At 68.7% G+C, this 57671-nt stretch carries 54 protein-coding genes and 1 tRNA gene (1 of these 55 running past the window's edge); 22 read left to right on the top strand and 33 right to left on the bottom strand.

Going from position 1 to position 57671, the window contains the following annotated elements; genetic code table 11:
- Positions 1–360: 360 nt before the first annotated feature.
- The 12 genes from DMH01_RS25890 (at position 361) to DMH01_RS25945 (ending at position 17658) form a co-directional block, all read left to right on the top strand.
- Positions 361–1677 carry a nucleotide sugar dehydrogenase gene (locus tag DMH01_RS25890; RefSeq protein WP_125679882.1) on the top strand — a complete coding sequence of 439 codons (1317 nt, stop codon included), beginning with the start codon at positions 361–363 and terminating at the stop codon, positions 1675–1677.
- On the top strand, positions 1658–2845 hold the full coding sequence (locus DMH01_RS25895) for a glycosyltransferase family 4 protein (protein WP_125679883.1): 1188 nt from the start codon (positions 1658–1660) through the stop codon (positions 2843–2845). The genes DMH01_RS25890 and DMH01_RS25895 overlap by 20 nt, the downstream gene beginning before the upstream one ends.
- Before the next feature lie 138 nt (positions 2846–2983).
- Entirely contained in the window at positions 2984–4288 is a 1305-nt protein-coding gene (locus tag DMH01_RS25900; RefSeq protein WP_125680380.1) for an exopolysaccharide biosynthesis protein, read from the top strand.
- A complete protein-coding gene (locus DMH01_RS25905; protein WP_125679884.1) occupies positions 4285–5943 on the top strand; it encodes a Wzz/FepE/Etk N-terminal domain-containing protein in 1659 nt (552 codons plus the stop codon). The genes DMH01_RS25900 and DMH01_RS25905 overlap by 4 nt, the downstream gene beginning before the upstream one ends.
- A gap of 15 nt (positions 5944–5958) precedes the next feature.
- Positions 5959–7860 carry an asparagine synthase (glutamine-hydrolyzing) gene (asnB, locus tag DMH01_RS25910; protein WP_125679885.1) on the top strand — a complete coding sequence of 634 codons (1902 nt, stop codon included), beginning with the start codon at positions 5959–5961 and terminating at the stop codon, positions 7858–7860.
- Between the two features lie 294 nt (positions 7861–8154).
- Entirely contained in the window at positions 8155–10317 is a 2163-nt protein-coding gene (locus DMH01_RS25915) for a bi-domain-containing oxidoreductase (protein WP_125679886.1), read from the top strand.
- Entirely contained in the window at positions 10317–12248 is a 1932-nt protein-coding gene (locus tag DMH01_RS25920; RefSeq protein ID WP_125679887.1) for an alginate lyase family protein, read from the top strand. The genes DMH01_RS25915 and DMH01_RS25920 overlap by 1 nt, the downstream gene beginning before the upstream one ends.
- Positions 12245–13765 carry a right-handed parallel beta-helix repeat-containing protein gene (locus DMH01_RS25925; RefSeq protein ID WP_125679888.1) on the top strand — a complete coding sequence of 507 codons (1521 nt, stop codon included), beginning with the start codon at positions 12245–12247 and terminating at the stop codon, positions 13763–13765. Before DMH01_RS25920 ends, DMH01_RS25925 begins: the two co-directional genes overlap by 4 nt.
- A 64-nt stretch (positions 13766–13829) precedes the next feature.
- The gene (locus DMH01_RS25930; RefSeq protein WP_199745670.1) at positions 13830–15011 is read left to right on the top strand and encodes an O-antigen ligase family protein; all 1182 of its coding nucleotides are present in this window, start codon (positions 13830–13832) and stop codon (positions 15009–15011) included.
- Positions 15008–16210: a glycosyltransferase family 4 protein gene (locus tag DMH01_RS25935; protein ID WP_125679890.1), complete on the top strand. Its 1203-nt coding sequence runs from the start codon at positions 15008–15010 to the stop codon at positions 16208–16210. The genes DMH01_RS25930 and DMH01_RS25935 overlap by 4 nt, the downstream gene beginning before the upstream one ends.
- A complete protein-coding gene (locus DMH01_RS25940; protein WP_125679891.1) occupies positions 16207–16839 on the top strand; it encodes a phosphatase PAP2 family protein in 633 nt (210 codons plus the stop codon). The genes DMH01_RS25935 and DMH01_RS25940 overlap by 4 nt, the downstream gene beginning before the upstream one ends.
- A gap of 18 nt (positions 16840–16857) precedes the next feature.
- Entirely contained in the window at positions 16858–17658 is an 801-nt protein-coding gene (locus DMH01_RS25945; protein ID WP_125679892.1) for a bifunctional 2-polyprenyl-6-hydroxyphenol methylase/3-demethylubiquinol 3-O-methyltransferase UbiG, read from the top strand.
- 143 nt (positions 17659–17801) lie between these two features.
- Here the strand turns inward: DMH01_RS25945 and DMH01_RS25950 are convergent, their stop codons facing one another.
- From DMH01_RS25950 to DMH01_RS26020, 15 genes are all read right to left on the bottom strand, one after another.
- Positions 17802–19271, bottom strand: a complete 1470-nt coding sequence (locus DMH01_RS25950; protein WP_125679893.1) for a right-handed parallel beta-helix repeat-containing protein — start codon at positions 19269–19271, stop codon at positions 17802–17804.
- A 55-nt stretch (positions 19272–19326) separates the two neighbouring features.
- Positions 19327–20637, bottom strand: coding sequence for a glutamate-1-semialdehyde 2,1-aminomutase (locus DMH01_RS25955; protein WP_125679894.1), 1311 nt, complete (start codon positions 20635–20637; stop codon positions 19327–19329).
- 4 nt (positions 20638–20641) lie between these two features.
- Positions 20642–21190, bottom strand: coding sequence for a dTDP-4-dehydrorhamnose 3,5-epimerase family protein (locus DMH01_RS25960; protein ID WP_125679895.1), 549 nt, complete (start codon positions 21188–21190; stop codon positions 20642–20644).
- Positions 21187–22422, bottom strand: coding sequence for a polysaccharide pyruvyl transferase family protein (locus DMH01_RS25965; RefSeq protein ID WP_125679896.1), 1236 nt, complete (start codon positions 22420–22422; stop codon positions 21187–21189). Before DMH01_RS25965 ends, DMH01_RS25960 begins: the two co-directional genes overlap by 4 nt.
- Positions 22419–23360: a glycosyltransferase family 2 protein gene (locus DMH01_RS25970; RefSeq protein WP_125679897.1), complete on the bottom strand. Its 942-nt coding sequence runs from the start codon at positions 23358–23360 to the stop codon at positions 22419–22421. Before DMH01_RS25970 ends, DMH01_RS25965 begins: the two co-directional genes overlap by 4 nt.
- Complete coding sequence (locus DMH01_RS25975; protein ID WP_125680381.1) at positions 23357–24607, bottom strand: hypothetical protein; 1251 nt, start codon at positions 24605–24607, stop codon at positions 23357–23359. The genes DMH01_RS25970 and DMH01_RS25975 overlap by 4 nt, the downstream gene beginning before the upstream one ends.
- Positions 24608–24663: 56 nt before the next feature.
- Positions 24664–25944 (bottom strand): DUF4910 domain-containing protein, encoded by a 1281-nt coding sequence (locus tag DMH01_RS25980; RefSeq protein WP_125679898.1) that lies wholly within the window; start codon positions 25942–25944, stop codon positions 24664–24666.
- Positions 25944–26966 carry an NAD(P)-dependent oxidoreductase gene (locus tag DMH01_RS25985; RefSeq protein ID WP_125679899.1) on the bottom strand — a complete coding sequence of 341 codons (1023 nt, stop codon included), beginning with the start codon at positions 26964–26966 and terminating at the stop codon, positions 25944–25946. Before DMH01_RS25985 ends, DMH01_RS25980 begins: the two co-directional genes overlap by 1 nt.
- Positions 26967–26971: 5 nt before the next feature.
- Positions 26972–27625, bottom strand: a complete 654-nt coding sequence (locus DMH01_RS25990) for a PIG-L deacetylase family protein (protein WP_125679900.1) — start codon at positions 27623–27625, stop codon at positions 26972–26974.
- Positions 27622–28419 carry a glucose-1-phosphate cytidylyltransferase gene (locus DMH01_RS25995; protein WP_125679901.1) on the bottom strand — a complete coding sequence of 266 codons (798 nt, stop codon included), beginning with the start codon at positions 28417–28419 and terminating at the stop codon, positions 27622–27624. Before DMH01_RS25995 ends, DMH01_RS25990 begins: the two co-directional genes overlap by 4 nt.
- Positions 28416–29651: a class I SAM-dependent methyltransferase gene (locus DMH01_RS26000; protein ID WP_125679902.1), complete on the bottom strand. Its 1236-nt coding sequence runs from the start codon at positions 29649–29651 to the stop codon at positions 28416–28418. Before DMH01_RS26000 ends, DMH01_RS25995 begins: the two co-directional genes overlap by 4 nt.
- A gap of 422 nt (positions 29652–30073) precedes the next feature.
- Positions 30074–31999, bottom strand: coding sequence for a S8 family serine peptidase (locus DMH01_RS26005; protein WP_125679903.1), 1926 nt, complete (start codon positions 31997–31999; stop codon positions 30074–30076).
- 136 nt (positions 32000–32135) lie between these two features.
- Entirely contained in the window at positions 32136–32597 is a 462-nt protein-coding gene (locus tag DMH01_RS26010) for a thioesterase family protein (protein ID WP_233621667.1), read from the bottom strand.
- 63 nt (positions 32598–32660) lie between these two features.
- On the bottom strand, positions 32661–33848 hold the full coding sequence (locus DMH01_RS26015; RefSeq protein ID WP_125679905.1) for a BtrH N-terminal domain-containing protein: 1188 nt from the start codon (positions 33846–33848) through the stop codon (positions 32661–32663).
- 24 nt (positions 33849–33872) lie between these two features.
- Positions 33873–34841, bottom strand: a complete 969-nt coding sequence (locus DMH01_RS26020; RefSeq protein ID WP_125679906.1) for a YncE family protein — start codon at positions 34839–34841, stop codon at positions 33873–33875.
- A gap of 134 nt (positions 34842–34975) precedes the next feature.
- On the opposite strand from DMH01_RS26020, the gene htpX reads away from it, so the two are divergent.
- The 3 genes from htpX (at position 34976) to DMH01_RS26035 (ending at position 38604) form a co-directional block, all read left to right on the top strand.
- A complete protein-coding gene (gene htpX / locus DMH01_RS26025) occupies positions 34976–35842 on the top strand; it encodes a zinc metalloprotease HtpX (RefSeq protein WP_125679907.1) in 867 nt (288 codons plus the stop codon).
- Between the two features lie 371 nt (positions 35843–36213).
- The gene (locus tag DMH01_RS26030; protein WP_125679908.1) at positions 36214–37284 is read left to right on the top strand and encodes an LLM class flavin-dependent oxidoreductase; all 1071 of its coding nucleotides are present in this window, start codon (positions 36214–36216) and stop codon (positions 37282–37284) included.
- A gap of 3 nt (positions 37285–37287) precedes the next feature.
- Complete coding sequence (locus DMH01_RS26035) at positions 37288–38604, top strand: NtaA/DmoA family FMN-dependent monooxygenase (protein ID WP_125679909.1); 1317 nt, start codon at positions 37288–37290, stop codon at positions 38602–38604.
- Here the strand turns inward: DMH01_RS26035 and rfbA are convergent.
- The gene (rfbA, locus tag DMH01_RS26040; RefSeq protein WP_125679910.1) at positions 38594–39475 is read right to left on the bottom strand and encodes a glucose-1-phosphate thymidylyltransferase RfbA; all 882 of its coding nucleotides are present in this window, start codon (positions 39473–39475) and stop codon (positions 38594–38596) included. The two genes, DMH01_RS26035 and rfbA, sit on opposite strands and share 11 nt — an antisense overlap.
- Positions 39476–39528: 53 nt before the next feature.
- Positions 39529–40677 (bottom strand): sialidase family protein, encoded by a 1149-nt coding sequence (locus DMH01_RS26045; protein WP_125679911.1) that lies wholly within the window; start codon positions 40675–40677, stop codon positions 39529–39531.
- Positions 40678–40861: 184 nt separating this feature from the next.
- Here DMH01_RS26045 and DMH01_RS26050 point away from each other — a divergent pair, with 184 nt between their 5' ends.
- Positions 40862–41521 (top strand): hypothetical protein, encoded by a 660-nt coding sequence (locus tag DMH01_RS26050; protein ID WP_125679912.1) that lies wholly within the window; start codon positions 40862–40864, stop codon positions 41519–41521.
- Between the two features lie 49 nt (positions 41522–41570).
- On the opposite strand, the gene DMH01_RS26055 is transcribed toward DMH01_RS26050, so the two are convergent.
- Positions 41571–42062: a YajQ family cyclic di-GMP-binding protein gene (locus DMH01_RS26055; RefSeq protein WP_125679913.1), complete on the bottom strand. Its 492-nt coding sequence runs from the start codon at positions 42060–42062 to the stop codon at positions 41571–41573.
- A 119-nt stretch (positions 42063–42181) separates the two neighbouring features.
- Between DMH01_RS26055 and DMH01_RS26060 the strand changes: the two genes are divergently transcribed.
- From DMH01_RS26060 to DMH01_RS26070, 3 genes are all read left to right on the top strand, one after another.
- Positions 42182–42263, top strand: a tRNA-Tyr gene (locus DMH01_RS26060).
- Positions 42264–42358: 95 nt separating this feature from the next.
- The gene (locus DMH01_RS26065; RefSeq protein WP_233621668.1) at positions 42359–42928 is read left to right on the top strand and encodes a TetR/AcrR family transcriptional regulator; all 570 of its coding nucleotides are present in this window, start codon (positions 42359–42361) and stop codon (positions 42926–42928) included.
- A complete protein-coding gene (locus DMH01_RS26070) occupies positions 42925–44319 on the top strand; it encodes an MFS transporter (protein ID WP_125679914.1) in 1395 nt (464 codons plus the stop codon). Before DMH01_RS26065 ends, DMH01_RS26070 begins: the two co-directional genes overlap by 4 nt.
- Here the strand turns inward: DMH01_RS26070 and DMH01_RS26075 are convergent.
- The 5 genes from DMH01_RS26075 to DMH01_RS26100 all read right to left on the bottom strand — a co-directional run bounded on the left by DMH01_RS26075 (position 44264) and on the right by DMH01_RS26100 (position 48015).
- On the bottom strand, positions 44264–45028 hold the full coding sequence (locus DMH01_RS26075) for a class I SAM-dependent methyltransferase (RefSeq protein ID WP_125679915.1): 765 nt from the start codon (positions 45026–45028) through the stop codon (positions 44264–44266). The genes DMH01_RS26070 and DMH01_RS26075 overlap by 56 nt on opposite strands.
- Positions 45029–45062: 34 nt before the next feature.
- On the bottom strand, positions 45063–45548 hold the full coding sequence (locus DMH01_RS26080; protein ID WP_233621669.1) for a dihydrofolate reductase family protein: 486 nt from the start codon (positions 45546–45548) through the stop codon (positions 45063–45065).
- 136 nt (positions 45549–45684) lie between these two features.
- Complete coding sequence (locus DMH01_RS26090; RefSeq protein ID WP_125679916.1) at positions 45685–46107, bottom strand: PPOX class F420-dependent oxidoreductase; 423 nt, start codon at positions 46105–46107, stop codon at positions 45685–45687.
- 15 nt (positions 46108–46122) lie between these two features.
- A complete protein-coding gene (locus DMH01_RS26095) occupies positions 46123–47337 on the bottom strand; it encodes a DUF4241 domain-containing protein (protein ID WP_125679917.1) in 1215 nt (404 codons plus the stop codon).
- A 39-nt stretch (positions 47338–47376) separates the two neighbouring features.
- Positions 47377–48015, bottom strand: a complete 639-nt coding sequence (locus DMH01_RS26100; protein ID WP_125679918.1) for a TetR/AcrR family transcriptional regulator — start codon at positions 48013–48015, stop codon at positions 47377–47379.
- 97 nt (positions 48016–48112) lie between these two features.
- Here DMH01_RS26100 and DMH01_RS42785 point away from each other — a divergent pair, with 97 nt between their 5' ends.
- Positions 48113–48256, top strand: a complete 144-nt coding sequence (locus tag DMH01_RS42785; protein ID WP_158633258.1) for a hypothetical protein — start codon at positions 48113–48115, stop codon at positions 48254–48256.
- 47 nt (positions 48257–48303) lie between these two features.
- Positions 48304–48684, top strand: a complete 381-nt coding sequence (locus tag DMH01_RS26105; protein WP_125679919.1) for a VOC family protein — start codon at positions 48304–48306, stop codon at positions 48682–48684.
- Positions 48685–48744: 60 nt separating this feature from the next.
- Here DMH01_RS26105 and DMH01_RS26110 read toward each other — a convergent pair whose 3' ends face one another.
- The 4 genes from DMH01_RS26110 to DMH01_RS26125 are packed head-to-tail and all read right to left on the bottom strand — an operon-like array spanning position 48745 to position 51251.
- Positions 48745–49134, bottom strand: a complete 390-nt coding sequence (locus tag DMH01_RS26110; protein WP_125679920.1) for a VOC family protein — start codon at positions 49132–49134, stop codon at positions 48745–48747.
- Positions 49131–49421, bottom strand: a complete 291-nt coding sequence (locus tag DMH01_RS26115; RefSeq protein ID WP_005152025.1) for a helix-turn-helix transcriptional regulator — start codon at positions 49419–49421, stop codon at positions 49131–49133. Before DMH01_RS26115 ends, DMH01_RS26110 begins: the two co-directional genes overlap by 4 nt.
- A 43-nt stretch (positions 49422–49464) precedes the next feature.
- Positions 49465–50109, bottom strand: coding sequence for a response regulator transcription factor (locus tag DMH01_RS26120; protein ID WP_125679921.1), 645 nt, complete (start codon positions 50107–50109; stop codon positions 49465–49467).
- Positions 50100–51251: a sensor histidine kinase gene (locus DMH01_RS26125; protein ID WP_233621670.1), complete on the bottom strand. Its 1152-nt coding sequence runs from the start codon at positions 51249–51251 to the stop codon at positions 50100–50102. The genes DMH01_RS26120 and DMH01_RS26125 overlap by 10 nt, the downstream gene beginning before the upstream one ends.
- A 135-nt stretch (positions 51252–51386) precedes the next feature.
- Between DMH01_RS26125 and DMH01_RS26130 the strand changes: the two genes are divergently transcribed.
- Entirely contained in the window at positions 51387–52037 is a 651-nt protein-coding gene (locus DMH01_RS26130; RefSeq protein ID WP_125679922.1) for a DedA family protein, read from the top strand.
- A 40-nt stretch (positions 52038–52077) separates the two neighbouring features.
- On the opposite strand, the gene DMH01_RS26135 is transcribed toward DMH01_RS26130, so the two are convergent.
- The 6 genes from DMH01_RS26135 to DMH01_RS26160 form a co-directional block, all read right to left on the bottom strand.
- The gene (locus DMH01_RS26135) at positions 52078–53238 is read right to left on the bottom strand and encodes an alkaline phosphatase PhoX (RefSeq protein ID WP_125679923.1); all 1161 of its coding nucleotides are present in this window, start codon (positions 53236–53238) and stop codon (positions 52078–52080) included.
- Positions 53235–53738 carry a helix-turn-helix transcriptional regulator gene (locus DMH01_RS26140; protein WP_125679924.1) on the bottom strand — a complete coding sequence of 168 codons (504 nt, stop codon included), beginning with the start codon at positions 53736–53738 and terminating at the stop codon, positions 53235–53237. The genes DMH01_RS26135 and DMH01_RS26140 overlap by 4 nt, the downstream gene beginning before the upstream one ends.
- Positions 53735–53935, bottom strand: coding sequence for a hypothetical protein (locus DMH01_RS26145; RefSeq protein ID WP_125679925.1), 201 nt, complete (start codon positions 53933–53935; stop codon positions 53735–53737). Before DMH01_RS26145 ends, DMH01_RS26140 begins: the two co-directional genes overlap by 4 nt.
- A 165-nt stretch (positions 53936–54100) precedes the next feature.
- Positions 54101–56503 (bottom strand): endopeptidase La, encoded by a 2403-nt coding sequence (lon, locus tag DMH01_RS26150; RefSeq protein WP_125679926.1) that lies wholly within the window; start codon positions 56501–56503, stop codon positions 54101–54103.
- A 167-nt stretch (positions 56504–56670) separates the two neighbouring features.
- Positions 56671–57519, bottom strand: a complete 849-nt coding sequence (locus DMH01_RS26155; protein WP_125679927.1) for an SAM-dependent methyltransferase — start codon at positions 57517–57519, stop codon at positions 56671–56673.
- 19 nt (positions 57520–57538) lie between these two features.
- Positions 57539–57671, bottom strand: the 3' portion of a protein-coding gene (locus DMH01_RS26160) for a GNAT family N-acetyltransferase (RefSeq protein WP_125679928.1). It continues 806 nt past the right edge of the window; the window shows 133 of its 939 coding nt (coding positions 807–939); its start codon lies beyond the right edge, outside the window; the stop codon is at positions 57539–57541.

Raw genomic sequence — 57671 nt, forward strand, 5'->3', positions numbered from 1 at the left:
ATCATGATCGGCGACACCATCGCCCGCCAGCTCACCCTCAACCGAGCACTACGCTACCAACCACTCAACACCAAACTGTCCGACAAGTCCTGAAACACATCTGTCCGTGAGGTCCTGAAACAGCACATGCCGTTCTAACGGCACTTACCACTCACGACCACCCCGACCCACCCCTCACCGCCGCCCGATCGCGCACGAGATCGTTACGCGCTTCCTGTAGCGTTTCGCACCCCGTGGACGATGAGTAATTCCCTTGCCGCACAGGCATTCCGCCAAAAGCAGGCGAACGCAGGACACCGGTAACGAACCCGGACCTCCCACCGACCAACGGGCAGCGGAATGCGGCTGGAGGAATTCGTCATGAAGATCAGTGTCTTCGGGCTCGGTTACGTCGGTTGTGTGTCCGCGGCGTGCCTTGCCGGACGCGGGCACGAGGTCGTCGGGGTCGACGTGAACCCGGTGAAGATCGAACTCGTCTCCAGCGGCAAGGCGCCGGTGGTCGAAGAGCGGATCGGGGAATTGACCGCGGAGGTGGTCGCCGCGGGCAAGCTGAGAGCCACGACCGACGTAAGACAGGCGATCGCGGACAGCGAAGTCTCCCTCATCTGCGTCGGTACCCCGTCGGCGCCGAACGGCAGCCTGTCGACGGCGTTCCTGGAGCGCGTCGCCGAGGAAATCGGCGAAGCGCTCAAGGAAAAAGCCACCAGGCACACCGTCGTCTTCCGCAGCACCATGCTCCCCGGCACCTGCCTGGATCTGCTCGTCCCCATCCTCGAGAAGTCGTCCGGCCGCACCGCGGGCGTCGACTTCGGGGTCGCGGTGAACCCCGAGTTCCTGCGCGAGGGGAGCAGCGTCAAGGACTTCTTCGACCCGCCCAAGACCGTCATCGGCGAGCTCGACGCGGCCAGTGGTGACGTCGTCGCGGCGCTGTACGAAGGGCTTCCCGGCGAAGTCTTCCGCGTCGCGATCCCGGTCGCCGAGATGACGAAGTACGCCGACAATTCCTTCCACGGGCTCAAGATCGGCTTCGCGAACGAGCTCGGCTCGATCTGCCGGGCGCTGGGGCTCGACTCGCATCAGGTGATCGACGTCTTCCTCGCCGACCGCAAGCTCAACATCAGCCCCGCCTACCTCCGCCCCGGGTTCGCTTTCGGCGGCTCGTGCCTCCCCAAGGATCTGCGCGGCCTGGTCTACGCCGCGCACCGCGCGGACGTCGCCGTCCCGATCCTGTCGCACGTGCTGCCTTCCAACGACGAACACCTCCAGCGTGCCTTCGATCTGGTCGCGCGCACCGGGAAACGCAAGGTCGGGCTGTTCGGCCTGTCGTTCAAACCCGGCACCGACGATCTGCGGGAGAGCCCGCTCGTCGAACTTGCCGAGCGCCTGCTCGGCAAGGGGTACGACCTCCGCATCTACGACGCCAACGTCAGCCTTTCGCGGCTGATGGGCGCGAACCGCGAGTACATCGAGGGCAGGCTGCCGCATCTCGGCCAGCTGCTCGCCGGCTCCGTCGGCGAGGTCGTCGACCACGCCGAAGTCTGTCTCATCGGCTGCACCGACCCGGAGGTCCTCGCGGCGCTCCCGGCGGGCGGCGGCCACACCATCATCGATCTCGTCCGCGTACCCGACGCCGACCGTCGCCGGGCTGAAGAGGGATATGTCGGTCTTGCCTGGTAAAGCTCTCATCCTCGTCGAGAACCTGTCCGTCCCCTTCGATCGCCGCGTCTGGCAGGAATGTCAGACCCTTCGCGACGCCGGCTGGGAAGTCCACGTCATCTGTCCACAAGGGACGAAGCGGGACACCGAAGCCGAAATCGCCATCGACGGTGTCCACATCCTGCGGTACCCGCTGAAGGCCGCCACCGGCGGTCCGGCCGGGTACGTCCAGGAGTACGGCTCCGCGCTGTGGCACACGCTGCGGCTCGCCCGCAAGGTCGGCAGGGTCGACGTAGTGCACGCCTGCAACCCGCCGGACCTGCTCTTCCTCGTCGCGCTGTACCTCAAGCGCCAGGGCGCGAAGTTCATCTTCGACCAGCACGACCTCTGCCCCGAGCTGTACCTCTCGCGTTTCGATCGCGGAGAGGACTTCCTGTACCGCGCGGTCTGCGCGCTGGAGCGCCGCACGTACAAGACGGCCGACGTCGTCATCGCGACCAACGAGAGTTACAAGGACGTCGCCGTGAAACGCGGCGGCAAGTCGCCGGACGACGTCTTCGTCGTGCGCAGCGCGCCCGTGGTCGAGCGGTTCCGCATGGTCCCGGTCGAGCCCGAGCTGAAGAAGGGCAAGCCGCATCTGCTGGCGTACCTCGGCGTGATGGGCCCGCAGGACGGCGTCGACTACGCCTTGCGCGCGCTCGCCTCCTTGCGGGACGAGGTCGGCCGCTCCGACTGGCACGCCGTGTTCATCGGCTCCGGCGACGCTTTCGACGCCATGGTGGCGTTGTCCCAGGACCTGAAGCTCGACGACCAGGTCGAGTTCACCGGCCGGATCTCCGACGAAGACCTGCTGCGCTATCTGTCCGCGGCCGACGTCTGTCTTTCGCCGGATCCGTTGAACCCGCTCAACGACGTGTCGACCATGAACAAGATCATGGAGTACATGGCGATGAGCCGTCCGATCGTTTCGTTCGAGCTGCGGGAGGCCAGGGTTTCGGCCGGAGAGGCCGCCCTTTACGCCCCGGCGAACGACGAACCGGAGTTCGCCAAGCTGATCGCGCATCTGCTCGACTCGCCGGACCAGCGGGCCGCCATGGGTGAGCTGGGACGGGCGCGCGTCGCCGGTCCGCTGTCGTGGGAGAACTCCCAGAAAGCCCTGCTCGCGGCCTATGCGGCCGCGGCCCGGTGATCGACTTCCCGGTCGCGTTTTGAACAAGAGTCGGGCAACCCTGTAACCAACGCGGTGGCCGGTCCGACGGGATTCATGCACACCCCCACGCACCGGACGGAGATCCCGGCTTTGACTGACGACACGGTGCGCCTGTCCATGATCGGACAGGTCCTGCGCGGGAGGTGGCGGACCCTGGTGGTCCTCGCCCTCCTCGGCGCCCTCGTCGGCGCGGGCTCGTCGGTGATCCTTTCCCCTGGCTACCGGACGACGTCCAACGTGCTGCTGCAGGGCCCGCGTGAGGCGGACGAACTGCTCACCCAGGCCGAGGTGGCGACCAGTTCGGTGGTGCTCGACCGGGCCGCCGCCGTCCTCGGCCGCGGCAGCGGCGCCGACCTGCGAGACCGGGTGAGCACCACGGTCGCGCAGGGCAACGTCATCACCATCGCCGCGACCGACGATTCCGCCGAGCACGCGCAGCAGGTCGCGGATCAGGTCGCCCAGGAATTCGTGAAGTACTCGACGCAGGTCCTCGCCAGCACCGGCGACGCCGCGGTCAAGGTGGCGCAGGAACGCCGTGAGACCTTGCGTCAGCAGGTCGCGCAGACGAACCAGCGGATCACCGAACTGGCGGAGAAGGTCTCCGACGGGACGACCTCGGTGGAGACCGTCCAGCTGCGCACCGAGCTGGCCGCGTTGCGCTCGTCGATCGAGCAGGCGATGTCGACCCTCAACGCCACCGACACCACGAGCGGCGGTCTGGGCAGCATGGTCGTCATGGGCGCGGCCGAGCGGCCGACTTCGGCGGCGGCGCCGACCTTGCCGCAGCTGGCCCTCGGCGGCGCGGCGCTGTTCTTCGTGATCGGCCTGCTCGGTCACCTCTTCGCCGCCCGCACCGACCGGCGGTTGCGGGACGAGGAAGAGATCGGGGCGGCGCTCGGCGGACCGGTGCTGGCCACTGTCGACATTCCCGACGTCGCCGATGAATCCGATCCCGGAGCGGGGCGGAGCCTGCGGGCGAAGCTCTTGGGCGACGACAAGCCGTGGAACATCCGGCGGATCGACGTCACCCCCGACGAGATCGACGGCGACGTCCACTACCGCCGCCTCGTGTCCCGGCTCCCGCAGCGGCGGCTGCTGGTGCTGGTGGCCGAGGGCGATCACGCCGCGCGGACCGCGGCCACCAGGATCGCCGAACTCGCCGGCCGCCGGTTCACCGTCGTCACGGTGGCCCCGGCACGGCCGGTCGTGGAGGACCACTCCGCCGAAGGTGTGCTCGTCGTGCTCGGTCTGGGTACGCGAACCGCGTGGGAGCTGGTCGGTGTCGCCGAGGCGTGCGCCGACGCGGGGCCGGCCGTGGTGGGAGCGGCCCTGATCCGCCCCGTCCGGCCGACCCGCACCCCGGGTGCGAAACCCGGGAAGCAGGCCGAAAAAGATCGAGAAGCACTGGCAGGTACCCCGTGACGACCGCCGAAAAAGAGAAATCCGAGCCGCTCATCGATCTCCAGCGGCTCGTGGTCTCGGTCCGGCGGCGTCGTCGCCTGTGGCTGGCCACCGCCCTCGCCGGGCTGATCGCCGGCGGGCTGGTGGCGATGTTCCTGCCGTCGCCCCCCACGGCCGTGGCGAAGATCCTGGTCGTCCACGCGGACGATTCGCCCAGTGACAGCGGCACGCTGATGGAGACCGACGTCGCCGTGCTGGAGACGACGAAGATCGCCGGCGACGCGCTCAAGAAGCTGAACAGCACCCAGCCGCCCGAGGAATTCCTCAAGGACTACACCGCGCTCGGCGTGACGAACAACGTCCTCCAGGTGACGGTCAAGGGCAAGGACGACGCCGACGCGATCGCCCGCGCGCAGGCGCTTTCCGACGCCTTCATCGCCGAGTACGTCGCACGCAACCAGGCGGGCGCGGCGGCCGAGCAGAAGGCGCTGCTCGACCAGCGCAACCAGGCGCAGACCGAGCTCGGCACCATCCAGAACGACATCGTCGCCGAAGAGGCGAAGCGGAACCCCAACCCGGCTCAGCTGGAGCGGCTGTACTCCCGCCGCGCGGAGCTGACGTCCAAGATCTCCGATTACGACGGCCGCGCGCAGGAAGCGGGTATCGGCACCCCGAAGGTCGGTGCGGGGACGCAGATCGTGGACGCGCCGCGGATCCTGCCGAAGTCCTTGCTGAAATCCACCGGCACCGCCGCCGGGATCGGCCTGGTGCTCGGTCTGCTGGCGGGTCTCGTCCTGGCCGCCATCGGCAGCGTGGTGAAGGACCGGCCGGTCCTGCGCCGCGAACTCTCCCGCCATCTCGGCGCGTCGGTGATCGCCCAGCTGCCGAAGCCGCCGCGCTGGTTCCGGAAACGCCGTGCGCTGGAGGAACGCGAACGCGTCGCGAAGACACTGATCCGCACGATCCGCGAGGACGACGGGACGGTGTCGCTGCTCGACCTCGGCGCGCGCACCACGACGGCCGCCTTGGCCGTCGACATCGCGAACGAGCTCGCGGAGCAGGCCCCGGTCGCGCTCGTCGACGAACTGCCGAGGGCGGGCCTGCGCGAGCTGGCCGCCGGAGGCAAGATCCGCGTCCTGAACCGCGACGAGCCCAAGGTCTCCGGTGAACGCCGGATCGGCGTCGGCTCGATCGAGCCGGGGACCGCGTGGACGGATCTCGAACACCTCGGCGCGGAAGCGATCCTCGTCGTGCGCGCCGGGCAGGCGAACACCGAATGGCTGCACACCGTCGCGCGTCAGCTCGCCGAACGCCGGATCCCGATCGTCGGGGTCGTGCTGGTCGACCCGGATCCGCGCGACCACACCGACGGCACCCTGTGGGACGGCCTGCACACCGCGCTGCGCGGCCGGGCCGCCGAGCCCGTGCGGACACCCGAGCCCGTGCCCGCGCGCCGCCCGCACGCGAGGCCCGCCGGGCCGCCGCCGAAGCCGGTCGAGATGTTCCCGGACGACGAGCCCACCGTGCGGCGGCTCGCGGTGGCGCCACCCGAGCCCGCCCCGAAGACGGCGCCGCGCCGCACGCCGACGCCGTACAAGCGGGCCGGCGAGAACGACGCAGACCAGCCGACCACCCGATTCGCACCGGTCACGCAGGACAACGCCGAAGCCTTGTAAGGGGAGCGAAAGCAGATGTGCGGCATCGCAGGGGCCTACCACTGGCCGGACGGGGGACCGCTCACCGATCGGCTCACCAAGACACTCGCCCACCGCGGCCCCGACGGTTCCGGCCGATACGACCACGGAGAGGTCCATTTAGGACACCGTAGGTTGTCGATCGTCGACCTGACCGAGACCGGCGCGCAGCCGATGGTCAAGGACGGGCTCGCGCTGACCTACAACGGCGAGCTGTACAACGCGCCGGAGCTGCGGGAGGAACTCGAAGCCACCGGTGTGCGCTTCCGGGGCACGTCCGACACCGAGGTCCTGCTGGAAGCCTGGCGCGCGTGGGGCACCGAGGGTTTGCACCGGCTGCGCGGCATGTTCGCGTTCGGTGTCTTCGACGAGCGGTCCGGCGAGCTGGTGCTGGTCCGTGACCAGCTCGGGATCAAGCCGCTCTTCCTGGTGCGCCGCGGCAAGGGCGTCGCCTTCGCGTCCGAGCTGAAGGCGCTGGCCGCCGAACTGGGCGGCTCCCTGACCGTCGACGACACCGCGCTCGTCGCTTCCCTGCTCTACTACTGGGTCCCGGACGGCCGCTGCGCGTTCAAGGAGGCCGAGAAGCTGCCGCCGGGCAGCTGGGCGCGGTTCCGGCCGAACGGCGACGTCGACCGCGGCACCTTCTGGTCGCTGCGCCAGGTCGCCGAGGAAGGCGCGGCCTATGAGGGGGAGTTCGACCTCAACGCCGTCATCGAGGACTCCACGCGCAAGCACCTGATCGCGGACGTGCCGGTCGCGACGTTCCTCTCCGGCGGCCTCGACTCCAGTTACCTGACCGCGATCGCCGCGCGCGAGCGGCCGGGGATCTCCGCGTACACCATCGGTTTCCGGGCCGAGGACGCGAAGTTCGAGGCGATGCCGGACGACCTGATGTACGCGAAGAAGGTCGCCGCGAAATTCGGCGTCGACCTGCACGAGATCGAGATCGCGCCGCAGGTGCTGGATCTGCTGCCGCGGATGACGTATCACCTCGACGAGCCGATCGGTGACCCGGCGGCGATCAACAGCTATCTGATCTGCACCGCCGCCCGCGAGGCAGGTGTCAAGGTGATGCTCTCCGGCATGGGCGCCGACGAGCTGTTCGCCGGATACCGCAAGCACCTCGCGAACACACTCGCCGTGCAGTACCAACGGGTTCCGGGTCTCGTCCGCCGTCCGGTGGAGTCCCTTGTGGACAGATTGCCGGTGGCGACGTCGAAACGGGGGTTCCGGTCGGTCCGCTTCGCCAAGCGGTTCCTTTCGTTCGCGGAACTGCCCGAGGAGACCGCGTTCCGGCGCAGCTACACGATGTACGACCAGGCCGAACTGGTCGGTCTGCTGAACCCGGACCTCGCCGGCGCCGTCGACGACGTGATCACCGAGCACGCGGACACCTACCACGACAACACGTTGTCGGACTTCGTGAATCGCATGTGCCTCGCCGATTCCCGGCTCTTCCTGCCGGGGCTCAACCTCGCCTACACCGACCGGTCGAGCATGGCCGCCTCCACCGAGGTGCGGACGCCGTTCGTCGACGTCGAGGTCGTGAAGGCCGCGTTCCGGATCCCCGGCGACAAGAAGATCGTGAAGCGCCAAGGGAAGATGGCGCTGAAGGAAGCGGCGCTGTCGATCCTTCCCGCCGAGATCGTGCACCGGCCGAAGGGCCTGTTCAGCGCGCCGCTGCGGGCCTGGATGAGCCGCGACCTCGCGCCGCTGGTGCGCGAGGTGACGAACGAGGGTGAATTGGTGAAGGCCGGGTTCCTCCGTCGGGAGGCCCTGCAGCAGCTCGTCGACGAAGACGCGTCCGGGCAGCAGGACCGGTCCAAGCATCTCTGGCACATCTTGACCCTCGAGTACTGGTATCGCGGCGCCGTTTCGGCTCGGCAAGGTGGGTCATGAGTGGCGATTCATGGCCAGGGCGTGTCGCGAAAGCCACTTTCGGGACGTCTGGTGTCCCGAAAGTGGCTTTCGCGACACCGTCGCTGGGTCTCGTGCAGGGGGAATGTGGGTCGGCAGCGCCAGGAGCAGGGGTGAAGGGGACTTTCCCCGCATCCGATGCGGCGAAAGTCCCCTTCGCGACACCCGACACCTGTGCCTTGCCCTTCAATGCCCAGAAACGCCACTCACGAACACCTGTACCGACGCGGTACCGCAGCCGTCACACCACTTGCCTTATCCATCACTAGGAGCGACGTGAAGCAGGTAGTGCAGAACTACAAGAGCGGGGAGCTGGCGCTCCTCGACGTCGAAGTGCCCGCGTGCAAACCGGGGGGTGTGCTGGTCCGCACCGCCTATTCGCTGATCTCCACCGGCACCGAGATGATGAAGGTGTCCGAGGCGAGTCTTTCGCTGGTGGGCAAGGCGAAGGCCCGGCCGGATCAGGTCGCGAAGGTGATGCAGAGCGTCGCGACGAACGGGCTCGGCGCCACCTACCGCAAGGCGATGAACAAACTCGACTCGTACACGCCGCTGGGGTACTCGCTGTGCGGTGTCGTCGAGGAGGTCGGCGCGGGCATCGACGACGTCGCCGTCGGCGATCACGTGGCGTGCGCGGGGAACGAGCACGCGCTGCACGCGGAACTGAACTGGGTGCCCAAGAACCTCTACTCCAAGGTGCCCGACGGCGTCGACCCGCGGCACGCCGCGTTCGGCACGGTCGGCTCGATCGCGATGCAGGGCGTCCGCCAGGGCGAACCGCAGATCGGCGACATCGCGCTGGTCATCGGGCTCGGCCTGATCGGTCAGCTGGTCGTGCAGCTGCTGGTCGCCTCCGGCGTCCGCGTGGTCGGCGTCGACCCGGACCCGGCGCGCTGCGAGCTCGCCGAACGGCTCGGGGCGCTGAAATGCGGTGATCCCGGCGTCATCGACACCGCGGTCGCGGAGATCAGCTCCGGGCACGGCGTCGACCAGGTGTACCTCGCCGCGGGCGGCAGCACGAACGAGCCGGTGGAGCTGGCCGCGAAGCTGGCCCGCGACCGCGGCCGGGTGATCGACATCGGCAAGTGCTCGCTGAACCTGCCATGGAACGCCTACTACGAAAAGGAACTCGACGTCCGGTTCTCCCGTTCGTACGGCCCCGGCCGTTACGACCCGGAGTACGAACTCGAAGGCCGCGACTACCCGATCGGCCAGGTCCGCTGGACCGAGCGCCGCAACCTCGAATGCGTCGTCGACTTGATGGGCAGCGGCCGTCTCGACGTCGAGCCGCTGATCTCGCACGTCTCGGCCTTCTCCGACGCCGTCGAGACCTACCGGCAGCTCGACGAGGGCAAGCTCAAGGCCGTCGCGGTGCTGTTCGAGTACGAAAAGCGGGCCGCCGCCACCACGGAGCCCGTCACCTCGGTCGCCCTCCCGAAGCCGGTGACCTCCCGCGCGGTGCCGAAGCCCGACAGCTTGCGGATCGGCTTCATCGGCGCCGGCAACTACGCGTCCTCGATGCTCCTTCCCCATCTCGTGGAGATGGAGTACATGGACCTCTTCGAAGTCGTCACCACGTCCGCGCTCTCGGGCGCGAACGCCAAGCGCAAGTTCGGCTTCGCCCGCGCCTCCACCGACGTCGACGCGATGCTCGAAGACGAGTCGATCGACGCCGTGTTCATCGTGACCAGGCACAGCTCGCACGCCGAGCTGACCAGGCGCGCGTTGCTCGCGGGCAAGGCCGTTTTCGTCGAGAAGCCGCTCGCGCTCTCGGAGAAGGAACTGGAGATCGTGCTCGGCGCGATCGAGGAATCCGGCAACGACCGGCTGCAGGTCGGCTTCAACCGCCGGTTCGCCCCGCTGCTGAACGAGGCGGTGCGCCAGTTCGGCCCGCGGATCGGCCCGGCTTCCGTGCGCTACCTGGTCAACGCCGGGCAGCTCGACGCGAACAGCTGGTACAACCAGGCCGACAGCGAGGGTTCGCGGTTCGCCGGCGAGGGCGGCCACTTCATCGACACGGTCAGCTGGCTGCTGGGCTCCGATCCGGTCTCGGTGTACGCGACCGCGACGCCCGGGCACCAGGACCTCCAGATCCTGCTGCGCTATCCGGACGGCTCGACGGCGTCGATCGCCTACACCACCAGCGGTTCGTCGGCGTTCCCCAAGGAAACGATCGATCTCACCGCCGACGGCAAGGTGCTGAGGTTCGACGACTTCGCGCGCGCGTCGGTGTTCGGCCGCAAGAAGTGGGCCAGCTCGCGGATCCCCAAGGGCCGCGACAAGGGGCAGGCCGCCGAACTCGAAGCGTTCGTCGACGCGCTGAGCACCGGTGTCGCGATGCCGGTCTCGGTCGAGTCGCTCGTTTCGACGACGCTGGCCACGCTCGCGGTCAACCGCAGCCTGGAGACCGGGATGCCGGTCCGGATCGGACTCGGCTGATGGATCCGTCCTGGTACCTGCGAAGACTGTCGCGAATGGGGCCCGCCGAGGTCGCGGGCCGGGTCACCGATGTCGTGCGCAAACGCCAGTGGCGCGGGGTCGCGGGGGAGAAGCCGTCCTGGCTGCCGGTTCGCCGGTTCGTGACGGTGCCCGGCGAAGACGTCCTCGCCGCCGTTTCGGGTGAAGCCGTGAAGGATCTGCTCGTCGCCGCCGACCGGCTGATGGACGGGCGCGCCGAGTACTTCGGCGTCGAGCGGGACGACCTCGTCGCCCCGGACTGGTCGTACGACCCGAAGACCGGCCGCCGAGCGCCGTCCGACGTGTACTCCTTCGACATCCCGTACCGGAGCGAGGACGCCGTCGGCGACATCAAGCAGATCTGGGAGCCGTCGCGGCACCAGCACCTCACCGTGCTGGCCGCCGCGTACGCCCTGACCGGCGAGGACCGATACGCCGAACGCGTCGCCGCGCACCTGAACTCGTGGTGGGCGGCCAACCCGCCGATGCGCGGGGTGCACTGGGTCAGCGGGATCGAACTCGGCATCCGACTGCTGTCGTGGGTGTGGGTCCGGCGCCTGTTGGACGGCTGGGCGCGGACTCCGGCGCTGTTCGAGGACAACCCCGTGGCGCTCAGCCAGATCTGGCACCACCAGCGCTGGCTGGCGGCGTTCCCGAGCCGGGGTTCGTCGGCGAACAACCACGTGATCGCCGAGGACGCGGGGCAGCTCGCCGCGGCATGCGCGTTCGCCTGGTTCCCGGAATCCGCCGGATGGCGGGAAACGGCGCTCGCGTCGCTCGACAAGATGCTGCGGCACAACACCTTCGAGTCCGGGCTCAACCGCGAACTCGCCACCGAGTACCACGGGCTCGTGCTGGAACTGGGGCTCGCCGGGGCGCTGGAGGCGAAGGCCGCCGGGGTCGCGGTGCCCGAGTCGACCTGGCTCGTGCTGCTCCGGATGACCGACGCGCTGGCGTCCACTGTGGACAACAAGCTGCGCCCGCCGAGGCAGGGGGACGCGGACGACGGCTTCGGGCTCATCGTCGATGGTGACGAGACGAGCCGCTGGGCGTCGCTGCTCGACACCGGTTCCGTCCTTTTCGGACGTTCGGACTGGTGGCCGGAGACACCGGGCGGTGATGTCCGCACGCAGCTCTTCTCCGCGCTGGCCAAGGACATCCAGGTCGACGCGCGGCGACCGGTGCGACGGCGGGACGACTTCGCCGACGCCGGGATGACCATCCTCCGGGACGGCGACGTCTGGTGCCGCTGCGACGGTGGGCCGCACGGCTTCCTGTCCATCGCCGCCCACGCGCACGCGGACGCGCTTTCGGTGGAGGTCCGGCACGACGGCGTCGACATCCTCGCCGACCCCGGGACCTACTGCTACCACGGCGAACCGAAGTGGCGGTCGTATTTCCGGTCCACGGCCGGGCACAACACGCTCGAACTCGCCGGTGCCGACCAGTCCGTGTCCGGTGGCCCGTTCCTGTGGACGAAACACGCCGCGACCACCGTGATCGCGGCGGGCACGCCGTCACGCTGGAGCGCGGAACACGACGGCTACGCGCCTTCCGTCCACCGGCGTTCGGTGGAGCTGGACGGCACTGAGCTGCGGATTCTCGACGAGGTCCGCGGGGAGACCCGGCCGTGCCGTCTCGCGTTCCACTTCGGCCCGGCCGTCGAGGTCGTCCTCACCGGAGCGACGGCCGAGTTGTCCTGGACGGCCGACGGCCGGGAACGGAGCGCTTCGATGGAACTCCCGTCGCAGCTCAGGTGGTCCGCACACCGCGGCGAGACCACCCCGCCGCTCGGCTGGTACTCGGCGGGATTCGGCCGCCGTGAGCCCGCGTGGACGCTGATCGGCGCCGGGACCGCCTCGACCGGGATGACCACAAAGCTCACCTTCGACCCCGAGGGGCCTCCGTTGTGACGGTTCGACCGCATCGCTTCCTGCCGATCCTGCTGGCCGTGACGGCACTGGCCGCCTGCACCCCGGACCCCGCCGACGAGGCGGGCGCACCGCCCGACCCCGGGCGAGCGCCGTCCGGTGCGGTGGCGCAGGTGTGCGGCAAGCTGCCGCCGGGTCCGGCGGCGGCACCGGCGGGAGCGGTGACGGTCGATCCGGCCGTCGCGGGCGATCTCGTGGCGAAGACCCGGGCGAGCGGCCCTGGCACGACGTTCTGGCTGGCGCCCGGCACGCACCGGCTCGGCGAAGACCGCTTCGACCAGGTGCAGCCGAAGGCCGGAAACGTCTATCTCGGCGCGCCGGAAGCCGTTCTCGACGGCCGGAAGATCAACCAGTACGCCTTCACCGGCAACGCCGCCGACGTCAAGATCCAGTACCTCACGGTGCGGGGATTCCAGGCCCCGCGCGACGAGGGCGTGGTCAACCACGACTCCGCTCCCGGCTGGATCATCGAGCACAACACGGTGCAGGACAACGAAGGCGCGGGCCTGATGGCGGGCGCGCGGCAGCAGGTGCGGGGAAACTGCCTGCGGAACAACGGGCAGTACGGGATGAACGCCTACGAGGGGAAGAACGGGATCACCGGGCTCGTCGTCGAAGGCAACGAGATCACCGGGAACAACACCGGTGACTGGGAGAAGAAGGTCGACGGCTGCGGCTGCACCGGCGGCGTGAAGTTCTGGGCCGTCGACGGCGCCGACGTCCGCGGCAACTGGGTGCACGCCAACCGCGGGGCCGGGTTGTGGGCCGACACGAACAACAACGACTTCCTGTTCGAGGGCAATCTCGTCGAGGGCAACGACAGCACCGGGCTCATGTACGAGACCAGCTACAACGCCGTCATCCGCGGCAACACCCTCCGCCGCAACAACCGCGTGGACGGCAAGACCTTCATCGACCGCGGCGACAGCTTCCCGGTGGCGGCGATCTACCTCTCCGAATCCGGCGGCGAGCCGAGGGTGAAGGCCCGGACGGACAAGGTGGAGATCGCCGGGAACGTCCTCGAGAACAACTGGAACGGCATCACGCTCTGGGAGAACTCGGACCGCTTCTGCAACAGCCCCGCCAACACCTCGTCCGGATCGTGCACGAAACTGGTGCCGGACCACGAGACCTGCGCGCGGCCGGCGATCGCGTCCGGCACGCTGTTCGACGACTGCCGCTGGAAGACCCAGCGTGTCGAGATCCACCACAACCGGTTCGTCCTCGACCCGGCGGTGGCGGGCTGCGAGAACACCTGCGCGCGGATGGCCGTGCTCGCGAACTTCGGCACCTACCCGGACTGGTCGCCGTACCGGGGTGAGGTCGTGCAGCAGGCGATCACGTTCGCCCAAGGCAACAAGTGGCACGACAACACCTACGTCGGGCCGTGGAACTTCGTCGCCTTCGAACCGAGCCGGAACCTGAGCATCGGAGAATGGCAGGGCGGCCCGTACAACCAGGACGCCGGATCGACCTACAGCCGCCAAGGGGGAGGCTGACATGCGGCAGAAAACCCGTTTTCCGCATCTGCCCCGGGGCGAACGGCCCTCGCAGTCGCCGGGTATGCCGAAGGCGGTCGCCCTCGTGTGGGCGCTGCTGATCCTGAACACGCTGGGCTCCACCGGCGCGACGACCGTCATCCCGATCCCGCGTTCGGTGATCCAGCTGGTCACCATGGGTTCGCTCGTGCTGGCGTTCTGCGTCGCGCTGGCGTTGAACGCCCGGCTCCGGATCCGGCCGAGCGCGTACCTGCTGCTGCTCAGCATCCTGGTGGTGCTCAGTCTGATGGCGAGCCTGAACCTCGAAGTCGGGTACGGCGCGCTGTTCCGCTGCTTCCGGTTCGGTCTGTTCGTCAGCACGCTGTGGCTGCTGACCCGCTGGTGGGACGGCGGGATCCGGCTCGTGCGGCACCACATCCGGACCTACTCGGCGGTCCTGCTGACGGTCGTCATCGGGCTGGCCGCGTCACCGGGGATCGCGCTGGCCGAGGAATACGGCGGACGGCTGACCGGCACCATCTGGCCGCTGACCCCGCCGCAGGTCGGGCAGTATTCGGCGGTGGTCATCGGGCTCACGCTGCTGCTGTGGCTCGGCGGTGAACTCGACCGGCTGAACGCGCTGATCGTCATCGTCCCCTCGATCGGCATCCTGCTGCTGACCCACACCCGCACGGCCACGCTCGGCCTGGTCGCCGGCGTGCTGATCGCGCTGCTCTCCCTCTGGATGTCCAGCGCGCGGGCGAGGAAGGTGTTCGCCGGGGTCGCGTTGATCGGCGCGGTGTCCACCGTCGTCCTCGGTTCGCTGTTGCAGGCCTGGTTCCTGCGCGGCCAGAGCTCGGAGAACTTCTCCAGCCTCACCGGCCGCGCGAAGGTGTGGGACGCGCTGCTGTCCGACCCGCGCACCCTCGGCGAGTACGTGTTCGGCGTCGGGCTGACGAACAAGTCCTACATCGGCCTGCCCATCGACAACAGCTGGCTGGCGGTCTACCACGAACAGGGCTACGTCGGGATCGCGATCGTCGCGGCCTTCATGCTGGTGCTGCTCGTGGTCGCCGCATTGCGGCCGCCGTCGCTGGCCAGGGCGTGCGCGATCTTCCTGATCATCTACTGCGTTTCGGCGTCCTACACCGAAGCGGGCCTCGGTGACGCGTCGCCGTACCTGCTGCACCTGGCACTGGCGGCGTCGCTGCTGGTGCGGGTGCCTGTCACCGAGAAGAATTTCGTCCCGGCCAAGGAGCCTGCGTGAAGGTCCTCGTGGTCCACAACCGCTATCGGTCCGAGCAGCCGAGCGGGGAGAACAACGTCGTCGACCAGGAGGTCGCGTTGCTCGCGGCCGCCGGGCACGACGTCGGCCTGTTCGAACGGCGCAGTGACGACATCTCCGCGATGTCGTTGCCGCGCAAGGCCGTCGTCCCGCTCCAGGTGCCGTGGAACCGGGCGGCGCGCGCCGATCTCGCCCGGCGGCTGGCCGAAGACCGGCCGGACGTCGTCCACGTCCACAACACGTTCCCGCTGCTGTCGCCGTCGGTGCTGGCGGCGTGCGCGGACGCGCGCGTGCCCGTCGTCGCGACCGTGCACAACTACACCCTGATCTGCCCGCCCGGCACGCTGTACCGCGACGGGCACGTGTGCACGGACTGCGTCGGCCGGACGCCGGTGCCCGCGGTGCGGCACGGCTGCTATCGCGGGTCGGCGCTCGCGACCGTGCCGATGGCGGCGAGCCTGATGCTCAACCGGCGTCGCTGGTGGTCCGGCGTGTCCCGGTTCTTCTGCATTTCGCGGGCTCAGCGCGAGGTGCTGGTCGCCGCCGGGATGCCCACCGAACGGCTGGCGGTGAAGTACAACTTCGTCGCCGACCCCGGCATCCGGCGCTCCGGTACCGGCGAGCACGTCCTGTTCCTCGGCCGGATCACCGCGGAGAAGGGGATCGGCCTGCTCATGACGGCCTGGGACCGGATCGCCGCGGCCGGCGGGCTCGGCATGCCGCTGGTGATCGCGGGTACCGGCCCGATGCAGGACGAGGTCGCGCGCTGGGCGGAAGGCCGCGACGACGTCCGCTACGAAGGGCTGCGGAGCAAGGCGGAATGCGCCGAACTGGTCACTCGCGCGGCGGTGGCGGTGGCGCCGTCGGAATGGCTGGAGACGTTCGGGCTGGTGGTCGTCGAGGCGATGGCCGCCGGGGTCCCGACCGTCGCGGCCGCGCACGGCGCGTTCCGCGAACTGGTCGAGGACGGCGTGACCGGGTTGTTGCACGAACCCGGCGACGCCGAGTCGCTGGCGCGGCGGCTGCGGGAGGTCGTCGGCGACGCCGGCCGGAACCGCGAACTCGGCCTGGCGGCGCGGCTGGTCTACGAGCAGGAATTCACCCCCGAGGTCGGGCTGGACCGGCTGATCGGCGGCTACCGCGACGCGATCGAGGCGGCCGGGCAGGTGGCCGCGGAGTGAAACCGGCTCTGCCGCCGACGCTCCGTCCGGCCGCGTTCGTCCTGGCCGTGGCCGGCGGGCTCGGCGCGCTGGTGCTGGGCCTGGTCTACGCCGGGACCTCCGGGGCGACCGGGCCGGACGCGACGCTGGTCGACGCGCTCGCCTGGTCCGGCGATCCCTGGTGGACGATCGCGACGGTGATCGACTTCGTCGGCGAACCCGTCGGCTCGATCGTCACCATGGTCGTGTTCCTCGGTCTGTGCTGGTATTCGCGGCGGCTGCGAACCGCCGTCACCGGAGTGGTGGCCGTCCTCGTCACGGTCGGGCTGACGAGCGGGCTGAAACCGGTCACCGGCCGGTACATCCACGGCGAATTCCTGGCGTATCCCAGCGGGCACACCGGTTTCGCCGCCGCGTTGACCTTCACCGCCGCGCTCGGCGCCCTCGGCGGTCTCCGGCGCGGCCCGGCGTCGGTGCTGCTGGTCGTCGCGGTCGTCTTCGCCGGGGCCGCGATGGGCTGGGCCCAGGTAACAATGGGCGCGCACTACCCGACTGACACGCTGGGCGGCCTCGGTGTGGCTCTCGCGGTGGTTCCGGTGACCGCACTGCTCATCGACGAAGGGGCGACCCGGTCCTCGAACACCACATAGCGAAAGGAACGGTTCCCCATGTCCCTCATCGATGCCGCCAAGAAGATCGCCGCACGGGCGGAGGACCTCGGCCAGCGCGCGCTGGCGACGGTCGGCGCCCAACAGTCCGAGTCCGCCATCTCGGCCGACGCACAGGGCTATTGGAACTCGCCCGGCGAGAAGAGATGGAAGGACAATTCGCACTGGCGCGAGTCCGACACCTTCGACGGCAACGACCTCTGGGCCGAAATCGGGAAGCGGCACCTCGACATGTTCGAAGGCGGGGCCCGGCTGGCGGGCTTCGACCGGCCGTGGAATCGCGTCGTCGAATGGGGCTGTGGTGGTGGCGCGAACGCCATCCACTTCGCCCCGCGCGCCCAGGAATTCATCGGCGTCGACATCTCCGCCGAGACGCTCGCCGAATGCGAGAAGCAGGTCGCCGGCGTTTGCGACACCCCGTTCCAGGCCGTCGAGATCGACGTCGCGAATCCGGAAGCCGCGCTCTCGATGGTGAAGGAGCCCTGCGACGTCTACGTGAGTTTCTACGTTTTCGAGCTGATCCCGACGCCGGAGTATGGCGAACGCCTGCTTCGCATCGCGCGGGAACTGCTCGTCCCCGGCGGGCTCGCGCTGATCCAGGTCAAGTACGACCCCGGCACGTGGCGGACCCGGCCGCGCCGTCGTTCGTACCGCTCGGGACTGGCGGCGATGACGACCTACCGCGTCGACGCCTTCTGGCAGCTGGCGGAGCGGTGCGGTTTCACGCCCCACGCGATCCAGCTGGTGCCGAAGAACGAGCTGGACGAGCGCTACGCCTACTTCTTCCTGACCAAGTCCTGACACCCCTGCCCGCCGCGTTTAGTCGACTAAATGCGTGACCGAAAGCGTAACTCGCGTGATCAGACGCGTAACTCGCGTGATCAGAGGCGTAACTCGCCTGATCACGCGAGTTGCGCGTTCAATCACGCGAGTTGCGTCTTCGGTCACCGAGGCGGGCAGCCGCCGGCGCCGTCGAAGGTGCTGCAAGGGTCCTGCCGGTAAGGAGCCGACTGCCAAGCGGTCACGTCGAGCGACCGTGACGCGTCATGCGCCACGAACGACCAATGCCCGACGTAGGTGTTCGAGAACCACTCGTTGTCCTGAGCGAACGTCACCGCCTCGGACACGACGTTGCCCCGATAAGGCGACCAGGACGGATAAGTCCCGTAGTTCGACAGCACCGCCATCCGCCCGCACAGGCCCGTGCAGTCGGGCGCGCTCTGGAAGACGTTGTCGTGCACGTTGACCCGCTGGGTCTTCCATCGGCAGTCGTCGTACGCCGGTGGCTGCGCGATCGATTCGGCCGTGCACTCCGACGGTGAGGAAACGACCCGGGTGCACGTCCCGGTCGAGGTGTTCGAGGGGCTGTTGCAGAACCGGTCGGCGTTCTCCCACAGCGTCAGGCCGCCCCAGTTGTCCTCGAACACGTTCTCCGCGATCTCGATCATGTCGGTCCGCGCCCAGATCCGCGGCTCGCCGCCGGATTCGCTCAGATACACCGCGGCGATCGGGAAGTTGTTGCCCCGCGCGGCGAAATCGCGTCCCAGCACCAGGGCGTTGCGGCGGAAGGTGTTGCTGCGGATGATCAGGTTGTAGCTGATCTCGTAGAACAGCGCCTCGGCGTCGTTGTCCTCGATCGTGTTGTCTTCGATGATGAAGTCGTTGTTGTTCGTATCCGCCCAGAGCCCGGCGCCGTGGTTGTGGTGCACCCAGTTTCCCCGGATGTCCGCGCCGTCGACGGCCCAGAACTTCGCCCCGCCGCTGCAGCCGCAACCGGGCTGCCTCTTCTCCCAGTCGTCGGTGTTGTTCCAGGCGATCTCGTTGCCCTCCACCACGAGGCCGGTGATGCCGCCGCCCGCGCGGTAGGCGTTGATCCCGTACTGCCCGTTCTTCCGCAGGCAGTTCCCGAGGACCTCCTGCCGCGGCCCGGCCATCATCGCGGCGCCGCGGTTGTCCTCGATGACGTTGCCCTCGATCACCCAGTGCTCGCCGGAATCGTGGTTCACCACGCCCTGGTCCTGCGGTGCGACGAAATTGCGGATCGTCAGCCCGCGGATCACGACGTCCTTGGCCAGCTGGGTGAACGCCGCCCGGTTGATGCCGCGGCCGTCCAGCACCGCGCCGGGCGCGCCGACGTAGACGTTGCCGTCCTTCGGGATCACCTGGCTGTACGGGTCGTCGGCGAGAATGTGCGTCCCGGTGCTGAGCCAGAACGCCGTCCCCGGCGGATGCGCCGAGGTCTCGATCGCGAGGTGCTCGCCGGGATCGACGACGACGGCGTTCTCCGGCTTCGGGAAACTCGCCGGGCCGGACGCGCAGACGGCCGGCGCCTCGGCCGCCGATGCCACAGCGGTGAAGGAGCCGGCCGTCAGGACCACCGACAGCGTGAGCGCCGTCGTTCTTGCCCAAGTCATGCGTTTCAAGGTAAGTCACCACGCAGCACACCGGATGGACACGAACGTGTGGTCATCACGCGAACCTCCGGAACACCGGTTTGACCGGGCGGCCGCCCGTCCATTGCGTCGGGTCCTGGAACTCGAGCGCCTTGCGGTACGTGGTGCAGGCGCGCGACACGACGTCGATCGTCTTGTCGATGTCGGCCTCGGTCAGTCCGGCGCTGACCACGAACGACGGCCCGATCACCCCGCCGGTGATCAGTTCCCGCAGGAACAGCGTCCGGTACGGCTGCGACGGCTCGCCCTGTTCGTCGAGCGTGGCGAAGACCAGGTTGCTCGCCCTGCCGCGCACGAGCACGTGGTCGCCGACTCCGGCGCTCGCGGCGACCTCTCGGACTCCCGCCGCGAGCCGGTCGCCCAGCGCGTGCAGCCGCGCGGTGATCCCGTCTTCGGCATAGGTGTCGAAGACGGCGATGGCCGCGGCGAGGGAATGCGTCTCGGCGCCGTGTGTGGTCGAAAGCAGGAAGACCCGTTCGCGGTGATCGCGCAGCCCGCCGAGTTCCATGTACTCCCGTTTGCCCGCCAGCGCCGAGACCGCGAAACCGTTCCCCAGCGCCTTGCCGAACGCCGAGAGATCCGGGGTGACGCCGTACAGCCCCTGCGCCCCGGCGTCCGACCAGCGGAACCCGGTGATCATCTCGTCGAACACCAGCAGGCAGCCGTACCGGTCACACAGGTCGCGCAGCCCGGCGAGATACCCCGGCGGCGGCTCCTTCTGGGTCGCGGGTTCGAGGACGAGACAGGCGACCTCGTGCTCCCGCAGCAGCTCGTCCGTGGCCGCGAGATCGCCGTAGGGAAAGGAAACCGTCAGCTCCGTCGTCTCGCCGGGGATCCCGGCGGACATCGGCGTGGTCCCGATGAACCAGTCGTCGGTGGAGAAGAACGCGTGGTCGCGGCAGATCGCCACGAGCGTCCGCCCGGTCGCCGCCCGCGCCAGCCGGATGGCGGCCGTGGTCGCGTCCGAGCCGTTCTTCGCGAACTTCACCATCTCCGCGGTCGGCACGGCGACGAGGAACCGCTCCGCGGCTTCGGCCTCGATGATGGACGGCCGGACGAAGTTGCCGCCCTTCTCGATCTCGGTCCGGACGGCCTCCAGGACCCGCGGGTGCGCGTGGCCGAGGCTGACCGCGCGAAGCCCCGATCCGTACTCGATGTATTCGTTCCCGTCGACGTCCCACACGTGGCCGGCGAGGCCGCGCGCGATGACCGGTGAGAAGTCGTCGGGGTACTGGTCCTGGCCCTTGGCGTAGGTGTGCGCGCCACCGGGGATGGCTCGGTGCAGTCGTTCGTTCGCCTGGTCGGAGCGCGGCAAAGGGCGGTTCACGGGATCACCTCGTGGTCGTCAGTGCGGCGGCGAGCGGAGGGGCGTGGGCGTCACGTTCGGACACCGCGCTGATCGCGAGCGGCCAGGGAATGGCCAGTTCGGGATCGGCGTAGGAGATCGCGATGTCCTCGGCCGGATCGTGCGGCCGGTCGATGCGGTAGGAGATGTCGGCGGGGTCGGTGAGCGCCTGGAACCCGTGCGCGCACCCCGCCGGGATGTACAGGGAGACCTGGGTCTCCCCGGACAGTTCGAACGATTTCACGGTCCGGAAGGTGGGGGAGTCCGGCCGCAGGTCCACGATGACGTCGAAAAGGGCGCCGGAGGAGCAGCGGACCAGCTTGGCCTCGCCGCGTCCGCCGCGCAGGTGCAGCCCGCGCACGACTCCCTTGCGGGATCGGGAAATGCTGTCCTGCGCGAAACCGCCGGGGTCGATGCCCACCGAGGCGGCGACCTCGCTGTCGAAGGTACGGCTGAAGAAGCCGCGTTCGTCGGAGAACGGCGTCGGCGTGAAGAGGTAGGCGCCTTCGATCTCGGGAACCGCTTCGACCTTCATCGGATCTCCTCGGGTTTGCGGAACAGCGTCTTGTCGAGGACGTCGTACTGCTTCTCCAGCAGTTTCCGCTTGGCGGCGCTCCGATCCCGCAGGCGCTGCCAGAATTCCTCGGGTTTGGCCTCGAGTTCGGCGAGTTGCCGGACGAGCAGGTCGACGTCGACGGCACGGGCGGATTGGCAGTACTCCGCCAGCCCCATGTTCGCCATGATGCTGTCCATCTTCTGCGAATAGCTGATCGAGATCGTCGGCTTCGCGAGCTTCAGCGCGCACAGGACGTTGTGATACCGGGTCCCGACGACGGCGCCGAGCGCGGCGATCTCGGTGATGAGGTCGCCCAGGGTGGGCAGTTTCGCCGCGGTCACCTGGTCCGGGGCGAGGCCGGGCCGGTGTTCGCGCAGGTCGGCGAAGATCTCCTCGACGACGGGGTCGTCGATCTCGTCGCCGGTCAGCAGCCGGATCTCGCGCCCGTCGTCGACCAGCCTGCGCACGAACCGTTTCATCGCGTCCACATAGGACGAACGGATTTCCTCGCCCTGGCGCCGGTCGTCGTTGCCCCCGTGGAATTCCATGACGCCGACCCCGACGACGTCCGACGGCCGCCCGGCGGGGATCGGCAGGGCGAAGGCCAGATCCGGGTAGAGGTCGTCCTTCGTGGTGTCGAGGCCCATCTCGCGCCAGGCGTCGCGGGACAGCTCGTCGCGGAAGGACCGGTAGTGCGCGGAGCGGGCGGCGATCCGGTAGAGCCGCCGCGTGGTCCGCTGGCGGATGACGTTCGAGCCGACGTTGAGCAGCGCGACCCGGGTCCCCCACAGCCTGCCCGACACCCCCAGCAGTGCCATCGCGTACGGGAAACCCCAGGGCCGCAAGGGAAGCGTTGTTTCGAGGACGCCGGCGCCGGGGACGATCACCACGTCGCAGCCCCGGGTCCAGGAGAGGATCTTGAGGGTGTCGGCGACCTTGCCGACGACCTTCAGCAGGGCCGCGAGGAACCCCGTCGCGTCGCGGTTGCGCGAGTAGTACCAGAGCAGTGACTCCGCTTTGACGCCGTAGCGCGCTTCGACCAGTTCCGGCCCGGAGCAGAGGCAGCTGAGCTCCGCTTCCGGATGGCGCTGGCGCACGTACGCCAGCACGACTTCGAGTGATCCGTCATTACCGATGTTCCCTGCCCCCAGCAGACCGAAGAAGCCGACCCGGGGATGTCTTCGCTTTCTCGCTCCGGAGCGAGAGGTCACGACGTCCTCCTCTGCCGTCCAGGGACCACGGCGTCGATGTTCATTCCGTCGATTTCGGGTTCGGCGTCCTCGGCGCGGGCCTCGTTCCGGCCGCGGGACCGGTCGGCCAGCCAGGACGCGAGGTGCCGGTAGCACTCCCGCCGGTCCGCCGAGGAGAGCGGTGCCCGGCGGATACCGCCGATGAACCCGCCGATGTACTCGCCGATCAGCCGCGGCATCGGGTTCCGCACCGGATCGGCGCGCCGCGGGTCGAGATTCGAGCAGCGCTTCCGGATGCTGGGGTTCGCGCGTTCGGCGCGACCGGGGTGGTCGCGGCGGAAGTACTGCACCTCGGGGACCTGGTGGAACGGGCCGTGGAGGCTCAGTTCGGCGACATAGGTGCGGTCGGCGTGGTGATAGCTGTCGAGCGGTTTGACCCGGCGGAGCACGTTCGTGCGCATCACGCCGTAGAAGTCGTCGCCGCCCGTCTCGAACAGCAGACTGCGGAACCGCGCCGGCGCGTGCGGCGAGTCCGTCGCCAGCGGGTAGTCGAGTTTGTGGGTCACCGCGCCGTGGTCGTCGATGATGGCCTGCCAGCTGTGGGCGACGATGATCTCCGGCCGCTCGTCGAGCGCCTCGATGCACAGTTTCAGCAGGTCACGGCCATAGAGGTCGTCATGGGACGCCCATTTGAACAGCTCGCCGCGGGCTTCGTCGAGGACGCGGTTGTGGTTCGGGGACGCGCCGACGTTCTTCGGCAGCCGCAGATACCGGATCCGGGCGTCACGGCCCTCGTAGTCCCGGCAGATCTCTTCGGTGCGGTCGGTCGAAGCGTTGTCCGAAATGATCAGCTCGAAGTCCTCGTAACTCTGGCCCAGCAGGGCGTCGAGCGATTCGGACAGGTACTCCTCGCCGTTGTAGACGGGCAGACCGATGCTGAGCCGCGGAATCCGGGTCATACCATTCCCACCTCTTCGTCGTTGGTGCGTGGCGCGGCCGGCCGGTACTCGCGATACGCGACACGGAGCTGGTACCACCACAGCGCGGCGCCCAGCCAGACCGAGAGCATCGAGCCCCACGCGGCACCTTCGGCGCCGTCGATGTAGGCGCCGATGATCCCGAAGACCACATAGCCCGCCGAAGCGACCAGCTGGGCGCGGAGACTGCGTTTGGCGTTGCCGAGAGCACGCAATCCGGCGGCCGCGCCCGCGGTGAAGCCCGCGGCGGTGACCGACAGGGTGACCGGCAGGATCAGCGGCTCGGCCGCGTCCCAGACCGAGCCCATGATCCAGCGGCCGACGTCGTGCGGCACCAGGATCAGCAACCCGAGCCCCCACAGCAGGGCGGCTCCCGCTTGACCGCCGCCCAGCACCACGCAGAAATGCTTCAGCCGATGCGGGGCGCGGTGCAGGACACGGGCGCCTTCGGCCACCGTCGTGAGCGAAAGCCCCATCAGCAGGGCGAGGAACGGCCCGAGCAGCTGCTCGGCACCGCGGACCGCGCCGACCGCCGTGATCCCCGCGATGGCCCCGAGCCCGTAGGCGCGCAGCTGCGACGAGCCGGCGTTGCTGACGTTTTCGATCAGGTAGCGCACGCTCAGGTCGCGCTGTTCCTTCACCCAGCTCGTCATCTCCGAAAGCTTCGGCACGATGCCGGTCTGGAACAGCCCGTAGACCGCCGCGACCGCGCCCGCCAGTCCCCAGGCCAGGACGAAGGCGACCACGGTGCCGAACTGCGAGGCGATGCCCAGCGCCGGGATCAGCGCGACACCCCACACCGTGTCGTTGACGAAGGCCTTCTTGCCGTCACCCTTGGCGAACAGCGCGAACCGCCACGCGTCCTGCAGCATCAGCCCGGGGAGCACGACGCCGAGCGCGACGAACACCCCGCCCAGCGGCTGCACCGCGAGGAAGCCGACGATCACACTGACCAGCCCGGTCGCCAGGCCGACCCCGATCGCCGTCCCCGCCGCCCGCGACACCGCCCGGCGCCAGGCTTCCTCCGACACCGCGGAGAAGCGCACCATCATCGGGTCGGTGGCCAGGCCGCGCGAAAGGTTGAGCACCACGCCGTAGGTCACCCACGCGAGGCTGAACATGCCGAAGGCGAACGTGCCGAGCGAACGCGCGACGACCAGCCCGACCGCGAAGTTGGTCAGGCTCGAAACGGCCTGGTCGCCGAGGCCCCAGCTGAGCCTGCCCGCCATGGCGCGTACGGCCCCGGAGGCCAGTGTCGCCCGATGTCTGCCGCCTGCCACCGGCGTCACTCCTTCAGCAATCCGGCGCCCTGCAGCGCGTGGGCGGCGGCGACGACGGAATCGAAGGGGAGACCGGATCGCTGGGCGACGTCGAGCAGGCTGTGCTCGCCGTCCGAAAGGTTGAGCACCCAGAGCATCGCCATCTGGGCCTCCTTGGCGTCACTGCGGCCGCCGAGGGAGTCGTAGAGCCCGCGTTTGCCGAGCTGCGGCTCGCCGTACGGGCTCAGGTTGACGTAGCGGCGGTTCCGGTCCAGCACGGAGAACGCCTCGCCCAAGGTCGCGAGGGTGTCCTCCATCGCCTCGGTGGACACGAAATCCAGGTTGTCCGCCGAGGTGTGGTACTCGGGATAGCCGGCGTACGGCGTCCTGGTCAGCGAGCCGACGCCGAGGTTGAACCCCGGCGAGCAGAACTGCCGCTCGTCGTAGCCGTACGGCGAGAAGTCCAGGACCTCGTGCGGTTTCCCGGCCAGGACGAATTCGAGCACCTTGTCGATCTCGGCGTCTCCGCGACGGCTGCGCTTGTAAGTCAGCGATCCGGGGTCGCCCGCGCAGGCGAGCACGATTCCGGCCTTGACCTTGCCGAGCCGTTCGGTGTTGCGCGCGAGCCAGGTGATCGCGCCGATCGTGCCCGGCATGAAGAGGAATCGATAGGTGAAGTGCGGTTTCCGTGCGGCCAGCCGTTGCGCGAGCGCCGCGGCGACGGCGATGCCGGCGAGGTTGTCGTTGGCCAGCGACGGATGGCAGGTGTGGCACGAAACCAGCACCTCGTCGGTGACCTCGCCGGGGACCACATGCTCGGCGTAGGTCAGGTGCCCGTCGTCCAAAGTGGACTCGATCCGGACCTCGTATTCGCCGTCCGGCAACGCGTCGAGGGTGTCCTGCGCCAGGCAGAAGCCCCACGTCGGCGAGTAGTAACTCGTGCGGTACGGCACCAGCGACGGCTGCTCGGGCAGCGTGTGGAGATGCTCGCGCAGTTCCGCCAGCGGCAGCTTCCGGTCCACGGGCACGCTGTAGCCGACGACGTGCAGGTTCGACTCCCGGAAGTCGACGACCTTCCGTCCGGCCGGGTCCTTCACCCAGGCGTCGCGGATGTTCCACTCCTGGGGAACGGTCCAGTCGAGCACCTGGGCCCCGGTCGGCACCTCGTGGACGTCGAGCGGGAGGTACTCGCCGAGGATCTCCAGCGTGGCGCGGACGCCGTCGCCGGTGATGCTGCGGCAGAGCGGATACAGGCGCTCGACCAGCTCGCGCAGGCCGGCGCCCGTGTCCAGTGGCTCGCGCGTCATCACCGTCGCCGCAGGGTTTCGTCGATCTCGCCCGCGGCGGTCCGCGCGTTGAGCGTGGCCAGCCTGGTGAAACGGTTCGTGAAGTCGTGCGCGGTAAGGCCGTGCGTGCGGTAGGCGTAGATCAGCTCGAGCGCGCCGTCCTTGACCGACCACTCGCATTCGAAGCCGGGGATCGCCTCGCGGAAGCGGGAGAAGTCGACGCGGTAGGAGCGCGGGTCGCCCGCGGACTCGCCGGTGATCCGCAGCTTCGCGCTGGGGGCGGCCTCGACGACCTGCTGGGCGATCTCGGCCACGGTCACGTTGTTGCGCTCGGTGCCGATGTTGAAGGCCTTGTCGTGAACGGCTTCCTTGGGGGCGACCAGCGCGGCCTCGAAGGCGCGCGCGATGTCCTTGGCGTGCACCAGCGGCCGCCACGGCGTCCCGTCCGACAGCACCAGGATCTCGCCCGAAACATGGGCGTGCGCGGTGAGGTTGTTGAGCACGATGTCCGACCGCAGTCGCGGAGAGAAGCCGAACGCGGTGGCGTTGCGCATGTACACCGGGGTGAAATCGTCATCGGCGAGTTCGTGGAGGTCGTCTTCGACCCGCACCTTCGACTCGGCGTACGGCGTCACCGGGCGCAGCGGCGCGTCCTCGCCGACCAGGCCGTCTCCGCCCGAAGCGCCGTAGACCGAGCACGTCGAGGCGTAGAGGAACCGCTTGACCCCGGCGTCCTTCGCCAGCTTCGCGAGCTTGACCGAGGCGTGGTGGTTGATGTCGTAGGTGAGTTCCGGCGCCAGCGAGCCCAGCGGGTCGTTGGACAGCGCGGCGAGGTGGATCACCGCGTCCACCCCGGTCACGTGCTCGGCCGTGACGTCGCGGAGGTCGACTTCGTAGCCCTTGGGATCGTCGGGCTTCGGGCCCAGCACGCAGGTGTCGAAGAGACCGGAGTCGAGGCCGACGACCTCGTGGCCTTCGGCGGCCAGCACCGGGGCCATCACCGTGCCCAGGTAACCCTTGTGCCCGGTCAGCAGCACACGCATGGCTTTCAGCCTTTCGGAGTGAGGTCGAGCGTCAGTTTCTTGAGGTCGAAGGCCTCCGCGTAGCGCTGCCCGCATTCGATACCGCGAATGCGGGCGAGGCCGAGGAAGGCTTCCCGGTCGTACCAGGGCCGGTGCCGCTGAGAGGCGTAGTGCTCCTGCAGCAACCGGACCTTTTCTTCGGCGATCTCGGGGGTGAGCGGCACGTACGCGGTGGGTTTGGCGAGGTCGCCGTCCCATTTCGCGATCTCGTACTCCAGCTGGAGATGGGTGCGGAACACCGTCGGCACCAGCGTCGCCAGCCCGCGATGGTCCTGGTGCGCGTCCGCCGTGCGCGGGGAGAGGACGAGGTCCGGGTCGGTACGGCGGCGCAGCTCTTCCAGGCCGTTCTTGGCCTCTTCCCAGTGCGCGGGGAACCGGCCGTCGGGCAGTTTGAGCACGGTGACCTCGACGTCGGCGCCCCGGCAGAAGGCGGCGAGCGCGGCGCGCTCCTCGGCCTCCCGTTCGGTGCCGCCGCCGGACAGGACGAGCGCGTCCACGCGGAGACCCGGGTTGGCGGCGCAGAGGGTCAGCAGTGTGCCGCCCGCCCCGATGGCGATGTCGTCGCAATGCGCGCCCAGCGCGACGATCCGCTCCAGTCCGCCGGTACCGAGTCCGATCACGCGATGCCCACCGGAGCCGGTTCGTGCTCCCACAACGCCCAGGGCCGGTCGCCGTGCGCGTAGGCGTCGTCCAGCTGGACGCGTTCCTTGACGGTGTCCGTCGGCTTCCAGAATCCGCGGTACGGGTACGCGAGCAGCTTCCCCTGCTTGGCGAGTTCGCCGCAGCCGTCGGCCACCAGGTCGCCGCCCTCGGGGATGTGGTCGAAGATCTCCTTGCGCAGCACGAAGTACCCGCCGTTCTCCCACAGCGGCATCTCGCTGACCGGGGTCAGCGCGCCGATCCGGCCGTCTTCGCCCAGCTCGACGCAGTGGAACGACGACTGCGGCGGCACGACCATCATCGACGCGCCGGCGTCGGATGCGGTGAACCGCTCGATCATCTCCGGCAGCGGGGCGTCGGTGAGGACGTCGGCGTAGTTGGCGAGGAACATCTCGTCGCCCTCGAGGTACGGGCGCACCCGGCGCAGCCGCTCGCCGATGGCCGATTCGAGGCCGGTCTGCACGAAGGTGATCGACCAGTCCGCGATGTCGGTCGACAGCAGTTCCGCCTTGCCGTTGCGCAGGACGAAATCGTTGGAGGTGGTCTCCCGGTAGTTGAGGAAGAACTCCTTGATGTGGTGCGCGCCGTAGCCGAGACAGAGGACGAATTCGGTGTGGCCGAAATGCGCGTAGTACCGCATCACGTGCCAGATCAGGGGTCTGGGGCCGACCATGGCCATCGGCTTGGGCACGTCGGACGCGTCACCGTTGCGCATCCGCATGCCGTAGCCGCCGCAGAAGAGGACTACCTTCACGACTTCACCTCGACGATTTCCAGGTGCGGGATGGGAAAGACCAGTTTCCCGCCCCATCCGTCCACAATGGACAATTGGGCGGTCAGTTCCTCCCGGAGGTTCCACGGAAGGACGAGCACGTAATCGGGCTTGTCCGCCTCGATGCGTTCCGGCGGCAGGATCGGGATCCGGGTCCCGGGGGTGAAGCGGCCGTGCTTGTACGGGTTCCGGTCGACGGTGTACCGCAGCACGTCCGGGCGGATACCGCAGTGGTTCAGCAGCGTGTTCCCCTTGCCGGGGGCGCCGTAACCGACGACGGTCTTGCCTTCGAGCGCCGCGTCGGTGAGGAACTTGTTCAGCTCGAGCCGGACCTTGGTGACCCGCTCGGAGAACTCGGTGTAGCCGGACATTTCGTGCAGTCCGGCGGCCTTCTCGGCGTCGAGGACCTGAGTCATCCGCTCGCTCGGCTCACCGGCGACGGCGTCCGGACGCGCCCACAGCCGGATCGAACCGCCGTGCGTGGGCAGGAGTTCGACGTCCACAACGGACAATCCGCCGCGCGCGAGGGCCCGGCGCGCGGATTCCACCGTGTAGTACTGGAAATGCTCGTGATAGATCGTGTCGTACTGGTTGTCCTGGATCAGCGTCAGCAGGTGCTGGACTTCGATGCTGACCCAGCCGTCGTCGGCGACCATGGCGCGGAGCCCGTGTGTGAAACCGATGATGTCCGGGATGTGCGCGTAGACGTTGTTCGCCACGATGAGGTCGGCGGGGCCGTGCTCGTCGCGGACCGCACGCCCGGTCTCGGGGCCGAGGAAAGCGGTCTTCGTCGGCACCCCGGCGTCACGCGCGGCTTGGCCCACGTTCACCGAAGGTTCCACGCCGAGACAGCGGATCTGCTGCGCCACAACGTGTTTGAGCAGATATCCGTCGTTGCTGGCGACCTCGACGACGAACGACGAATCGTCGAGCCCCAGCCGCTCGACGGCGCCGTCGACGAACGTCTTCGCGTGTTCGACCCAGGAGGCGGAATACGACGAGAAGTACGCGTATTCGGTGAAAGTCTCTTCCGGGGTGATCAGCGGCGGGATCTGGGCGAGCCAGCATTCGGTGCAGACTTGCAGATGCAGGGGGTACGTCGGCTCCGGCTCCGCGAGCTGCTCCGCGGTCAGGAACCTTTCGCACGGCGGTGTCGCCCCGAGGTCGACGACACTGGCGAGATGGGCCGAGCCGCAGAGTCGGCAGGTGGTCATCGAAGAGGCTCCTTGGCTCGCGTCACGTATCCCAGACGTCGGCACCTCGGGTCGCCTCGTTACATGCCTTCCAGGGGTCTCACGCTTCCGTCTCACAACCGAAACCTGTCGTCTCGGCCATCGGCGCAGAGGCCTCCGCCATCCGGGCGCGGGCATGCGACCGGATCGCGTTTAGCGGGCTAAACGCGACGCGCAAGCCCCTCGCGCCTCGCCCGACTCGCGTTTAGCCCGCTAAACGCGACCCGCGAAGCCCTCACACCCCTCGCGAGGCCGACCCGGACGTCGCGAAAGCCACTTTCGGGACATCAGACGTCTCGAAAGTGGCTTTCGCGACACTCGCGCGCCGCCGGGTCGCCGCGCCCGGCCGGATCGCGTTTAGCGGGCTAAACGCGATCCGGCCTTCACGCGCCCTCAGTCCAGCGTCAAGAAACCACCAGCGCGTAGTCGGCGTCGGTGGCCGAGGTCTCCGGGTGCCCGTCGGCGTTCACCTGCGTCGCCACGACCTCCACCGTCCACGTCCCCGCGGCCGGCTTCTCGAGGATGACGTTCTCCACCGTGTCGACCGTGTTCGGCGACCCGCCCGCGGTCGAGAAGTTGCCCGCCTTCAGCCCGTTGTTGCCGTAGTACACGGTCCCGTTCGGCGCGGTGACCTTCAGGGTCAGGTCGTTGACCCTCGCGACCGACGCGCTCGGCGAACCCGCCGGGTCGGTGTAGGCCAGCGTCGCCTTGAACTGCTTGGTCCCGTTCACCGCGACCGTGTACTTCTTCGACTGCCCGGTGCCCAGCAGGTCGGTCTCGTTCACCAGCACCGGCAGCTTCCACCCGTTCGCCTTGGCCTGGTCGTGCAGGTACCGCACGTTCGCGGTGCCCCAGCCCTGATGCGTCCTGGTCATGTCGTGCGCCGTGCCGCTGAACGCGAACTGGTCGGCCCCGTTGACCAGCAGCGCCTTCGCGGTCGCCGCGTGCGGGCGGCTCGTGAAGACGTCGCGGGCCTTGCCAGGGCCGCCGTCGAACACGCCGTCGGCCCACATCTGGAACAGCAACCCGGCGTTCCCGCAGGTGATCGGGGTCGCCCCGCTCGTGCCGCCGAACGACGTCGTGTACGAGGTGTCGCTGCTCGAAGACGTGGTGTCGATCCGGTCGTAGTAGTTCGACAGTTCCGGTTTGATCCGCCCGTCGGCGGCCGGGCCGATGCTGGCGCCGCCGCTCCACTTGTCGTCGGTGCGGCCCAGCGTGTTGTAGTGGTACTGCCCGCCCACCGAGAGCACGTTCTTCGACCAGGCCTGCGGCCGCGACTGCTGGGTGCCCGCGTTGCTCTGCGACTGGCAGATCAGCAGGTCGTGGTCGAAGACGATCTTGTCGAGCTCGGCCGAGACGGAGTTGTAGGCCGTGGTCAGCCCGCCGCCCCAGCTGTTGCTCTGGAACACCGCGCGGTACTTGCCCGCCGGGTCGACCAGTTCCTTGGTGTGGGCGTAGCGGTCCGGCTTGTTGTAGGTGGCGAAGATCCCCTGCGCCTCGGGCAGCAGGCCACGCTGTGGCGCGCTCACCCCCGACGCGAAGATCTGGCCGTAGGTCGAGGTCCCGTGGCTGGTGCTGGTGGAGTTCGAGCCGTGCATCACCGTCGGCCGCGCCTTGAACTCCTGGTGCGTGACGCGCAGCCCGCCGTCCATCACCTCGCCGCGGACGCCCTGACCGCGGTAGCCGCCGACACTCTCGATGTAGTTCGCGCCCCCGCTCTCCCTGGCGTTGGCCATGTCGGTTTCGGGGGCGGTGATCGCGCCGACCGCGAGCACCTCCGCCCCCTGCGCCACGGTGGCGGCCTGCCCGGAACCGAGTTTCGCGACGATGTGCTGCCCGCTCTGCGAAATCGCCTCGATACCGCCGCCGAGCCGCAGGATCCGCTCGGCCACGACGCGCTGGTCCCGCGCGTCCTCCTCGACCAGCGTCACCAGGTGACTACCGGCCGCGGCCGTCGTCATCTCCATCTTGTCGTCCGGCCGGTATTCGCCGAGCCAGCGGACGAAGGCCAATTCCGCCACCGATTCGCGGTTCTCCGGCTTCAGCCGGACCACGTAGGCGAAATCGGGAATGTAGGTCCCGATCCGCACGCCGAGTGAACGCAATTTCCCGCGCTGCGCGTCGGTCAGCGCGCCTCGGACCTGGAGCAGGTACGCGCCCTTCCAGTCCTGGCTCGCCGCCGTGCGCTGGCTCAGCGGATCGAAGGTCCTGCTGGCCAGACGGATGAACTGGGGGTCTTCGGCGGCCGGGGCGGCGACGGCCGCCCCGCTCGTCAGTAGCATCGCGCCGATCAAGGGCGCGAGAAAGCGGACAGACTTCGGCCGTGGCATGAATACCTCCGGGGAGCTCTGCAGGGGAGAGAGGTCTTTCGAAGGTACCGGCCGAAAAGCGTGATGATCAGCCGCTGAACGGCCCAGCCGTTTTCCGGTGTTGCGGGAAATGGAGCATAAACGGTTAAAAACTGATTCAGGAGATCTCGTCGATCGCCCCGCTGAACCGCGTCAGCCGCTCGCGTTCCTCTACATCGAGCCGCCGCGTGCTGCCTTCGGGCAGGGTGCACGCGACCCAGATGGTGCGGCAGCGCGCGTAGACGGCCCGTTCGTCGCGCAGCCTGCTGTTCACCACGACGTCGCAGGTGCCGATCCGGCCGACCACGGTCTCCACCTCGACCGGGTTGTCACGGAACGTCAGCCGCCGCAGGTAGCTGACGTTGTGCTTCGCGATCAGGTACGCAGGTCCCTTGGCCTGGAAAAGGTGCTCACGCCGCGGGTCGAGCATCGCGATCTGGGCTTCCTGGAAGTACTCCAGCAGCCGCACGTTCCCGACGTGACCGAGACAGTCCAGGTCGGCGACACGAAGGCGATGGCGGTGGAGGTGGATCTCGGGAGCGGGACGCGCACTGGTCGTCCCCAGCGGATGTGCGTGCACGAAGTGGATCTTCAACGATCGCGCGGGGTTACGGCCGCGCGGCGCAACGGACACCGGTCCGGTTCACTCCATCAGGGTTTCGGAGAGCTCGCGGATCGCGGCGGTCTCGGCGGTGTGGATGTCCCGGATCATGGCGCCCATCGTGCCGAAGAGTTCCCGGGCTTCGACGTCGGTGAACGGTGTTTCGTCGTTGTAGTGCGCGCGCAGTTTCCACATTTCCGCACCGGCCGCCGCGGCGGCGTCCTGCCCCGCGTCACCCTCCCGGACACCCGCCGACACCGTGCTGACCAGCCCGCGCACCCAGGCGAACTCCGCGTTCGACGCCGGGACGGCCGTCTCGGCCAGTTCGGCCCAGCGTTCGCCGATCCCGCGCCAGGTCGACGCCTGTTCGGCCAGCGCGGGCAGTTCCAGCAGGCCGGCGGCTTCGGTGAGCGCGTCGGCGAACAGCCCGCGCAGGTGCCCGCCCTCCATCCCGGCCGGGGTGACGTTCTCCCAGACGTTGAACAGCGCCCCGACCAGCCCGCGCCGCTCGCCGAACGCGCGCGGCCAGCCCTTCGGGTCGCGTTCGTCGGTCATCGCCTTCGCCCAGCGCCCCCATGCGGGCAGCGAGAACGACTTCGACGGCGCCGAAAGATTCCGGACGCAGTCCGTCAGCCCGTCGCGCACGGCCGTCCGCCAGTCGGAGACCTCGCCGGGCTCGATCGTCGCGAGCAGGTTCTTGTACGAGCCGACCCGGCCGCGCGCGGCGTCGAACGTCTTCCGATCGACCGTCAGCGGGGCGAGGTTCCGGTCGTCGACCAGCACCCGGCCGTCCTCTTCGCCGTACGCGACGACGAAGTGGCCGCCACCGCCGGACATCTCCGGCGGAAGGTGCCAGTAACCGAGCGACTCGCGGTCGGGGAGGACGAGCACCGGCCGTCCCGCTTCGAGGCCGGCGGTGAGCCGTTTCGCGGCGGCGCGTTTGCCGCCGGTGGTGTGCAGGCCGAGGCCGAGCCCCAGACGGTCCACTGTGGACTTGAGCCAGTCCTGCGGATACTGCCAGCGCGCGCGGAAACCGAACACGATCGTCGACATCGTCTCGTGCGCGAAGTCCCACAGGATGTAGCCGGCCCCGATCCCGCCGGAGACGGCGAAGACCAGCGCCTCGGTGGGTGCCTTCCCGTCCGGCCCTTCGACACCGTGATGCGCCAGTACGGCGGCCACGGCCGAGACATCCGGTTGCAGCCCGCCGCGCAATTCGTACTCGGTCACCCCGCCATCATGCCCGCTCCGGCGTCAGAAGTCCCTGATCAAGGAAACCCTGCCGCGCAAGGGATCCGCCACGTACACGGTCCTGGTGCGCTGGTCGATCGCGACCGCGCCGGGGTTCACGCCGAGTGACAGGTCACCGGTGAGCAGGCTCGTCACCCCGTCGATCCTGGCGACGCCGTTCGGCCCGCCGTTGGAGTACACGGTGTTCGATCCGTCGTGGACCGCCACCGACGAAGACTCCGAGCGCAACAGCACGGTCGCCTTCTCCTTGCGCGCACCCGGGTCCACAACGGACAGATGATGGATCGCCGAATTCGCGACGAACACCGTCCCGGACGCGCTGTGCACGGCGACTCCGGTCGGTGACTTGCCGACCGGGATGCCGCCGACGAACTTCCCCGCGCCGATGTCGAAGACCTCCAGAGAGTCGGTGGTCGTGCTGGTGCAGTACGCGAGTTTGCGGCCGCCGTCGACCGCCGTCGACGACAACCCCCGCGTGGGACCGGGGACGAGGTCCAGCAGGCGGCAGCCGACGCCGTCGATGACGGCCAGCGTCCCGGTGAGGGCGCTGACCGCGTAGATGCGGTTCGCCCGCTCGTCGATGTCGACACTGGACGCTCCAGGACCGGCAGGCACCACGCTGACGACGTCGTTGGTCCGCCCGTCGATCACGAGGACGGTCCCGCCGGGCGGGTTCGCGACGAAGAGCCGGTTGGTCACCGTGTCCACGGCCAGCCCGGCGGGCTCGCCGCCGACCGGGATCACGTCGCCGACCGTGCCGGACCGCGAGTCGAGGACGACGATCGTGCCGGTGGACGGGTCCGAGACGTACGCGAAACCGGTGACGGAATTCACCGCGACCGCCTCCGGGGTGCCTCCGACCTCGACGAGAAGCACTTTTTCGGCTCTGGCGGCCGGCGCGAAGGCGACCGCGGAGGCGCCGGCCGCGGCCAGGGTGAGCAGGGCTCTGCGGCTCAGTTCGGGTCCTCGCACAGGCGCCTCCCGATGATCGTTCCGGGGTTCGACGATAACCCGCGAGCCGAGCACGCGAAGGAACTTCGCGTCCCCCGATCGCGTTGTTTCCGATGAGTAACCCCCACCCCGGAGAAAGGAAGGAGCAGGACGCCGTGCACAAACACCAGAACGGGCTCAAGACCGCCGTCCTGCTCGGCCTGCTGTCCGCGCTCATCGTCGGGATCAGCGGTTTCTTCGGGCGGGGTGCGCTGGTCATCGGGCTGGTGGTGGCGCTCGGGGTCAACGCGTACGCCTACTTCAACTCCGGCAAGCTGGCGCTGCGGGCCATGCGCGCCCGCCCGATTTCGGAGGCCGAGCAGCCGGCGATGTACCGGATCGTGCGGGAGCTGGCGACCACCGCGCGGCAGCCGATGCCGCGGCTCTACGTCAGCCCCACGCAGGCCCCGAACGCCTTCGCCACCGGCCGCAGCCCCCGGCACGCGGCGGTGTGCTGCACCACCGGCATCCTCGGCCTGCTCGACGAGCGCGAACTGCGGGCGGTGCTCGGGCACGAACTGTCCCACGTCTACAACCGCGACATCCTGATCTCGTGTGTCGCGGGCGCGCTGGCGAGCGTGATCAGCGTGATCGCCAACATCGCGATGTTCACCAGCGTCTTCGGCGGCAGCAACCGAGAGGACGGCGAGAGCCCGTTGGTCGGGCTGCTCCTGGTCGTGATCGGGCCGATCGCGGCCGCCGTGGTGAAGCTCGGGGTGAGCCGTTCGCGCGAGTTCCAGGCCGACGCGTCGGGCGCGGAACTCACCGGCGACCCGCTCGGGCTGGCGTCGGCGCTGCGGAAGCTCGATCAAGGGACGCGCGCGGCGCCGCTCGTGCCGGAGCCGAAGCTGGTCTCGCAGTCGCATCTGATGATCGCGAACCCGTTCCGCCCCGGCGAAGGCCTCTCGAAGCTCTTCTCGACCCACCCGCCCATGGCCGAACGCATCCGGCGCCTGGAAGAAATGGCACGCCACCCCTACTGACCAGCCGAATCGCGTTTAGCCCGCTAAACGCGCTCCGCCCTCCAGATCGCGATTAGGGGGCGAAACGCAGGTCGGGGACCGGATCGCGTTTAGCCCGCTAAACGCAGGTCGCCCTCCAGATCGCGATTAGCCCGCTAAACGCGATCCGGCCTGGACCCACCTCCGCGGCGCGAGGCCGCTGCCCCAATGCGGCACGGGAGACACTCAACGTCCCCGATGTCACGTTGGGCGCGCTGACCAGCCGGATCGCGTTTAGCCCGCTAAACGCGGGTCGCCTCCGGATCGCGATTAGCCCGCTAAACGCAGGTCGGGCCGGGCGTCCCAGCTCGTGGGAGCGGGAATCGGGGCATGTGCGCGCGAGTTCCCCGGGCATGGCTTCCGCACAGCAGTTGCACCTCGGGGTCGCGCTCGACGGGGCCGGGCAGCATCCAGCCGCCTGGCGGGTCTCCGACGTCCACCCGGCCGCCTTGTTCACCGCCGCCCACTACCTGACTCACGCGAAGCGCGCCGAAGCGGCTTCGCTCGACTTCGTCACCCTCGACGACACCCTCGCGCTCCAGCCCGGGGGCGAGGAGGTCGTCCGAGGCCGCCTCGACGCCCTACTCACCTTCGCCGCGATAGCCCCGGTGACCAGCGGAATCGGCCTCGTCCCGACGGTCACCACCACGCACACCGAGCCGTTCCACATCTCGACGGCCGTCGCTTCGCTCGACTTCGCGAGCCGCGGCCGCGCAGGCGTCCTCGCGGTGCCTTCGCGCACCGAAGCCGAGGTCGCCCACTTCGGCAGGCGCACCTTGCCGTCCGAGGCGGACGCCGAAGCGGAGAACGCCGAGGTCGTCGACGTCATCGCGCGCCTCTGGGACAGCTGGGAGGACGGCGCGATCATCCGCGACGAGCCGACCGGCCGCTTCATCGACCGCGAGAAACTCCATTACGTCGACTTCGCGGGCCGCTTCTTCAGCATCAAGGGACCTTCGATCACGCCGCGCCCGCCGCAGGGGCACCCCGTCGTCGCGGTGTACGGCGACTCGCCGTACGCGCACGGCGCCGACGTCGTCCTGGTCGACGAGGTCCGCGGCGCCCGCGAGCGCTTCCCCGACGCGAGACTCCTCGCCGGCCTGTCGATCGTGCTCGCCGAGACCGAACAGGCCGCCCTCGAACGCCGTCGCGCACTGGACGCCTACGCGCCCTTCCCGCACAGCCTGAGCTTCACCGGCACTCCCGCCGACCTCGCGACCGAGCTGCTTCGCCTCGCGGAGTCCCACGCTCTCGACGGCTTCCACATCCGCCCCGCGGTCCTGCCCGACGACTTGGCGCTCTTCACCGCCGAGACCGTCCCCACGCTCCAGGCCGCGGGCGCGTTCCGGCAGACCTACACCGGCACCACCCTGCGCGACCATCTCGGCCTCGGGGTCGCCGCCAACCAGTACGCGGAGGCGTGACAGATGCCCAAGCAGGTCAAACTCGCCGCACACTTCCCCGGCGTCAACAACACGACCGTGTGGAGCGACCCGCGCTCGGGTAGCCAAATCGACTTTTCGTCCTTCGAACATCTCGCGCGCACGGCCGAGCGGGGCAAGTTCGACTTCCTCTTCCTCGCCGAGGGCCTGCGCCTGCGCGAACACGCCGGCAAGATCCTCGACTCCGACGTCGTCGGGCGGCCGAACACCACCACCGTGCTGGCCGCGCTGTCGGCGGTCACCAGCCGGCTCGGGCTCGCGGGCACGCTGTCGTCGACGTTCAACGAGCCGTACGAGGTCGCGCGGCAGGTCGCGAGCATCGATCACCTTTCCGGCGGCCGCGCCGCGTGGAACGTCGTCACCTCACCGGACGCGTGGACGGGCCAGAACTTCCGCCGCGGTGGCTTCCTGAAACGCGAGGACCGCTACCGCCGCGCCGAGGAGTTCCTCGCCACCGTGCGTGAGCTCTGGGACAGCTGGGCGCCCGACGCGCTGGTGGGGGACAAGGAGAACGGCGTCTTCGCGCGCGGTATCGAGCGCTTTGTCCACAGTGGACCGCAGTTCGACATCCGCGGCGAGTTCACCGTCCCGAGGACTCCGCAGGGGCAGCCGATCGTCATCCAGGCCGGGGACTCCGACGAGGGCAGGGAGTTCGCCGCCAAGACCGCCGACGTCATCTTCAGCCGCCACGGTTCACTGGAGAGCGGCAAGGAGTTCTTCGCCGACGTCAAGCGGCGGCTACCCGCTTACGGCCGCGAGCCCGGCGAACTGCTGATCATGCCCGCGGCGACGTTCGTCCTCGGCGACACCGAGGAGGACGCGCACAAGTACGCCCGCGAGATCCGCTACCAGCAGGTGCGCCCGGCGACCGCGATCCAGTTCCTCGAACAGGTCTGGAGCCGCGACCTCTCCGCCTACGACGCCGACGGCCCGCTACCCGAGATCGACCCGGACCCCGACGCCGAACCGCTGACCTGGGGCCGCGTCCGGCACGAGAAGGATCCCCTCGCCGTGGCCGCGAAATGGAGGGCGATCGCGGAGGAGAAAAAGCTCTCCATCCGCGAACTCGTCATCGAGGTGACCGCGCGCCAGCAGTTCGTCGGCACGGCCCGGCAGGTCGCCGAGTCGATCGACGAGTACGTCCAGCGCGACGCCGCCGACGGTTTCGTGCTCGTGCCGCATCTGACCCCGGGAGGGCTGGACGCGTTCGTCGACGACGTCGTCCCGCTGCTGCAGGAACGGGGTGTCTTCCGGACCGACTACACCGGCGACACCCTGCGCGAGCATCTGTTCAGCCGGTAGCACCCTGGGTACGCGCGACGTTCATCAGATATTCGCCGTAGCCGGACTTCGCCAGCTTCGCGCCGAGCGCGTAGCACTGTTCCGCGTCGATGAAGCCCATCCGCAGCGCGACTTCCTCGAGACACGCGATCCGGACACCCGTCCGGTGTTCGAGGACCTGCACGAACTGACCGGCCTCCAGCAGCGAGTCGTGCGTGCCGGTGTCGAGCCAGGCGAACCCTCGGCCGAGGTCGATGAGGGTCGCGCGGTCCTGCCGCAAGTAGGTGAGGTTGACGTCCGTGATCTCCAGTTCCCCGCGCGGGGAGGGCTTGAGGTCACGGGCGATCTCGACGACCTGGTTGTCATAGAAGTACAGGCCGGTGATGGCCTTGTTCGACTTCGGCTTCTCGGGTTTCTCCTCGATGGAGAGGAGCTTGCCGTCGGCGTCGATCTCGCCGACGCCGTACCGCTGCGGGTCCTTGACCGGATAGCCGAACAGCACGCAGCCGTCGAGCGTGGTCGCCGCGGCCTGGAGCCTGCTGGAGAACCCCTGGCCGTAGAAGATGTTGTCACCGAGCACGAGCGCGACGTCGTCGTCGCCGATGAAGTCCGCGCCGATGACGAACGCCTCGGCCAGCCCGTTCGGAGCGGCCTGCTCGGCGTAGCTGAAACTGAGCCCGAACTGGCTGCCGTCACCGAGCAGCCGCCGGAAATGCGGCAGGTCGACGGGGGTCGAGATGATCAGGATCTCGCGGATCCCGGCGAACATCAGCACCGAGATCGGGTAGTAGATCATCGGTTTGTCGTAGACCGGTAGCAGCTGCTTCGATATCGCCTGGGTGATGGGATGCAGACGCGTCCCACTGCCCCCCGCCAGCACGATGCCCTTCATGCGATGCCCCCGCTTCGTAGCCGATCGCTCGGAGCCTCACACTACCGGGTGGCTCAGAACGCCGGGCCCTTCGCGAAGTACGCCTTGCAGCCGAGGTTGTACTCGGTGGAGACCTGCAACACGTTCTTGCCGCCGTCGACCGGCAGCAGCGTCGAGCTGTAGTTGGGGCAGAAGTTGTCGTGGATCCTGGCGATGTGCACCGGGGCCGGAAGTTCGTACCAGTGCCCGGCGCCGAAGTTGTCGTTGGCCAGCAGCACCCTGCCGTTCTTGTCCTGCGGGACCCCGGCGGCGTTGGTGTAGATCTGCCCGACCATCACCAGCCGCACCCCGTTCGGGCCGCCGGGGAACAGCGTGATCGTCTGGGCGTGCTGGAAGTAGTTGCCGTTCGCGGTGGTGACGCGGGTACCGGGGTCGCGGGGATCGCCCCAGTTGGCGCCGTCGGAGGAGATCTTGAAGTACGGATCGCAGAAGCGGTCGCGGTAGTTGCAGATCTCGTAGGCCAGGTAGTACCGGCCGTCCGGGAGGCGGCGGATGATCGGCATCCCCGGCCGCACCCGATGGGGCGGGATGGCCATCGTGCGCTGCTTGGTGCCCCAGTTCACCCCGTCGGTGGAGGCGACCCGGTTCATCACCTGCGCGAACTGCGGCGCCTCGGTTTCGTCGGCGTAGTGCAGCCACAGCGTGCCGCCCGCGTCCACGACGAACTCGGGCTCCCAGATGCCGTCGTGATTGTGCGAACGGGCCGCCTCGGACAGGAAGCCCCACGTGCGGCCGGCATCGCGGCTGGACCAGATCCTGATGCCGATCCGCCGCTGCGGACCGGCGTCCTGCCGGTAGCTCGCGGCCCACAGCAGGGTGCCCGCGCGGAGCCTGCCGACCCGCTGTGGCAGTTCGTACAGCGTCCCGCAGCACATGCCGCGGCGGCCGTCGCGGTCGCGGATCTCGCCGATCTTGTGGAAGCTCTGGCCCTCGTCGGTGCTCTCCATGATCGGGGTGAACTTGCCGCTCGCGTCCTCGCTGGTCAGCGACGCGAGGATGCGCCCGCGGCCGATCGCGGAGTGCTCCAGGCGGATGAGCCTCGGGTAAGAGCCGTAGCCGGGTACGAGCTGCTGGCGCTCGGCGGCCTGCGCGGAGGTGAACAGGGACGCGATCACTGTGAGTGACAGCGCGAAGGCGAGTGTCGAGCTGAAACGGCGCTTCATCGTGACCTTCCTCGAACGCGATCGCCGGATTACAACACGGGCTTTTGTCCCTTTCGGACTCCCGCGAAGGCGTCGCGACGGAAACCCACGTCCGGGGGGCCTGAATCGCCCGGCCGAGTGGTCCGGTAACGCTGGGCTATCGGCGGGCGAAGATCCGGTGACGGGTTCGACCAGGGGGAAATTCGTGATCAAGCGCTTGTGCGCCGTCGTGCTGCTGACCGTGGGCCTGGTGGCCTGCTCACCGCCGAACCTGGGCCACGTCGTCCCGCGGGCGGCCGCGCCGGAAGGGCTGACCGCACCTTCGCCGACCCCCACGACCACCCCGAGGCCTGGCCCGCAGCCGGAGGAGAAGCATTCGGGCAAGGGGAACGCGTCGGTCCCCATGGCTTGGCCGACGCGCCTCGGCTTCGTGACCTTCGACTGCCCGAAGTGTTCCGGCCACGTCGCGGTCAACACCGAGAACGAGCTGATCGTCAACGACATCGGCCCGTACAAGGGCACGCAGTGGATCAACGACATGCCCGGCCGTCAGGCGAAGACGTTCACCATCAAGGCCAACGCCGCCTGGACGCTGACCATCACCGACGAAAGCGGCCTGCCCGTCCTGGAGCCGGGCAAGCCCTTGACGGGCAAGAGCGAAGCGGTGTTCGCCGTGCCCGACGGCGTCACGTCGGTCGCCGTCGCCACCAAGAAGAGCGGCCGCACCGCGGTATGGGTGCACAGCGGCGACTACTCGGAACTTCCCGTGAACCAGCTCGGCGACTACACCGGCAGCGTGCCCGTGTCCGGCCCGGCCTTCGTGTCCGTGGAAGGCGACGGGACCTGGACGGTCACCGCGTCGTAGGCATGACGAAGGCCACCTTCCGCGGAAGGTGGCCTTGTCGGCGCCGTGCTCAGCGGTAGTTCGTGAACTGCAGCGCGATCTCGAAGTCCTTGCCCTTCAGCAAGGCGATCACGTCCTGCAGCTGGTCCTTCTTCTTGCCGGACACCCGCAGCTGGTCGCCCTGGATCTGCGCCTGGACCCCCTTGGGGCCCTCGTCGCGGATGAACTTGGCGATCTGCTTCGCCTTGTCCGACGCGATCCCCTGCAGGATCTTGCCGCCGATCTTGTAGATCTTGCCGGACAGCGCCGGCTCGTCCGCCTCGAAGGCCTTCAGGGAGATGCCGCGCTTGATCAGCTTCTCCTTGAACACCTCGACCGCCGCCAGCGCCCGTTCCTCGGTCTCGGACTCGATCACGATCGCCTCCTCACCGGACCAGTCGATCTTGGTCCCGGTGCCCCGGAAGTCGAACCGTGTGCCGAGCTCCTTGCCGGCCTGGTTCAGGGCGTTGTCCACCTCCTGGCGATCGACCTTGCTCACCACGTCGAAAGAGGGATCCGCCACGTGTTCTCACACCTCGTACTCGCTTGTCAGGAGCTTCCACCCTAGCCCTGCGGAACCCGGTTGACCGGCCCGCCACGGCATTGGGTATTCTTTCGTCTCGGCCGGGGACACCCGGCCACGGCGAGTTGCCCGAGCGGCCAAAGGGATCTGACTGTAAATCAGACGGCACAGCCTTCGGGGGTTCGAATCCCTCACTCGCCACACCGGAGCGGCCCCGTGACCCAGTCACGGGGCCGCTCCTTTGTGGTGCGCGAGACACCTTTGGTTAGTGGTTAGTAACCAGTAACTTAGGGGTTATGGCACGGATGAGCGGACCCGAACGACGCGCCCAGGTGCTGGCCATCGCCGCGGAGGAGTTCGCGGAGCACGGGCTGCACGGGGCGTCGACGGAAGCGATCGCGAAGACGGCGGGGATCACGCAGGCGTACGTCTTCCGGATGTTCGGGACGAAGAAGGCCCTGTTCCTGGAGCTCGTCCAGGCCGCTTTCGAGCGGCTCAGTGACGCGATGCGAGACGCGGGCGAGGGGGAGACCGGCCTCGGCGCGCTGTCGGCGATGGGTGCCCAGTACTTCGACCTGCTGGCCGATCGGACCGGGTTGTTGTTGCAGCTTCAGGGCTTCGCCGCGTGCGGTGACCCGGAGGTTCGTGACGTCGTGCGGTCGTGTTTCGCGCGGATGTGGGACACGGCCGAGAACGGCACCGGGCTCGACCCGGTGACCGTGAAGACGTTCCTCGCCTTCGGGATGCTGCTGAACGCCGGCGCCGCGATGGACGTCGAACAGGTCGACGCGGTCTGGGCCGAGGGGGTTCGCACCCGGATCCGGCCGGGGCTGTTCACGCACGTCACCACCGAGACGAATCGATGACCACCCGCACGGACGTCTCGAGCGGACGGCTGAGCACCGCACTGGTGTGCACGGCGTTGGCGGGAGCCGTGATCGGCAGCGTCGGGGCGCCGCTGATCACCCCGGTCGCCACCGGACTGCACGTATCCCTCGACGCGGCGCAGTGGACGTTGACGGTGACGTTGTTCAGCGGCGCGATCGCGGGCCCGGTCCTGGGCAGGCTCGGCGGCGGCCCGTGCCGCCGCACCACGATCCTGGTCACCCTGGCCCTGGTCATGGCCGGCGGATTGCTGACGGTGCTCCCGCTTCCGTACGCGGCGCTGGTGATCGGACGCGGCTTGCAAGGGCTCGGGGTCGCGGCCGGGGCGCTGTTGATGAGCGTCGCCCGCGCGCACCTGCCGCCCGAGCGCTCGACCTCGACGATCGCCGCGCTGTCGGTCGCGTCGACCGTCGGCATCGGGGTCGGCTACCCGGTGGTCAGCCTCCTCGACCAGCTCGCGGGGCTGCGCGTCGCGTACGGATTCGGCTTCCTCCTTTCGGCTGTCGCATTCCTCATCGCCTGGCGGATGCTGCCTGCCGAAGCGCCCGGCGCGCCGCCTCGGATCGATGTCCCCGGCGCGCTGCTCCTCGCTCTCGGCACGCTCGGAGTCCTCCTGCTCATCGCCGTGCCCTCGCTGTGGGCGACGGCGTGGCAAGCCGGGAGTCTCCTCGCCGGTACCGCCGCGGTCCTGGCCGTGTGGGCGTTCATCGAACTGCGCACGACCGAGCCGTTGGTGGATCTTCGGCTGCTCGGCCGAGCCTCCGTCCTCCGCGCGAACCTGGCGATTCTCGTGGCCGGGGCGGGTTTGTACCTGCTGTTCAGTCTCTTCACCCGCTACGTGCAGACGCCCGCGGACGCCCACTACGGATTCGCGCTCCCCGGTGTCGCCGCGGGCGCGGCGCTGATCCCGTTCTCACTGCTCGGATTCGTTGCGGGTAAAGCGATTCCGCGCGTCACCGAACGGTGGGCGTACTTGGCCTCGACCGTGATCGCCGTGGCCAGTGCGGTGTTGTTCGCCGTCGGCAGTCAGTCGTTCGTTTTCGTCCTCGCCGCGATCGCCCTGCTCGGTTTCGCCGTCGGCGGCATCTTCGCGGTGATGCCCAAACTCGTGCTCGTCGGTGTTCCACAAGGGGAAACGGCCAGTGTGCTCTCGATCAACCAGATCGCCCGCAGCATCGGCATGGCCGTGGGCAGCGCCCTCGCCGGGTTGCTGCTCGCCGCCGCCACTCCGGACGGCGCGCTGCTCCCCACCAGGAACGGTTATCTCACGACGGCTCTGTGGGCACTGCCGTTGCTCGTCGTCAGCGCGGTCATCATCACCACGGATTGGCGCGCTCCCACACGGACACGTGCTGGGTGCTCTCGGCGGTGAGTTCCGAACGGTCCCAGTCCGCCCAGCGGTACTTGAGGCGCATCCCGGCGATGCGCGCCATGAGGTCCATTTCGGCGGGCCAGGCGTACCGGAAGGGGATGCGGCGGAACCGTCCCTGTCCCTCCGGTGACACCGTGACGTGATTCGAAGTGAACTCCTGCCTGACGACGTCGTACTGGTCGAACCCGACGTAGCCGGGCGCCATCGCGAACGGGACGATGTCCTGCCCGGGCGGCAAACGACGCAGTTCCGGCAGGCCGACCTCGACGAGGAACAGCCCGCCCGGCTGCAGGTGCGCGGCCGCGTTGCGGAAGACGTCGACCTGACCGTCCTGGGTGGTCACGTTGCCGATCGTGTTGAACACCAGGTAGACGAGCGAGAATTCCCCCGGCACCCGGGTTTTCGTCATGTCGCCGATCGTGACGTCGACCGCGCCGCCACCCGGCTTGCCCGCGACCCGGTCCGCCATCGCCCGGCTCAGTTCGATTCCGCTCACCGGCACGCCGCGTGCCGCCAGCGGGATCGCGATCCGTCCGGTCCCGACGGCGAACTCGAGCACCGGACCGTCGGCCAAGTCTTCGAGGACGTCCACCGCGGGCGTCACCACTTCGGGCGCATTCGCGCCGCCAGGCGCGTCATAGCCCGCGGCCACACTTTCGGGGAACCAGCCGTCCGCCGGGTCGTCTCCCGTATCCGTGTCACTGATCACGATCGCCGACGTTACGCCCGCGACCGTGCGGTGTTCATCCCGTTTTCGGGATGTCAGCGCGATAACGCAGCAGCACGATCCCCGACGCGAACGTCCGCTCCTCCGCCAGGCGAAGCTTCGGAACGCCGGTGGCGCCCTCGAACAGCCGGCGGCCTTCGCCGACCACGACGGGATAGACGAACAGCCGGTACTCGTCGACGAGGCCCTCGGCGATGAGCGCCCGCACCAGCGAGATGCTGCCGGTCGTCACGATGTCCTTGCCTTCGGTGGCCTTCAGCTTCTCGATCTCCGAACGCAGCCCGCCGGAGAGCACCGTCGTGTTCTGCCACTCCGGCTCTGTCAGCGTGCTCGAAACCACGTACTTGTCCACTGAGTCGAGGTAGGCCGAAATACCCGTCGTGTCCTCGGTTTGCTTCGGCCAGTACCCGCGCATGTCTTCGAAGGTGACGCGTCCGAGGAGGAGCGCGCCGGCGTTCTCACGTTGTTCTTCGAGCACGGCCAGGACGTCCGACCGGTCCACGTCCAGATCCGTGTCACCCGGGCTGAATCAGTCGCCCGCCAGTTCGATCACGCCGTCGATCGTGCAGTTCTCGGTGACGATCAGCTCCCGCATGGACCAGACCGTACCGCCGCCCTCCGACAAGAACGGCGCGCGATCACAGCTCGCCGTGAACCGCCCGCCTCGACGGATACCACGTCTCGCCCGCGGTTTCGCCCGCCATGTTCCAGCTCCACGACACCTTCGGCGTCACTCGCGCGTAGATGCCCGGGCCGACCACTCCCACTCGTTCGATCGGGTCGTCGGCGTCGCCGTAGACGCGGATACCGCGGGCGATGAACGGGTCGAAGGAGACCGTGTCGTCGATGACCAGGGCGACTTTGCGCCGCCCCGCACGGATGTTGCGGAACTTCCGGGTCGCGAGGACCGACGCGCCCACTCCGCCGACCCAGAAATGCGTGCCGTCGAATTCGAACGCCAGCGGGACGACGTCAGGCTGTTCGCCGTCCTCCGACAGGGTCGCGAAGCGGGCTAGAGGCTGCGAACGCAGGTACGCGATCTCCTCGTCTGTGAAGGTCATGCCGCCATCATCCGCTCAAGCTGTGAGAATCCGGGCGCGGTTGAGGACCAGCATGTCGGTGACGAAGCAGACCGGCGTGCCGTCGGCCGCCCGGCCGATCCAGGTCGGATAGCTGCCGTCGCCCCAGCCGGTGGTGAACGCGATGATGTTGCCGTCGGCTCCGTCCGGGGTGACGTCGACATGCGGGTCCACCTCCTCGAACTTCTCCAGGAGCTCGTCGTCCATTTCCTTGGGGACGGCGGCAGCGTCGGCGAAGCAGCCTGTGCCGCTGTCCACGCCGTAGCCGTAGAACTCCCCGTCCCCGAGGAAGAGCGCGTTCTGCCCGGGCCAGAGCGCGGTTTCCCAGGTGGCGACGGGAATATCGGCGATGACGAGTTTGGCGGCCGCGACCCGTTCGTGGGCCGGTTCGTCGACGAACCGGATCACGGAGACTTCGACCCCGTAGTCCCCGGGCGGCACGGTGACCGTGAAGTGCTCCGCGTCCGCGTCCAGGAACGCCGGGTCCGCCGCGACGAGCCTGCCGCTGGGCATGCGGAGCTTCCCTGTGTCCCGGAGCTCGACCTCGACGAGGCCGTGGTCGCCGCTCAGCGAGAAGCGCGTGCCCGCGGTGAACATCTCGTCCATGCCGGAAGGGCGCAGCGGAACGGACGGCCGCCAGGGGCGTTCGTCGACGGGAAGCGGCGGTTCGGCGTCGGGCGCATCCGGGGTCCGGAGGGTCAGCGACCCCGAATTCGCGAGGGGTTCCCAGTCACCGAAGGCGGGCTTCGGCATGGTCAGCTCCGACACCTGCTTGCTCACCTGACCGCTGCTGGAGCCGCCGCCGTAACCCTGGGGCGCCTGATGCATCCAGCCCTTGCCATCCGGGCCGAAGGACATCTCCAGATGGCCGGCGCTCTTCTTGTCGAACTCCTCCTGGTCGTCGAACCGGTAGGTCCACTGCTCGACCTTCATGAGGAACAGCGCGCCGTCCTCCAGTACCCGGAACTCGAAGAAACCCCGGCGTCTGCCCAGTTCGTCGAACTGCACCGTGCGGGCGAAGCAGTGCTTCCACGCGAGTTCGAGCAGCACCAGCGGAATCTCGGTGCCAGGGCGCACCAGGGCGACGGCGTACTGCTCTCCGTCGGTGTCGCGCCGGCGCGCGGTGCCGGACGAGAGCCTCCCGGTCACCGCGCGGGCGGCCGGATCCCAGCCTTCGCAATAGACGACGTCCAGCAAGGTCCCCTCAGACATGAGGCGGAACCTAGCGGGAACCACCGACAAAACCCAGGGCTATTCACGAATCGCGTAGTCGCCGAACGCCGGTTCCAGCAACTCGAAGGCCCGTTGTGTCGCCTTCGTCAGCGCTTCGGCGATCTCGTCGTTGCTTTCGCCGGCGTGCGAGCGCTGGAGGACCTCGCGGAACAGGACGCGGTCGATCGCGTTGAGCTCGGCGGCAGCCATGATCGGAGTGACATCGTCCGCCTCCGCTCCGGTCTCGCTCGCGAGCAGTTCCGCGAGCGCCGCTTCCCGCAGTTCGTGCAGTTCACGCAGCCGTGCGGTCAGGGTCGGGCTCTCCAGCACCATTTTCGCGAAGACCGGCCCGGTGAAGCCGATCACCGGCGAGTGCTCGGCCACCGCGTCCAGGAAGGTGCGCCGTAGCGCGGCCAGCGCCGACTCACCCGGCTTCCGGTGCCGGACGGCGTTCGCCAGCCCGTTCGTGAACTCCTCGTGCTGGTCGAGCGCCAGGTCCTCCTTGCGCGCGAAGTAGTTCGTGACGGTCTTCTTCGCGACTCTCGCCGCCGCGGCGATCTCGGCGATCGTCGTCTCCTCGAAGCCCTTCTCGATGAAGAGCAGCGTCGCCTGGTCGGAGATCAGCTGCCGTGTCTCCTGCTTCTTGAGCTCCCGCAAACCCACATCCGTGCTGGTCATGAACGAAGTTTACCACCGTCGTAAAAATATCCTTGACTTACCGTGCGTCGGATGTAAACTTACGTCCGTACTACCGACCAGTGAGAGAAGAGGCTCCTTGACCGCTCGAATCCCCCAAGGCAACGAAGGCACCAACCGCGCCCAGGCCCGCCGGAACGACCGCCGTCACCAGCAGCCGTTCCCGGGCCGCTCGATGCCGGTGCGCCGCTCGATCGGCGTCCCGCGCCGCCGGTCGTACTGACCGGCCGGCTTCTCCGAAACCCACCGCCGACCCGAAGGGGATAGCCCATGAACGTCCTTGCCTCCACCGTCTCGCTGACCGTCGACGACGTCGCCGCGTCCAGCCGCTTCTTCACCGAGCACTTCGGCTTCACCGAGCAGATGGCCGCGGAGGGTTTCGTCTCTCTCGGGCACGAAACCGCGAAGATGACCATCGTCCTGCTTCAGGCGGGAATCGAGGTCCTGCCGGAGAACCTGCGGCAGCAGCGCGCGTCCGGGGTGATCGTGGCCTTCACGGTCGAAAACCTCGAAGCCGAGGAGAAGCGCCTGCGCGGCGAAGGTGTCGAGATCACGTTGCCGCTGCGGGAAGAACCGTGGGGAGAGCGCCTCCTGATGGTCACCGACCCGAACGGTGTGCCCGTGGAACTCGTGGAATGGGTGCAGCAGTAAGGAAAAAACAAAGCGGGGCTTGGTCCACAGTGGACCAAGCCCCGCTTTTCCGTGTCCGGGCTACTTCATCGTGGCGAGCTGGATCAGGTTGCCGCAGGTGTCGTCGAAGACGGCGGTGACCACGGGACCCATGTCGACGGCGTCCTGCGTGAACTCGACGCCCAGGCCCTTGAGACGGTCGACCTCGGCGTACACGTCGTCGACGGCGAACTGGGTGAACGGGATGCCGTCGTCCGTGAGTGCCTTCTTGAACGGCTTCGCCGCGGGGTGGCCGTCCGGCTCCAGCAGCAGCTCGACACCGTCGGGGTCGGCGGAGGAGACCACGGTGAGCCAGCGGGCGTCACCGGTGGGCACGTCGTGTTTCTTGATGAACCCCAGCTTTTCGGTGTAGAACTCCAGCGCCTTGGCCTGGTCGTCGACGAAGACGCTGGTGATGGTGATCCGGATCACGGGTTCGGTTCCTCTCGGTCGATGGGCCACCGCTCGACGATCGACCGCAACGGGCTCGTGTCGATGTGGTGGAACTTGTAGCGGCCCTGTCGTCGGGTGTGCACCAGGCCCGCCTGTTCGAGCATCGCGAGATGCTGCGAGATGGCCTGCCGTGACGAGGCGAGGCCGTGTTTCATGGTCAGCCTGCCGCAGATCTCGAACAGGGTCTGACCGTCCTTTTCGGTCAGCTCGTCCAGGATGGTGCGCCGCGTCGCGTCGCCGATCGCCTTGAACAGGTCGCCGTCCACGACTCCGTTATAGGCAAGCCGTCACTTGCCTGTCAACTCGGGGTCAGGAACCGAGGTACCGCAGGATCGCGAGGACGCGGCGGCTGTACCCGGCGGTGCTGGCCAGTCCGAGCTTGTCGAAGATGGCGTTCACGTGCTTCTCGACGGCGCTCAGCGACACGAAGAGCGACTCGGCGATCCCGGAGTTCGTGTGGCCCTGCGCCATTTTCTCCAGCACCTCACGCTCCCGGACGGTCAGTTTCGCGAGCGGATCGGTATGCGTGGTCCGCGCGAGCAGCCGCCGGACGACCTCCGGATCGAACGCCGCCCCGCCCCCGGCGACGCGGTCGAGCGCCTCCAGGAATTCGCCCACTTGGGCGACCCGGTCCTTCAGGAGATAGCCGACGCGCTCACCGTCGCCGGTGATCAACTCGGCGGCGTAGCGCTTCTCGACGTACTGCGAGAGCACCAGCACCCCGATCTCCGGCCAGCGCTTCCGGATCTCGAGCGCCGCGCGGAGCCCTTCGTCGGTATGAGTCGGCGGCATGCGGACGTCGGTGACGATCACGTCCGGCCGATAGGCGGCGGTCGTCGAGAGGAGCGCGTCGCCGTCGCCGACCGACGCCACGACCTCGTGCCCCTCTTCGACCAGCAGCCGGACCAGCCCCTCGCGCAGCAGGGTCGAGTCCTCGGCGAGGATCACCCGCACGGCAGCACCGCCGTCACCACGGTCGGGCCGCCGAGCGGACTGTCCACAGTGAACTCCCCGTCCGCGGCCGCGACGCGCCGTGCGAGTCCGGACAGGCCGCCGCCGGACTCCCGTGCCCCGCCCGTGCCGTCGTCGGTGATCCGCACTCGCACCCTGTCCCCGTCCCGCTCGGCCTCGATGTCGATCCGCGTCGCCGCGGCGTGCTTGATCGTATTGGTGACAGCTTCGGACGCGACGAAGTAGACGACGGTCTCGATGGCCGCCGGTGGCCTTTCCGGCAGGTCGACCCGCAGATGGACCGGTATCCCCGAGCGTTCCGCGAGCGCTTCAAGCGCGGGGTGCAGCCCGTCCGCGTCCAGTGCGATCGGATAGACCCGCCACGAGACCTCGCGCAGGTCGACCAGGGCACGCTGGGATTCCTCGTGTGCCTGCCGCAGCAGATCCGACGCGTGCTCCGGGTCGGTGGCCCGCCGCGCCCGGCCGAGCAGCATCCCGAGCGCGACTAGCCGCTGCTGGACGCCGTCGTGCAGGTCCCGTTCGATGCGGCGGCGCTCGCCGTTGACCGCCTCGACCACCTCGGCCCGGCTGGTCGCGAGTTCGGAGACCCGGCGGCGCAACTGTTCCTTCTTGCTGGGCCCGAAAAAGTGCCTTGCCAGCTTGCCGTCCAGCGTCGCGGCTCCGAGAAGTCCTTGCAAGGCAAGGAAAACAAGCAGTGCGCCGACGAGGCTGGTGGTGACCGGGTCGTACCAGTCGGCAGGCGCTCCCCCGCCGGGGGACTGACCTGCGAGGAGCTGAGCGGCGATGATCAGGCCGGATCCGGTGCCCAGTGCGATCATGAGGAAGATCGCGGCGCAGAGCAGTCCGATGACGCACCGCGGGACGAGGTAGGCCATCGCGCGACGGCCGGTGTAATCCGTGGCGTTCTCTTCGCCGAAGTACTTCTCCAGCCGCCGCCGTTCCATTTCGGACAGTACGCGCGCACCGGCGAAGACGGGCCGCCGCAGCGCGGGGACCGTGAGCGCGAGGCCGCCGAAGAGCACGTAGAAGAACTCCGCGACCGAGGTCATGGCGCCGATCGCCAGGCCGAGGGTGCCGCGGAGTGCTTTGCGCAGGTAGCGGCGCATCGCTGCCGGAAAAGGCATAGCGCCAGGCTAGCGGGGTATCCGGAGGTCGGTATTGCGGTTTTCCTCAGTGATCTGTGCCGCTTCACCCCAGGGTGCGGAACCCGGGTGATTCGTACGTTCGTTGGCAACTGCAGACGACCACGAAAGGCCGCCATGAACCTCCTGCTCGCCCAAACCGCCAGCGAACCGATGGGAGGACTCGCCGGCTGGGCGGTGTCACTGATGGACGCGCTGGGCGGTCCGGGCGCCGCGATCATCGTCGGCCTGGACAACCTGTTCCCGCCGATCCCCAGCGAACTGGTGCTCCCGCTCGCCGGGTTCTCCGCGAGCCAGGGCACGTTCACCCTGGTGGAAGCGCTGGTGTGGACGACCTTCGGTTCGGTCGCGGGCGCGATCATCGTGTACTACCTCGGCCTCCTGCTCGGCCGAGACCGCACTCGCCGCTGGATGGCGAAGATCCCGCTGGTCAAGACGTCCGACTTCGACAAAACAGAGGCCTGGTTCCAGAAACACGGCACCAAGGCGGTGTTCTTCGGCAGGATGGTGCCGATCTTCCGCAGCCTCATCTCGTTGCCCGCCGGGATCGAGCGCATGCCGTTCTGGCGGTTCCTGGCCCTGACCACGCTGGGCAGCCTGATCTGGAACACGGTGTTCGTGCTGGCGGGCTACGGCCTCGGGGAGAGCTGGCACGTGGTCGAGGAGTACGCCGGGTTCTTCCAGTACTTCGTGATCGCCGCCGTCGGGGTCGCGCTGATCCTCTTCGTGGTGAACCGCCTGCGCGAGAAGAACCGCACCAACGCCTGAGCCGGTGCGGGCGCCCCTTGCCGGGCGCCCGCACCGGGTCTCAGGAACGGAAGGGGCCGGTCACCTCGTAGGTGATCCCGCCGGAGGACGAACCGGAGGTACCGCGTTGCGACGAGAAGTACAGCCGGTTCCCCGCCGGGGTGAACGCGGGGCCGCAGATCTCCGACGAGCTCTGGCCGTTGATCCGCAGGAACGGCGCCACGATGTCGTTCGGCGTGATGATGCAGATCTCCATGTTGCCGCCGTCTTCGGCGACGAACAGATCACCCGAGGAGGTGCCGGTGACGTTGTCGACGCCGGTCAGCGGCGCCGACCCGGGGCTGACCAGCGAGTCGTCGTAGGCCAGCTCGTAGGTGTTGTTCGTCAGGTTGAGCTGCCAGACGCGGTTGTCGCCCTTGGTGGTGAACCACGCGGTGTCGTTGGCGTAGTGCAGGCCTTCGCCGCCGGAGAACCGTTTCGCGCCGGACACCTGGTTGCGGGTGGCGGTGGGGGAGCCGTCGGGGTCGGGCACGTTCGCCCAGGTGAAGCTGCCCGAGGTCGCCGTGCCCGCCTTCAGCACCTGCAGCGTTCCGGCGGAGAGGTTGCCCCAGGTCGTCGGGACGAAGCGGTAGAAGCAGCCGTCCGAGGTGTCCTCGGTCAGGTAGACGACCTTGCGCACCGGGTCGGCCGCCGCGGCCTCGTGCTTGAACTTCCCCATCGCGGGCCGCTGGACGGCGGCCGTTGCCGGGCCGTTCGGCTGGCACTCGTAGACGAACCCGAGGTCGATCTCCTCACAGGAAAGCCAGGTGTTCCAAGGAGTCTTGCCCCCTGCGCAGTTCTGCCGCGTGTTCGCCAGGATGCGGTGTGCGCCGGTGATGTTCCCGCTCGCGTCGAATTTGACCGCGCTCGCGCCGCCGCCCGGGGTGATCTCCGAGTTCGACACGTAGATCCAGCCGCTGCCGTCGGCGAACACGGCGCCGCCGTCCGGGGCGCTGTGCCAGGTGTACCCGGTGTTCGCGACCTGCTGGCCGGACCTCGCGATGACGCGGCTGGTGAATCCCGCCGGCAGCTGGATCCCGTTCGCGTCGGCCGCCTGGAGCGCGCCGTACGGGCTGGGTCCGTTCTGGGCGGGCGCGGCGAGGGCCGCCCCCGAGAGCCTGTTTCCGAACGCCGTGACACCGGCGCCGACCACGGCCGCGCGCAGGAAATTCCGTCGCTTCACTCATGCCTCCGAGACATCCGCTGATGTGGTGGTGCGGGAAGGAGCGGGTCGGAGAGTACGGGCGGAACGGGACTTCCAGGTGAATTCGCGGCATATTCACCGCGAGAAGAGAACTTTCGTAGGGAACCCTCGCTCAGCACAATTTCCCGGGCTTTGCGGAGCCCCGGCGCGTCGGCCCCGCCGCGCTGTTCCGCGACGGCCAACGCGAGCAGTATCCGATCGATCGGCGCGCATCCGCCATTGCGGTGGTGGCGACGTCCGATCAGGTGACGCCAGTCGGCGAGATACTCGTCTATCCCCGGCTCTCCGGGCACCGCACGGAGCAGTGCGCACAGCAGGCCCCTCATCTGGTTTTCGTTGCTGGGCAAGGTGTTCCGGGCCAACATGTCGGCCAAGGTGCTGCGCGACCAGCCGGTCGCGGCGGCCAGCGCGCGGATGCTGAGGCCGCTTCGGTCGCGAAGTTCGCGCAGCCGTGCCATGAACTCCGATTCGGTGTTCATCGGGATGCCCTGGCGGGCACGGGGTGACGGAGAACGGCGCCGAACAGGGCGATGGCGATACCCGCGGCGATCGAGGCACTGGTACCGGCGAAGGTCAGCGCCGCGGTGAAACCGGTGAGAATGCTCAGACAGACGATCTGACCGGCCGAAACGCACCTGCGCCTCGGCCGCAACGGGGAAAGAATTCCTTGACTCATGACCTTGCCCTCTCAAGGATCACGCACCCCGGCTGGGTGGCACGCAATACACGTTATCAAAACGTGATAGGGAGTTTAAGGTGAGTCAATGTCCGGGTTCGTCCGGATCTCGGAAAGCCGAAAGCCCCGGATCCTGGGCAGGATCCGGGGCTCGGCCTCGCGCTGTTACGCCGCTTGGGCGACCGGAGCCGTCGCCGGGGCCAGCGCGATGTCCAGGACGTCACGGACGTTCGCCACGGCGTGGACGTCCAGCTGTGCCAGCACTTCCGCCGGCACGTCGTCCAGATCGGGCTCGTTGCGCTGCGGGATGATCACCGTCTTCATCCCGGCCCGGTGCGCGGCCAGCAGCTTCTGCTTGACCCCGCCGATCGGCAGCACACGCCCGGTCAGCGACACCTCACCGGTCATCGCGACGTCCGACTTCACGACCCGGCCCGAGAGCAGGGACGCCAGCGCGGTCGTCATCGTGATGCCGGCGCTCGGCCCGTCCTTGGGCACCGCGCCCGCGGGGACGTGCACGTGGATGCCGCGGTCCTTCAGGTCGCCGACCGGCAGTTCCAGCTCGGCGCCGCGCGAGCGCAGGTACGACAACGCGATCTGCACCGACTCCTTCATCACGTCGCCCAGCTGGCCGGTCAGCGACAGCCCGGTCGAGCCCGACTCCGGATCCGCCAGCGACGCCTCGATGTAGAGGACGTCACCGCCGGCGCCGGTCACCGCCAGCCCGGTCGCCACACCCGGGGTCGACGTGCGCTGCGTCGACGCGGGCAGTGAGGACTCCGGCAGGTGCCGCGGGCGGCCGAGGTAGGTCTCGAGCCCGTCGGCGTCGATCGTCAGCGGCAGCTCGACCTCGTCCAGCGCGACCTTGGTCGCCACCTTCCGCAGCACCTTCGCGATGGTCCGGTTCGCGTTGCGCACCCCGGCCTCCCGCGTGTACTCGGCGGCGATGCGGCTGAACGCGCCGTCGGTCAGCGTGACGTCGTCCTTGCCGAGACCGGCGCGCTCCAGCTCGCGGGGGAGCAGGTGGTCGCGGGCGATGGTGACCTTCTCGTGCTCGGTGTAGCCGTCGAGGGTGACCAGCTCCATCCGGTCCAGCAGCGGGCCGGGGATGGTCTCGAGCGCGTTCGCCGTCGCGAGGAACACGACGTCGGACAGGTCGAGCTCGACCTCGAGGTAGTGGTCGCGGAACGTGTGGTTCTGCTCCGGGTCCAGCACTTCCAGCAGCGCGGCCGTCGGGTCGCCGCGGTAGTCGGCGCCGACCTTGTCGATCTCGTCGAGCAGCACGACCGGGTTCATCGAGCCCGCTTCCTTGATGGCGCGGACGATCCGGCCGGGCAGCGCGCCGACGTAGGTGCGGCGGTGACCGCGGATCTCGGCCTCGTCGCGGATGCCGCCGAGCGCCACGCGGACGAACTTGCGGCCCATCGCCTTCGCCACGGACTCGCCGAGCGACGTCTTGCCGACCCCGGGAGGACCGGCGAGCGCCAGCACGGCGCCCGAACGCCGTCCGCCGACCGGGCCAAGGCCCGACTCCGCGCGACGCTTGCGCACGGCCAGGTACTCGATGATGCGTTCCTTCACGTCGTCGAGACCGGCGTGGTCGGCGTCGAGGATGTCGCGCGCCGCGGCGATGTCGTGGACGTCGGTGGTGCGCTCGTTCCACGGCAGTTCGAGGACGGTGTCCAGCCACGTGCGGATCCAGCCGCCCTCGGGGGACTGGTCCGACGTCCGCTCCAGTTTGTCCACTTCGGACAGTGCGGCCTTCTTGACCGCGTCCGGCAGTTCGGCGGCCTCGACGCGGGCGCGGTAGTCGTCGTCGTTGGCGGTGCCGTCGAGTTCGCCCAGCTCCTTGCGGATCGCTTCGAGCTGGCGGCGCAGCAGGAACTCCTTCTGCTGCTTCTCCATGCCCTCCTGGACGTCCTTGCGGATGGTGTCGGTGACCTCGAGCTCGGCCAGCTGCTCGCGGCTCCATTCGAGCGCTTTCTCCAGCCGCGTGGAGACGTCGAGCGTGGTCAGCAGTTCGAGCTTCTGCTCGGTCTTGAGGTAGGACGAGTTGCCCGCGAGGTCGGCGAGCGCGGACGGCTCCTCGACCTCCTGGACGGCGTCGATCATCTGCCAGCCGCCGCGCTGCTGGAGGATCGCGATGACGACGGACTTGTACTCGGACGCGAGCTTCGCGGAGTTGTCGTCGGTGGTCTCGGCGGCGACCTCGGCGTGCACCCAGCGGGCGGCGCCGGGGCCGTCGGCGATGTGGCCGACGACGGCGCGGCGGGTGCCGCGCAGCAACACCGCGGTCTTGCCGCCGGGCACGCGCCCGATGCGCTCGACGGTCGCGATGGTGCCGAGTCCGGCGTACTCGCCGTGGACGCGGGGGACGATCAGCACTTCGGCCTTCGTGGCGGCGCTGGACCGGATCCCCGGGAAGGAAGCCTGGGCAGGCGTGGTGGCCTGGGCGGACTCCACCGCGGCGCGCGTCTCCGTGTCGGCGAGGTCGAGCGGGACGATCATGCCCGGCAGCACGACGTCGTCATCGAGCGGGAGGACGGGCAGGAGGCGGGTGTCGGTCATCTGTGCACTCCTCGGTTAGTTGAGTCTGTCTAGCTCAACTCTCCGATCGACCCGTTTGTTTCCTTCTCGCGTTCGCCGTCAGCGATCACTCTCCCCTCCGACCTCTAACGCCCAACGCGTCGCGTTTAGGGGGCTAAACGCGACGCGTTGGGACCAGAGGTCGGATGTCAGGGGTGGACGGCGACCCCGCACCAGGCGAACGGCCGGGCACCTTCCTCGTCCCGCCTCAGCTCCCGCACCGGCCGCCACTCGGGCAGGTGGACGACGCCGGGCTCCAGCAGCGGCCAGTCCCCGAAGAGCGGCTCGATCTCTTCACGGTCCCGCATCCACACCGGGTTGCTCGTCTTCCGGTACTGCTCGACCATCCAGTGGAGCCCGTCGGCGTCCTCGCCCGTCTGGCCGCCGAAGCTCATATGCGACAGCCCCAGCCAGCTGCCCGGCGCCAGCGCGTTCCGGTAGGTCGCGACCAGCGCGGGCGGATCGTCGTGCGGGCCGGCGAAATGCAGGACGGCCATCATCATCAGGCACACCGGCTGGTCGAAATCGATCAGCCGCAGCGTTTCCGGATGCCGCAGGACGTCCTTCGGCCGCCTCATGTCCGCCTGGATGATCCCGGCCCAGTCGGTCGCCTCGTGCCGTTCGAGGATCAGCTCCGCGTGCGCGACCGCCACCGGCTCGTAGTCGACGTACACGACCTTCGCCGTGTCGCCCGGCTCCAGTTCCTCCTGGACGATCTCGTGCACGTTCCCGGCGGTCGGGACACCGGAGCCCAGATCGATGAACTGCCGGATCCCGGCGTTCAGCGCCGCGCGCACGACCCGGTTCATGAACTCGCGGTTGTGCCGCGCGCCCGGTTTGACCCACCGCCACTGCTTTTCCAGCGCGCGGGCGAATTCGCGGTCGACCGCCCAGTTGTGGGTCCCGCCGAGGAACCAGTCGTAGATCCTCGCCGCGGACGGCTTTTCGGTGTCGACCCCGGTCGGCGCCACCGGGGCCGCGTCCTCGTCCTTCTTCACGAAAACGAGCCTATCGGGATCAGGGCACCGCCGGTCGGCGCTGCCAGTACGTCCAGAGCGGCCGGTAGCCCTGCGCGTACCAGAACGGCGTCGAGCGCGGGTTGGCCAGCGCGTGGTGCAGCAGCACGGCGTCGGTGCCGCATTCGTCGAAG

It is taken from the genome of Amycolatopsis sp. WAC 04182, from assembly GCF_003947465.1.
In the GTDB taxonomy this organism is placed as follows: Bacteria; Actinomycetota; Actinomycetes; order Mycobacteriales; family Pseudonocardiaceae; genus Amycolatopsis.

Coding starts and splice junctions, on each gene's coding strand:
- DMH01_RS25895 (WP_125679883.1), top strand. CDS start 1,658: ATGTCGGTCTTGCCTGGTAAAGCTCTCATCCTCGTCGAGAACCTGTCC.
- DMH01_RS25930 (WP_199745670.1), top strand. CDS start 13,830: ATGCCGAAGGCGGTCGCCCTCGTGTGGGCGCTGCTGATCCTGAACACG.
- DMH01_RS25920 (WP_125679887.1), top strand. CDS start 10,317: ATGGATCCGTCCTGGTACCTGCGAAGACTGTCGCGAATGGGGCCCGCC.
- DMH01_RS26095 (WP_125679917.1), bottom strand. CDS start 47,337: ATGTCTGAGGGGACCTTGCTGGACGTCGTCTATTGCGAAGGCTGGGAT.
- DMH01_RS26090 (WP_125679916.1), bottom strand. CDS start 46,107: ATGACCTTCACAGACGAGGAGATCGCGTACCTGCGTTCGCAGCCTCTA.
- DMH01_RS26035 (WP_125679909.1), top strand. CDS start 37,288: ATGCCCAAGCAGGTCAAACTCGCCGCACACTTCCCCGGCGTCAACAAC.
- rfbA (WP_125679910.1), bottom strand. CDS start 39,475: ATGAAGGGCATCGTGCTGGCGGGGGGCAGTGGGACGCGTCTGCATCCC.
- DMH01_RS25900 (WP_125680380.1), top strand. CDS start 2,984: ATGATCGGACAGGTCCTGCGCGGGAGGTGGCGGACCCTGGTGGTCCTC.
- DMH01_RS25960 (WP_125679895.1), bottom strand. CDS start 21,190: ATGAAGGTCGAAGCGGTTCCCGAGATCGAAGGCGCCTACCTCTTCACG.
- DMH01_RS26140 (WP_125679924.1), bottom strand. CDS start 53,738: ATGAACACCGAATCGGAGTTCATGGCACGGCTGCGCGAACTTCGCGAC.
- DMH01_RS26125 (WP_233621670.1), bottom strand. CDS start 51,251: ATGCCTTTTCCGGCAGCGATGCGCCGCTACCTGCGCAAAGCACTCCGC.
- DMH01_RS25890 (WP_125679882.1), top strand. CDS start 361: ATGAAGATCAGTGTCTTCGGGCTCGGTTACGTCGGTTGTGTGTCCGCG.
- DMH01_RS25975 (WP_125680381.1), bottom strand. CDS start 24,607: ATGGCGGGCAGGCTCAGCTGGGGCCTCGGCGACCAGGCCGTTTCGAGC.
- DMH01_RS25945 (WP_125679892.1), top strand. CDS start 16,858: ATGTCCCTCATCGATGCCGCCAAGAAGATCGCCGCACGGGCGGAGGAC.
- DMH01_RS26130 (WP_125679922.1), top strand. CDS start 51,387: ATGAACCTCCTGCTCGCCCAAACCGCCAGCGAACCGATGGGAGGACTC.
- DMH01_RS26070 (WP_125679914.1), top strand. CDS start 42,925: ATGACCACCCGCACGGACGTCTCGAGCGGACGGCTGAGCACCGCACTG.
- DMH01_RS26045 (WP_125679911.1), bottom strand. CDS start 40,677: ATGAAGCGCCGTTTCAGCTCGACACTCGCCTTCGCGCTGTCACTCACA.
- DMH01_RS26145 (WP_125679925.1), bottom strand. CDS start 53,935: ATGAGTCAAGGAATTCTTTCCCCGTTGCGGCCGAGGCGCAGGTGCGTT.
- DMH01_RS25950 (WP_125679893.1), bottom strand. CDS start 19,271: ATGACTTGGGCAAGAACGACGGCGCTCACGCTGTCGGTGGTCCTGACG.
- lon (WP_125679926.1), bottom strand. CDS start 56,503: ATGACCGACACCCGCCTCCTGCCCGTCCTCCCGCTCGATGACGACGTC.
- DMH01_RS26065 (WP_233621668.1), top strand. CDS start 42,359: ATGGCACGGATGAGCGGACCCGAACGACGCGCCCAGGTGCTGGCCATC.
- DMH01_RS26105 (WP_125679919.1), top strand. CDS start 48,304: ATGAACGTCCTTGCCTCCACCGTCTCGCTGACCGTCGACGACGTCGCC.
- DMH01_RS25985 (WP_125679899.1), bottom strand. CDS start 26,966: ATGCGTGTGCTGCTGACCGGGCACAAGGGTTACCTGGGCACGGTGATG.
- DMH01_RS26000 (WP_125679902.1), bottom strand. CDS start 29,651: ATGACCACCTGCCGACTCTGCGGCTCGGCCCATCTCGCCAGTGTCGTC.
- DMH01_RS26005 (WP_125679903.1), bottom strand. CDS start 31,999: ATGCCACGGCCGAAGTCTGTCCGCTTTCTCGCGCCCTTGATCGGCGCG.
- DMH01_RS26030 (WP_125679908.1), top strand. CDS start 36,214: ATGGCTTCCGCACAGCAGTTGCACCTCGGGGTCGCGCTCGACGGGGCC.
- DMH01_RS25970 (WP_125679897.1), bottom strand. CDS start 23,360: ATGACCCGGATTCCGCGGCTCAGCATCGGTCTGCCCGTCTACAACGGC.
- asnB (WP_125679885.1), top strand. CDS start 5,959: ATGTGCGGCATCGCAGGGGCCTACCACTGGCCGGACGGGGGACCGCTC.
- DMH01_RS25980 (WP_125679898.1), bottom strand. CDS start 25,944: ATGACGCGCGAGCCACTGGACACGGGCGCCGGCCTGCGCGAGCTGGTC.
- DMH01_RS26100 (WP_125679918.1), bottom strand. CDS start 48,015: ATGACCAGCACGGATGTGGGTTTGCGGGAGCTCAAGAAGCAGGAGACA.